The organism is Xanthobacter sp. NM-59 (assembly GCF_021401125.1).
In the GTDB taxonomy this organism is placed as follows: Bacteria; Pseudomonadota; Alphaproteobacteria; order Rhizobiales; family Xanthobacteraceae; genus Xanthobacter.
Map to the genome: position 1 here is coordinate 1 of NZ_JACBFQ010000008.1, position 54330 is coordinate 54330.

The following is a 54330-nucleotide window of genomic DNA, read 5'->3' on the forward strand; positions in this document are numbered from 1 at the left end:
AAGATCCAGTCCTACAACTACGAGGCCACCAAGCTCGCCATCGCCCGCGCCGTCAAGGGTGAGCCCTCCGCAAAGGAAGCCACCGAAAAGCGCGACGCAGTCAAGCATCCCTTCCAGGCCTAGGAAGGAGACCACCCTGGGCAGAGCGAGCCTTCGCCACTGCCGAAGGGACTGCTCCAGCGGTTGGCCGCCATCTTCCTGGGTCGTTGACCTCATCGCGAAAGCCATCGCCGCCACCCTCACGGGTCGGCGGCGATGTGCGTTCAGGCAGACCGGTGCCGCGCGGCGGGCCCAAGACCACGGGCTGGGATCGCTGGACCGTCACATCCCAAGGCTGGGCCAGGGGCGCGCTCACGCTCCCACGCCCCGAGGAAGGGAGCCACCCGGACGGCCCGGGTGGTGCAGCAGATGGACCCTCAACGCGTCGTGGGTTCCTGGCGCTCCGAGGCCTTGTCCTTTGCCTCGCCGCCGGGCCAATAACACCAATGCTTCACCGCCCTTTCCCCGCAAGCGGGAAGGGCGCCGCGCCGTCGGGAAGGCCCGGAACACCTGGAGCGTCCGGTACACCTCGCGGGGTGGTCCAGTATAAGCCGCGCCACCCACGCCGAATGGCAATGGCTCCGAACTCCTTTCCTTGTTGACGGGATTGAAGGCGTGCTCTGGCTCGTCGAGTTCACGCGTTTTATGCGCGCGAGCCGACATCCGTTAGGAGAAAGTGCTCTGGACCGCCGAGAATGCCAGCGCTTGCGCGGGCGGCGGAGGCGGAGGCAAAGCGCGTGCGAGGTTGGCGGCGGAAGGCGCGCCCTTACAGCCCATAGGGGCTTCCAGCACTCGTTTCCTGCACGATCCGGCTACAAGCTCCCCCGCTCCCCCTTGAATGGAGAAAGAGAGGGGTCAGCGGCGCCGGCCTGGGGCGCCGCTGCCGGCCCGCGCAGACTGGGGCCGCACGCACGCGCCGCCGGTCCGCGCGCCCCGGTCCCGCGCTCAGTCCACATGGCGTATGAAGGCGCCGAAGGCGCGCGGCCCATCGCCCAAGGGCAGGGTCGCGACTTCTTTCAGGCTGTCCGTGTCGATCACCGAGAGCGAGTTGTCGAACCAGTTGGCCACATAGACCCGGCCGCCATCGCCGCTGGCGGCGATCCCCTCCGGATAATCACCCACGCCGATGCGTCCCAGATCCTTCAGGCTGGCCAGGTCGAACACACTCACCGTGCCGCCATACTGGTTGGTGACGAAGGCACGGCCGCGGGCCAGCGCAACCCCATAGGGCCGCTCGCCCACCTTCACCGTGGCCACCACCTTGCGCTCGGCAAGGTCGATGATGGACACGTCGTTGGACCCCACATTGGCCGTGTAGGCGCGCCGCCCATCCGCATCGATGGTGACGCCGAACGGCCGCGTGCCGACGGGAATCACCGCCACCCGCTTGAGGCCCGTCGTCTCGATCACGGAAACCGTATCGTCATCGCGATCCGCGGTGAGCACGAATGCCCCATCCGGCGTCACCGCCACCCCGGAGGGCGAAGCGCCGGTCTCTGCCTCGCGGTGGGTTTGCGGCGCATCGGGGTCGATGACCAGGAGGCGCCTGGCATACCAGTCCGCCACGAATACCGGCGCGCCCGCCGGCGCGACGGCGATGCCCAGTGGCCCTCCGCCCACCGGCCAGCGGGCCAGCACCTTGCGGTTGGCCGCGTCGATGACGGTAACGGCCTTGTCCTCCGGGCTCGTCACATAAGCGCGCCGCCCATCACGGGTGACCGCGATGCCGGCCGGCTCGCCCGGCACCGGAATCTGCGCCATGAGCGCCTTGCGCTCGCTGCCCTTGCCTGCGCCGGCCACGGAAAGGTCCAGCACCGCCACCCGGTTGGCGGGCTGCTCCGTCACGAAGGCCTCCTCCGCCCGGGCCGCCGCGCCGACAAGCAGCGCGGCGGCGAAGACGATGGGCAGGCCGGTCGCGAGCCGCCTCACGACGGCCCCTTCTCCAGCTTGGCCTTCAGCGCGTCGAGCCCGCCGCGATAGACGGCGGTCACGGCCGCCACCGCCGCGTCGTCATTGAGTTCCGGCGGCGGGTCGTTGTTGGGATAGCCGCGATAGAAGGCGCCCTTCCACTCGACCTTGGTGTGGGTGGCGTCGATGGGTTCCACGGTGATGGTGGAAGAATAATTGGTCACCGGCAGGACTTTCACGTCCACGGCATTGATGCGGTATGAATAGCTCATCTTCTCGGGCTCGTATTTGTAGAGCACCTCGTCGATGGTACCGCCGCCCGTGAGCGTGAGCTTGCGCGTGGCGTCGATGGCGTTGCCGCCCTGACCGGTGCTGCCTGTGATGGCAGGATGCCAGCTCATGTCCTGGAAATTGCCGATGGCGGCCCACACCTTGGCCGCCGGCGCATTGATCTCCACGCTCTCGGTCACCTTCTTGCGGGTGGGACCATGGGCCTCGGCCACCAGCGGCGACAGCACCAGCGCGCCCGCGAGCGCGGCGGTCAAAACATGTCTCATCAAGCGTATCCTTCCCTAACGACTTCGATTGCAACGCTTATTCTTGCGCCACCCCATGATCAGGGGGCGAGCGGCACCTGTCCCGGCGCCAGGATGCGGTTCTTCACCAGATAACGCACGCCATGCAGCCAGGATTCGTCCGTATTGCCGCGAATATCCACCTGCCCCGCGCGCACGACGCGACCATCCTCCCCCGTCTCACGCACCTCCAGCACGAACGACAGGATGAGGCTGGAAATCTTGCGGATGACCCCGACCACCTCAAGCTTCGCCCCGGCATCGCGGGCGATATCCCGCTCGCAGCCATTGCATTTGAAGAAGGGCTGAAGATCGGCGATCCGGGCCGCCTCCGGCGTCAGATCCACGAAGGTCATGTCGCCGGATTTCGCCAAAAGGGCCTGGAGCTCCGCATTAACCAGGCGGAGCCGCTCAGCCTGCTCGGCCAGCACCTGCGGGCGCTTGTCCAGTGTGTCGTCGAAGAACTCGAATCCGAACATCGCCGTCTTCACCGCAGCCGCCGACGCGGCGGCCGGGAGCAAGAGAAACAGTGCCGTTGCGGCAAGAAGCGTCGAGCTTTTCATCATATCCACCTGAACGCGGCGCAGCGTGTCACAGTCCAGCGCCCGGCGGCAAGATGGGAACATCTTATTCTTTCCTTAGATATATCCGGTTGCGCCCGGCGAGCGATGATGCCTAGATCTGCGTCCCGAGATGGAACCGGCATGGTGATGATCTGATGTCCAGCCTGCGCGCACAGCTTCTCGCCGCCACGACGGCGGCGGCCCGCGCGGGCATGACGGTCGGGAGGCTGGCTGTCGCGGGGCTGGCACTGGCGGGAATCGCGCTGCCGGCTCAGACGGCTCAGGCCCAGCCCTCCAATCCGGCCACGGCCGCGCCGGCGGTGCTGGAGGTTCCCATCGGCCTCCTCACCCGCGAGGTGCCGCCGCCCCCGCTCTATGATCTGGCCGCCGTGCCGGAGGACGATGCGGTGGCGGGCGCGGCCCTCGCCATCAAGGACAACAATTCCACCGGCACCTTCACCGGCCAGCATTTCACCTTGAACACCACCTCCCTGGCCGAGGGCGACGACCCGGTGGCCGCCGCCAAGGCGCTGGTGCAAGGCGGCAATCGCCTCCTCATCGTGAACCTGCCGGCGGACGAGCTGCTGGCCGTGGCGGATGCGGTGAAGCCGGTGGGCGCCATCGTGTTCAATGTGGGCGCGCTGGATGACGGCCTGCGGGCCGAGCAGTGCCGGGCGGATGTGTTCCACGTGGCGCCCAGCCGCGCCATGCTGGCCGATGCTCTCACCCAGTTCCTGGCCAGCAAGCGCTGGAACCGCCTGTTCCTGGTGGTGGGCCCCAATGCCGGCGACAAGGCCTATGCGGAAGCGGTGAAGCGCTCCGCCCGCAAATTCGGCCTGAAGGTGGTGGCGGAAAAGCCCTGGACCTTTGGCCCCCTCGCCCGCGAGCGCTCCGACAGCATCACCAAATCCGACGCGCTGGTGTTCACCCGCGGCGTCGATGCGGACGTGCTGGTGGTGGCGGACGAAGCCGGTGATTTCGGCAATTACATTCCCTATCGCACCGCCGAGCCGCGGCTGGTGGTGGGCACCCAGGGGCTGACGGCCTCCACCTGGCATCAGGCGCAGGACGCCTGGGGTTCGGCCCAGCTTCAGAACCGCTTCTTGCGCGGCACCAATCGCACCATGCGGCCCACCGATTATCAGGCGTGGCTCGCCGTGCGCATGGTGGGCGAGGCCGCGACCCGCACCAAGGGCGACGATCCCGCCGCCATGGCGGCCTATCTGCGCTCACCGGATTTCAGCATCGCCGCCTTCAAGGGCGTGCCCCTTTCCGTGCGCCCGTGGGACCAGCAGGTGCGCCAGCCGCTCCTGATCGCCCAGCCCATGGGCGTGGTTTCCGTGGCGCCGGAAGACGGCTTCCTGCACCAGCGCACGCCCCTCGACACGCTCGGCTTCGACGAGCCGGAATCCAAATGCCACCTGAACTAGGCTGACGCTTTCCAGGGCCGCGCCAACGGCCCCGCAACGCTACAACGGCGCGCGCAAGACGCGCCGAAGACCGGGAGGACCCAAATGACCGCCTTTCGCCCGCTGCCCTCGCCGCGCGCCCTCTGCGCCGTGCTGACGGGCTCGCTCGCGCTGTTCGCGGCCGGGGCGGCGGAGGCCGGCATGGCCTATGTCTCCAACGAGCGCGGCAATTCCATCACCGCCATAGACACCGACACGCTCGCCGTCACCAAGACCGCCAAGGTGGGCCGCCGCCCGCGCGGCATCATCATGAGCCCGGACGGCAAAGCCATCTATCTGTGCGCCAGCGACGACCATTCGGTGCAGGTGATCGACCCGGTGAGCCTCAAGGTGCTGCGCAAACTCAAGTCCGGCCCCGACCCGGAGCTGTTCGCCCTGCACCCCTCGGGCAACCCGCTCTACATTGCCAATGAGGATGACAACCAGGTCACCGTGCTCGACGTGGAGAAGAACAAGGTCATCGCCCAGGTGCCGGTGGGCACCGAGCCGGAAGGCATGGCGGTGAGCCCCGACGGCAAGATCCTGGTGGCCACCTCCGAAACCACCAACATGGCCCATTTCATCGACACCGAAAGCTTCAAGATCGTCGCCAACGTGCTGGTGGACGCGCGCCCGCGCTTCGCCGAATTCACCCGCGACGGCAAGAAGCTGTTCGTCTCTGCGGAAGTGGGCGGCTCGGTCTCGGTGATCGATCCGGCGACCCTCCAGATCATCAAGAAGATCACCTTCAAGATCCCCGGCATCTCGAAGGAGACCATCCAGCCCGTGGGCGTGCGCGTGACTTCCGACGGCAAGACCGCCTTCGTGGCCTTGGGCCCGGCCAATCACGTCGCCGTGGTGAACGCCGAAACCTTCGAGGTGGTGGACTATCTGCTGGTGGGCCAAAGGGTGTGGCAGCTGGCTTTCTCCCCCGACGAGAAGCAGCTCTTCACCACCAACGGCAATTCCAACGACGTCTCCGTCATCGACGTGCCGAACCGCAAGGTGGTGAAGTCCATCAAGGTGGGCGGCGCCCCGTGGGGCGTCGTGGTGGCGCCGCAATAGGCCGAGCCGGAGAGATCCCCTCATGGATGAGACGAGGCCGGTTCCGGCGCTTCAGGTCGCGGGCGTGAGCCACAGCTTCGGCCGCCGCAAGGCGCTGGACGACGTGTCGCTGGAGGTGCCCCAGGGCCGTTTCGTGGCCCTGCTCGGCCCCAATGGGGCGGGTAAGACCACCCTGTTCTCCCTGGTGACGCGGCTTTATGCGTGCCGGGTCGGCGCGGTGCGCATCTTCGGCCACGATCTGTCGCACGCGCCCTCCGCTGCTCTGTCAGAACTGGGGGTCGTGTTCCAGAATCGCACCCTCGATCTTGATCTCACGGTACGCCAGAACCTCGCCTATCACGCCGCCCTGCATGGGCTGGCGGGGCGGGCGCTGACGCTGAGAATCAGCGAACTGCTCGCTTTGGTGGGGCTGGCGGAGCGCGGCAATGACAAGGTGCGCACGCTCTCCGGCGGTCAGGCCCGGCGGGTCGAGATCGCCCGCGCCCTGCTGCACCGGCCCCGCCTGCTGTTGCTGGACGAGGCCACCGTAGGCCTCGACCTTGCCTCCCGGCGGGGCATCGTGGCGCTGGTGCGCGAGCTGGTGCGGGAAACGGGGCTCGCCGTGCTGTGGGCGACCCACATCTTCGACGAAATCGAAGCCACCGATCAGGTCCATGTGCTGCACCAGGGCCGTATCATCGCCGCCGGCGAGGCCGCGGCGCTGGCGGCGGGCAGCGCTTCCCTGGAAGCGGCGTTCCGCGCTCTGACCGAGCCCGACGAGGACGCGGCGGCATGAGTGGCAGCCCTTTCGCCGCGCCGCTGCGACCTCTCGGGGCCAGGGGCTATGCCATCTGCCTTTCCGGCATCGTGTGGCGGGAACTGCTGCGCTTCGTGCAGCAGAAGGAGCGCTTCCTGTCGGCACTGGTGCGGCCGCTCTTGTGGCTGTTCATCTTCGCGGCCGGCTTCCGCAGCGCGCTCGGCATCTCCATCATCCCGCCCTACGACACCTATGTGCTGTACGAGGTCTATGTCACGCCGGGCCTGGCGGTGATGATCCAGCTGTTCAACGGCATGCAGTCGTCCCTCTCCATGGTCTACGACCGGGAGGTGGGCTCCATGCGCGTGTTGCTCACGAGCCCGTTTCCGCGCTGGTGGCTGCTGTTCTCTAAGCTCATCGCCGGGGTCGTGGTGTCGCTGGTGCAGGTCTATGTGTTCCTGGCCGTGGCGTTCCTGTGGGGCGTCGAGATTCCCCTTTATGGCTATGTGCTGGCGCTGCCGGCCTTCATCCTTTCCGGCTTCATGCTGGGCGCCATCGGGCTCGTCATCTCCTCGCTGGTGCGGCAGCTGGAGAATTTCGCCAGCGTGATGAACTTCGTCATCTTTCCCATGTTCTTCGCCTCGTCCGCCCTCTACCCCCTGTGGCGGGTCCGCGACGCCAGCGAGGCGCTCTATGTGGCCTGCCTCATCAACCCCTTCACCCACGCGGTGGAGCTGGCCCGGTTCGCGCTCTATGGGGCGTTCAACCCCGTCGCGTGCGCGGTGGTGGCGGGCACCACCCTCGTCTTCTTTGCCCTCGCGGTGATCGCCTACGATCCCGGGCGGGGTGTGATGGGCCTGCGCGGCGGGCCCAAGGGCGAGGCATCGTGAAAATCCCCATGTTCCGCATTCAGGCGCCATGCCCGGAGGCTCGCCAGCCATGAAGAGCGCATTCCCGTCCTTGCTCCATCGCCGATGCCGCGGCCCCCTCGTCGTCGCCCTGCTGCTGGCGGCGGCTGGCCCCACGTTGGCCCAGCCAAAGAGCGATCCGGACTGGCCCTGCCCGCAGCGGCGCACGCCGGACATCAGCCTCGGCGCGGTGTGGAGCGGCCCCGACCTTGCCTCCGCCGGTCCCTGGACCGACGACCAGGACGCCGCCACCCTGGCGGTGAAGCTCGCCTCGCGCCGCACGCCCCTCGACCAGGTGGCCCCCCTGCTCGACGCGTTCGTCAAGGAAACCGGGCCCGAGGCGAAAACGCGCCTGGTCCGGGTTTTCGCCGGGGTCTATGAGATCGTCAGCCTGGAGCGCGGCAAGATCGTCGGTGGCATCACCCGCTACGCCCGCGGCCAGCAGCGTCTGGCCGAACGCCTGCGCGAGGAGGGCGACGCCCTCAGCAAGGCCAAGGATTCCCCCGAGGCCGCCGACACCCGCGAGACCAAGGAGCTGGAAGAGAAGCTGAACTGGGATACCCGCATCTTCGAGGAGCGCTCGCACTCCCTGGCCTATGTCTGCGAAACGCCGGTGCTGCTGGAACAGCGCGTGTTCGAGATCGGCCGCCAGATCCAGGAGCGGCTTTAGAGCGCGCTCGGGCGCGACAGCAGGCGGTGTGCGGAATAAACGCGCATAATATCAACTACTTTCGGGCATTCCGCCGCCATCATGCAGCACTCGATATGCAAAGGGGCCCATCTGCGGACCCCTTGCCTTGAAGACCGCGCGCCGTTCCTCCCCGCTCAGCTTCCGCCGCCGGGGAACGTGCGTGTGAAGACCTTTCCTTCCGTATCTTCCGCCCGCACCGTCACCGGCTCGGCGGACGCCTTGTAGCTGAAGCGGAAGGTGGGGTCCTCGCTGATGGAAATGCCGCCCTCCATGCCCAGCAGCAGGTGACCGCCCTGGGTGACCTTCACCTCGCGGACGAACCAGGCCGGAGTATAGCCGCGCGTCGCCTCATCCATCTGCAGGCCCGAGAAATTGGGGTGGCGGATCTGCACCTGAGCCTCGTTCTTGCCCGCGTCCGCAAACGAGCGGAAGCGGATGTCGCCGAGATGGGCGATGGAGTCGGCCGTGTCCTTGGTGGCCGGGGCCGAGCAGCCACCGGCCGCCTTCACATAGGCCTTGGCCATATGCAGCTTGCCGTCATTGGTTTCCGCGATGGCCCGCACATAGGAATAGGAATTCACCCGCGTGCGCAGCGACAGGGCGAAATCCTTCTGCCCGTCGCCAAAACTGAAGCGACCGGCCACGGGCGACGGATTTTCGTCGATGACGACCGTCACCCCCTTGAAGCTGCGCGGATCACCCGGCGGCAGGGAAAGGGACACCGTGAGCGGCACTAGCGCCGCATCCTCCGCCCGGGTCGGCGCGGCCAAGGCCACCACCCCCTCGGCATCGCCCACCACCTGCTCGGGGAAAACATCGGGCGCGATGGCGCTCCACGTCGTCTCCTTCGGCTCGACCACCGCAGCGGGCCCATCGGCCTCGGCGGCCCGCGCCGCCGGCGCCGCCAGAAGCGTCAACGCGATGAGGGGCAGCCCCCACGCACGGCGCGGCCGCAACACGTTTTCCATCATGCCATCCTCCCATTGGCGCCGGAGGCTCTTTCGGCCGCTCGGCAGCATTCGAGATCTGAACGCGCACACGCCCATGATGGATCCACCGCGATCGGAGCCTCGGGGTGCAATTACCGCGCGGGGCCCGGCTGCCAGGGCTCCAGCCGCTCCAGGGGCAGGCCGGCGGCCTTCCAGCCGTCCACGCCTTCGGGAAACCAGGCGACCCGGTCAAAGCCGCCCGCAAGCGCACGCTTGGCGGCGTTCCACGACATCCAGCAATCCTTGAGGCAGAACAACACCACGAGCCGATGGCGATCGCCGCCCGTCAGCGCCGTCAGTCCATCCTCGAAATAGCGCTGGCTTGCCCCATCAAGGGCGCCGAAGCCCACATTGGGCAGCCAAGCCGAGCCGGGGATGCTGTCGTGGGGCAAATCGCGCCACAGCGTTCCCGCCGGCAGGTTGGCGGGGCGCGGCGGGCGCGGCAGCACATCCACGAACACCGCCCCCTTCGCCCGCCACAGGGCCTCCGCCTGGGCCGTGGAGAGCACCTGGGCGCCGGCGAGAGTGGCCGGGGTCGGCGCGCGATAGGGCTCGAAGCGATAATCGGACGGCTCGGCCACCGCCAGGTCAGCGTCGAGGGCCGGCTCCGCCCCGCGGGCCGCAGGGCCACCAGGACCGAGCAGCACCAGGGCCGCGAGTAGCCCCATGCCCGCAAGCCGCCGTGCCCCTCCCTTCACCCCCCCGCGCGGGCCGATCATTGGGCGGAACTCCCTCCGCCGACCTTGGCCGGCACAGCGGCGGTGATGAGCTGGTCGTCGTCGTCCAGCAGCGGCACGCCGTAGCTGAGCAGCACCGCTTCAATGTCACCGGCGCGCTTGCGCAGCACCTGGTTCAGCGTCTGCTTCCACTCGTGGTCGGTGGGCCGCACACCCATGGTAATGCGATAGGCCAGCGGCGGCCGCTCCGCCTCATGCACCAGCGGCACCACCTTGAACGGCGCGCTCGCCTGACCGGCGAAATAGCCGGCGGTCGGCCCCCACAACAGCGCGCCGTCGATGTCACCCTTCGCGAGGTCGGCCAGCATCTGCTCCGGCGGGGAATCGAACCGGCGATCCACCAGAAGCGAATAGGTCTTGGCGGAACCGAGCAGCCCCAGCTCCAGCAGGTGGTCCGCCGGCGGCGTGCCGGCCACCAGCCCGAGGCGCGCGCTCTTCACGCGGGGATCGGACAGCCGGTCCACGCCGTCGAGCGGCCCTCCGGCCTTCACCACGAGCGTATAGACGGACTCGTAATAGGGGTTCGTATGCAACACGGGGTCAGCCCCGGCGGCATAGCCGATCACCACATCACACAGCCGTTTGCCGAGACTGTTGCGCACGAAGCCGGGCCCCTGCGGCATGTAGTAATAGCGCACGGGAACCTTGAGCTCGTCCGCCACGATCTCGGCGATACGGTTTTCGAAGCCCTCCCCCTTGCGGTTGGTGAAGGGCATGTTGGCGGGGTCGGCGCACACTCGCAATGCGTCCGCCGACACCGAGCTGGGAATGGTCTGGCCGTTGGCCCCCGTCGAGCTCAGCAACAGGATGGCCGCAAGCCCCGCCGTGCCCAGGGAGGCGATGAGATGGGCGAACCCCTCACTCGCCGAGGCAGGCCTTCTCGGCTTCAGCGGTCGCCGGAGACTTGTTCTCGCGCTTGGCGGGGCGGGCGCGTCCAAGGGCGCCGTCGGAGCGGGCACGCAGATAGACATAGATGTCGTCGAGGTAGCACATGACGTTCTTGTTGAGTCCAAAGGACGGCATGACCTTCTCATTGCCACCTCCCACGTTTTGCCGGCCGCCCACCACCACTTCCTGGAAGTGATCGAAATCGAGGGTCTTCAGCGAGTCGATGAGGGCCGGCGCATAGGTGGACCCCATGCCGTCCGGGCCATGGCAAACGTGGCATTCGGCGTGGTACCGGCGGTAGCCGGAATAGGTGAACCAATCCACGGTTCCATCCGGCTGAATCTTGTAGGTCGGGGCGCCGTTCTTGTCGAAATACTTGCCGTCCTCATCCTTCACGGGGGTGGGATCACCCTGCTTGCTGAAAGTCTGGGTTTCGGCAAAGGACGGCGAGGGCGCGACAGCGGCGCTGAGCGGCAGCAGGGCCGCGGCAATGGCAAGTGCGCCGGCGCGCTTCATAAGGGCAGAGGAAAACACACGCTCTCTCCAGGCACGAAGACGGGGACGAGGTGCAGGCTCCCGATCGCGGCGCTGGGCCACGTCTAGGGGCTCAAGGAGCCTGCGCCTTCAGACGATCTCGAGAGACGCCGGCACGGGAGGGAGCCGTGCCGGCGTCGAGCCAAGGCTCGGGGATTGCCTGCCGGATCAATCCGGCAGCGCGAACACCGTGAGCTGGCCGCCAAGTGCGGTATAGTTGCTGAGGGCGGAATAGCCGCCCACCGCGCCCAGACCCGCATTGGGATCGGTCAGGCCGGCCGCCAGGCCGATGCCCGCCCAGCCGCCGACGCCCGAGAGCACCGCCACGTACTGCTTGCCCTTGTGGGTGTAGGTCATCACGTTGCCGATGATGCCCGAGGGGGTCTTGAACCGGTACAGTTCCTTACCGGTCTTGGCGTCCACCGCCTTCAGGTAGCCTTCAAGCGTGCCGTAGAAGACGATGCCGCCATCGGTGGACAGAGCGCCGGACCACACCGAGAACTGCTCGGGGTTGGACCACACGATCTTGCCCTTACGGGCGTCCCACGCGATGAAGTTGCCCATGCCGCCATGGCTGTTCGGAGCCGGGAACATGGAGAGCGTGGCGCCGACATAAGGCTGGCCGGGCGTGTAGCTCACATGGAAGGGCTCATAGTCCATGCACACATGGTTGGTGGGCACATAGAACAGGCCGGTCTGGGGCGAGAAGGAGGCGGGCTGCTGGTCCTTGGTGCCGAGTGCCGCCGGGCACACGCCGGTGGTGTTCACGTCCTCGCCATTGGCCTGGGTCGAATATTTCTCGACCACCAGCGGACGACCATAGGTCGGGCTGTTCTTGTCCAGATCCACCTTGGTGGCCCAGTTCACCGCCGGATCATACTTCTCGGCCAGCAACACTTCGCCGGTCTTGCGATCGAGCGTGTAGGCGAAACCATTGCGGTCGAAGTGAACGAGGAGCGGGCGCTTCTTGCCGTCGATCTCCTGGTCGACGAGGATCATCTCGTTGATGCCGTCATAGTCCCACTGGTCGTGGGGCGTCATCTGGTAGACCCACTTGGCCATGCCGCTGTCGGCATCGCGGGCGAAAATGGTCATGGACCACTTGTTGTCGCCGGGGCGCTGCGCCGGGTTCCAGGTGGAAGGATTGCCGGAGCCGTAATAGACGGTCTTGGTGTCCGGATCGTAAGAATACCAGCCCCAGGTGCAACCGCCGCCGATCTTCCACTGGTCGCCCTGCCAGGTCTTCAGGGACGAATCCTTGCCCACCGGCTTGCCGAGGGACGTGGTCTTCTCGGGGTCGAACAGAATTTCATTGTCCGGGCCCATCGAATAGGCGCGCCAGACCTGCTTGCCGCTGTTCATGTCATAGGCGGTCATGTGGCAGCGCACGCCGAACTCGCCGCCCGAAATGCCCACCAGCAGCTTGTCGCCCACCGGCATCACGGTGGCGGTGTTGGTCTCGCCCTTCTTCGGGTCGCCGTTCACGGCCGACCACAGCACCTTGCCGGTCTTGGCGTCGAGCGCCACCACCTTGGTGTCGGCCTGGTGAAGGAAGATCTTGCCGTCGGCATAAGCCAGGCCGCGATTGACCGTGTCGCAGCACATCACCGGAATGACGTTCGGATCCTGCTTGGGCTCATACTTCCAGATGATCCGCCCTTCATTATTGAGATCAAGGGCATAGACGATATTCGGGAAGGGCGTGTGCACGTACATCGTGTCACCCACCACCAGCGGCGAGCCCTCGTGGCCGCGCAGCACGCCGGTGGAGAAGGTCCACGCCGCCTGCAGCTTGCCGACGTTGTCGGCATTGATCTGCTTCAGCTTGGAATGGCGGGTGTTGGCATAATCACCCGTCTGCAGCACCCACTGGTTCGGGTCCTGCGTCAGCTTCAGGACGCCTTCATTGGCCATGGCCCGCGCGCCGAAAAAAGCGCTGCACGCCGCCACGGCGGTCACCATCACAACTCGCCTCATCTGGGTTTCCTCCGATGGATGCGCGCCCGCGGCCACATAACGTGGAACGGGTAACGCACTGAGCGTTGTTTTCGCCTTTGGGGGACTCCATCTACTTCGGCAGCGTGTCACGACCGGCGTGATGCCCTGAAGCCTTGCGGTCACAAGGTGTCCCGCAGGCCTGCGAATCAATACCGCGTTCCCCGCGCGGTACCGTTGAAGCCGAAGCTGTGAGGAACGTAAGCAAAGTTCCTCTCGGACGCAATACACCAATTGTGGAGCGATAGGCTCCTTCTATATTGCACCTGCGAAGTAAACTTCTTTTCTTCTACCGCAGCGCAAAAAGCCCCGCTCCAGCTCCCCGAGGTCAGCCCGAGCGCCCTCACTCCCACTCCAGCTCATGAAAAGCGGCGGTGGCGTTGCGGGCGTTGAAATCGTCGAACAGCTCCCAGTCCGGCGCCTCCGCGCGGCCGGCCGAGCGTGCGGCATCGCTCATGGTTCCGCCGTCGCGCACCAGCCGTCGCACATCGGCCACCAGCCGGTGGAGATAGCGCTCGGTCGGCTCGGCCGCCTGCGGCCAGGGCTGGGAGGCTGGGCCATGTCCGGGCACCACCCGCGCCGCCGGGCGCCGCTTCAGCTCGTCGAGCAGCGCGATCCAGCCGAGCGCCTTGCCATCCAGCGCCGGCACATGGCCGAGAAAGAGCAGGTCACCGAGGAACCAGGTGCCTGTGGTCTCGTCGAACACGGTGAGGTCGGTGGCGGTGTGGGCGGTGGGCCAGGCCTCCAGCAGCAAGGGCCGCGCACCCAGATCGATGGTCATGGGCTTGGTGACGGTCTCGTCCGGCAGCACCACGCGGGTGCCGGCAGCCCCCTCCTCGCCCACCAGCCTGCGGGTTGCCTCCAGATAGCTTTCCGCCCGCGCGGCAAGGGCTTCGGGCAGATTGTGATGGCCGATGAAGGTCACGCCGGGGCCCACGAAGGCGGCATCGCCCAGCACGTGGTCGGGGTGCATGTGGGTATTGATGACATAGCGAATCGGCAAATCGGTACGGGCGCGGATCGCCGCCTTCAGTGCCTCGCCTGCCTTGAACGATCCGCCCGTGTCCACCACCGCCACCGCGTCGCGGCCGATGATGAAGCCGGCATTGCCGACAAAGCCCAGATTGCGCGGCAGCGCGAGGGCATAGGGCGCCTGATGCACGAACACCCCGGGCGCCACCTCCACCACCGAAAGCGGCACGTCCGCCGTCTGCTGCACCGCCGCCCGCGCGCCGGCTGCGGACAGCGCCCAGAGAGCCGTGAGCAACGACATGAGCAATAGAATGAAGTTTGCCGCGCGCCGCGGCATCACACCCGCCATGGTTTCCTCCCGTCCTGGCGCCGCCGCTTTTGTGTCCCCGCCCCCACCGAAGGTCGGGCGGGCCGGGCGCGGTCGGCGCGGGTCATGCTGGCGGATGCGGGGTGCCCGCGCCAGCGCGTTTTCAGGCCTGTGGCTGCGCAAGCGGCCTCCATGGCTCCTAGCCGTCGGCGCATCGGCGGGCAGACCCGGTATCCACACCGTTGCGAATGCGGCCGCTATGCCCCTTTCAGCATCGGGTGGAGCTCCGCCAGCGCGGCGCGCTGCTGTTCGATCCACTCCGGCGTGCGCAGCTCGCGTGGCCGGTCCAGCACTTGCTCGCCCACGGCGCGGGCGGGGTGTTCGCCCAGCAGCACCAGCCGATCCGCAAGCGCCAGCGCCTCCCGCACATCGTGGGTCACCATCAGCACCGCCGCGCCGGTCTCCTGCGCGGCCAGCAGCACGTGGCGGCGCAGCTCCGATGCGGCGCGTGCATCCAGCGACACGAAGGGCTCGTCCAGCACCAGCAGCTCGGGCCGCCCGGCCACCGCCCGCGCCAGCGCCACCCGCCGCGCCAGCCCCAGGGACAAGGCGCCAGGATAGCTCGCGGCATGGGCAGCGAGACCGAAAGCCTCCAGAATCGGGCCAAGCCCCTGCCGCCGCAGCGGCTTGGGCAAGGTGAGGCGGATGTTCTCCTCCACCGTGCGCCAGGGCAACAAACGCGGCTCCTGAAACACGATGCCGATGGCGAGGCCTTTCGGATCGGGCGTCACCCGCCCCTCAAAGTGCCGGTCGAGCCCGGTGAGGATGCGCAGGCTGGTGGTCTTGCCACAGCCCGAAGGGCCGATCAGGCACACGAACTCACCACGCGCCAGGCGCAGGTCCAGCCCCCTCACCACTTCGACGGCGGTGCCATCGGCGCTGGTGTGGCGTTTGGAGGCGATGTGGGCGTCAATGAGTAGCGGGGCGCCAGCGGCGGGCATGGGCTTCAAACGGTTGCAGCACAAAGTATTCCACGGCCAGCATCACGGCCATGAAGGCGAGGGAATAGCCGAGCACGGCAGTGACATCGAACAGCTGGAAATAGACGGAGATGGCATAGCCCACCCCGTTCGGCCGCCCGAGCAGCTCCACCACCAGCACGATCTTCCACACCAGAGCGAGGCCCGAGCGCGCCGCGCCGGCCACATAAGGCTCGAGCTGAGGCAGCACCACATGGCGCATCCGGTCCCAGAAGGACAGGCGAAAAGCGCTCGCCATCTCGTCGAGATCCGGCGAAAGGGCGCGCGTGCCCTCCCGCAGCAATACCGTGACGTTGGGGATCTTGTTGAGCGCCACCGCGAGCACGGCCGCCGCCTCGGTCAGTCCCAGCCAGATGTAACACAGCACGGTGACCACCAGCGCCGGCGTGTTGAGCAGCAGCACCAGCCAGGGGTCGAATGCCTGATCGAGCCCCCGGCGCCGGCCGAAGGCGATGCCCAGCGCCACACCCACCGCCATGGCGATGACGAACGCCGCCGCCACCCGCGCCAGCGTGGCCCCGAGATTGAAGAGGAGATCGCCACTCACCGCCTCCCGCGTCACGAAGGCGAGCACCGCCAGAGGCTGCGGCAGCGCCGGGCTGTGGGCGAATGCGGAGGCAACCTGCCACGCCGCCACGAGAACGGCCAGGGACAATGCCTTCACGGCAATGCGGACAGCCAGCGCGCGCGTCACAATGCGCCGTCTCCACGCGGCCAATAGAAATCGTCCGGCAGTGCGCGCAGCGGTCCGATGAGCTCGCTGCCCCCCTGCGCCGCGAGTACCGACACGAGCCGTGTCGCGGCAGCCGCTTCCGCCGCCACCGGCTGGCGGGGAATACCGGCGATGAAGCCGCGCCGCAGGGCCTCGAAGGTGGCCTCGTCGCCGGCCGCCATCACCGCTCGGGCGGCGGCCCATCCCTTTTCGGCCGCGGGGCCCGCGCCCGCCAGTGCCGCCTTGGTCTCGCGCGAGGCTGCGGCGAAAGCGGCCAGCACCGCCGGGCGCTGGCGCGCGAAGGCGCCATGGAACACATAGCCCACCAGGGCCGGCGGCGGCGTGATGCCGAGTGCCGCCAGGACCGCGTCCATGGTGACGAGGCGCCGGAAGCCCTTGGCCTCCAGCCGCGCCCCGAAGGTCCAATAGAGCAGGGCCGCATCAAGCTCCCCCTGCTCCAGCTTGGCCGCCAGCAATGGGGGAGCGCCAAAGGAAAGGCGCGCGGAGCGGGCCAGATCCAGGTCGGCACTACGCCGCGCCTCGGCCTGCAGCAGCAGCCAGCTCTTGTCGAGCGGCCCGCCGGCAACTCCAAGGCGCACACCCGCGAGATCGGTCAGGCCCTTCAGCGCCGAGCCGGCCGGCACCATGACAGCCCCCTCCGCCGCCGAGAAGGGCAGGTAGACGAGATCCCGCCCCTCCGCCTTCAACCGCGCCGCCCACAACAGGTCGCTGACCACGCCATCCACCGCCCCGGCCAGAAAGGCCAGCCGACCGGCATCATTGTTCGCAGCGCGGCGTGTTTCCAGAACCAGGCCATGGGCGGCATCGAAGCCGAGCGCCGCCATGGCGGCGAGCTCCCACGCCGCGGTGCCGAACTGGAGAATGCTGAGACGAATGGACTGCTCCGCCGCACGCGCACCGCCCATTACCAAGCCGGCCTGGAGCGCACCCCCCATGACCGCCAGCATTGCGCGGCGCGTGAGCATCGAGCCTCCCCTTCATTCTTGTTCCATTCCCACCCACAAGCCGGGACGGGCTGGATTGATGGCGGCAGTCTGAAGAGTTTTACAGCCACTGTCCAGAATGGCGGGACTCTCATCTTTCTCTTAGAAATCCGAAAACCCTCTTATGAATGCCAAATATTGACTGACACCGATGTTTCCCTATGTTTCCGCAACAAGAGGTTTTCGGACACCATGATCAATGGGCCGACCTCACCACGAACATGCCCCCGGCGCCATGCGGCGAACAAAGCGGGGTACGAGGAAGCGACAGGGGGAGCGCACCGACATGAGGGGGGAAACGTCCTGGCACGCCATTGCGGTGGCCCTCGGCCTTGCGGGAGCGGCGCTGCCGGCAGCCCTGATGATGGCGGCGCCTGCCGCCGCGCAATCCGCCCCGGCCGCGGCTGAAAGCACCATCGACCTGCCCACGGTGAACGTGGTGGACACCACGCCCCTCTCGGGCACCGGCATCGACGCCGACAAGGTGCCGGGCGCGGTGACGGTCATCTCCTCGGAGCAGTTCAACCGGCTGTTCTCCTTCTCCACCACCGACGCCCTGTTCCAGTACACGCCCAGCGCCAACACCACCGACGTGCAGGGCAACGCCTTCTTCCAGGACTTCCGCTTCCGGGGCTTTGCCGCCTCTCCGCTCCAGGGCACCCCCCAGGGCATCGCCGTCTACCAGAACGGCATCCGCGTGAACGAAGCCTTCGGCGACACGGTGAACTGGGACCTCATTCCCGAGGTCGCCATCAACCAGGCGGACGTATTCTCCAACAATCCGGTGTTCGGCCTCAATGCTTTGGGCGGCGCCGTCTCGCTCCAGATGAAGAACGGCTTCAACTTCCACGGCTTCGAGGGGTCCCTGCAGGGCGGCTCGTTCGGGCAGATCGGCGGCTCGCTGCAATATGGCGGCGAGAAGGACGGCTTCGGCTTCTACATCGCCGCCGACGCGGTGCGCGATGACGGCTGGCGCCAGCATTCCCCCTCGGAACTGGCGCGCATCTACACCGATTTCGGCTGGAAGGGCGACAAGGCGGAAGTGCACCTCATCGCCTCCGGCGCCAGCAACTCCCTCGGCGTGGTGGGCCCCACCCCGGTCGAGATGCTGGCGGTGGACGACACCTCCGTCTACACATGGCCGCAGACCACCGACAATAAGATGGGCCTTCTGGCCCTCAACGGCCGCTATGACCTGACCGACACCTGGCAGCTCCAGGGCAATGCGTATGTGCGGCGGTTCAAGCAAGCCCATGTGGACGGCAACGACGCCGAGCTCGACGAGTGCTCCAACACCTGGAACCCCACGGTCGGCGACACGAAGATGTGCCTCGACGCCGACGACTTCAACGGCCCGCCCGGCGGCGGCACGCCGGCCACGAACCCCATGTACGCCGCCTTCCGCAGCCAGATGGTGCTCTATAGCCAGAACGGCAGCACCATTCCCTTCGCCGACCTGCCGGATAGCGCGCTCTATGGGGTGATCAATCGCACCTGGACCGACACCACCACCGCCGGCGGCTCCGTGCAGGCGGTGAGCACCGATAAGCTGCTCGGCCACGACAACTATTTCGTCGTCGGCGGCAGCGTCGACCACAGCACGGTCAATTTCAAGTCGAGCACCGAGCTCGGCATCACCAACCTGGCGACGCTTGGGGTGGCGGGCACCGGCATCTACCTCACCAACCTGCCCAATTACGCGCTGCCTGAGGAATACCAGGCCTTCTACACCCCGGTGAACCTGGACGCGACCACCACCTATTACGGCCTCTACGCCACCAACGCCTTCGACATGACCGACCGCGCCACCCTCACCATTGGCGCGCGGCTCAATATCGCCGACATCAGTATGAACGATGTCACCGGCACCTCGCCTCAGCTCAACGGCGACTACACCTTCTCGCGCATCAATCCGCTGGTGGGCATCACCTACAAGCTCACGCCCAACTCCACCGCCTATGTGGGCTATTCGGAATCCAACCGCGCCCCGACCCCGCTGGAGCTGAACTGCGCCGACCCCAATCGCCCGTGCATGCTGGAAAACTCGCTGGTGGCCGACCCGCCGCTGGAGCAGGTGGTGTCGCACACCTATGAGGCGGGCCTGCGCGGCAGCGGCAAGCTGTTCGACGGCGACATCAACTGGAAGCTCGGCATCTACCGGGTGGACAGCGACGACGACATCATCGCCCTCGCCAGCGAGCAGACCGGCTACGGCTACTACACCAACGTGCCTTCCACCCGCCGCCAGGGCTTCGAGGCCGGGTTCCAGTACATCAACGGGCCGTGGAAGCTCTACGCCAACTACGCCTATATCGACGCCACCTTCCAGTTCAACGGCTGGCTCGCCTCGCCCAACAATCCCCGCGCCGTGGACGGCGAGGTGTATGTGACATCCGGCGACACCATGCCGGGCATTCCCCAGCAGACGCTGAAGGTCGGCGCCGACTACATGATTACCCCCAAGTGGATGGTGGGCGGCGACATCATCGCCGCGTCGAGCCAATACTATGTGGGCGACGAGGCGAACCAGAACGCCAAGCTGCCGGGCTATTGGGTCGCCAATATCCGCACCACCTACCAGGTGACGCAGAACGTGCAGATCTTCGGGCTCATCAATAATCTGTTCAACGAGTCCTACGCCACTTACGGCACCTATTTCGACACGGCCTATCTCGGGCTCAGCAATCCGCAGATGCAGACCCTCGGCCAGCCGCTGTCCGCCTATGCCGGCCTGAAGGCAACGTTCTGAACGCGCGCCTTCTTTCGCAAAGCAGCAAAATCTTGCGGCGCGAAGGTAGATCGGGCCGCCCATAAAGACCCTTGCGCAATGGGCGGCCTTCAGTCAAAAGTCGAACCGTAATGATTGCGTGCGGGGAAACAACCGCGGCGTCGCGACCGATGAATCACCTTCAGCGATGAAGCCCCTTCAGCGGTCAAAGGCGCGGCCACCCGCTTATGTTTCCCTTCTGCACGGAGCTGCGTCCATGGCGGAATCCGCCCCCATTCTGCACATCATCACCCCGCTCAACCATGCCAGCCCGTTCGACGTGAACATGGCGGTGGACGCGGGCTACACGGTGATCACGCCCTATTCGCGGGTCGCCCTGGAGGAAGTGCGGGACCTGACGCAGGACATGATGTTTTCCCGCCCACCCCAGGCGGCGCCGCGCACCGGCCTGTTCATCGGCGGCAAGGATGCGGCCCTTGCCCTCGATATGGCGGCGGAAGCGAAGGCGGCGATCTTCCCGCCCTTCGAGATCTCCATCTTCCCGGATCCGGCGGGCTCCTTCACCACCGCAGCCGCCATGATCGCCAAGGTGGAGCAGGCGCTGCTGAAGGTGCGGCCCGACGGGCTGAGGGGCGCCAAGGTACAGATTTACGGTGCCACCGGCGTGGTGGGCTCCATCGCCGCCGTCATCGCGGCGGAGGCCGGCGCCAAGGTCACCCTGGTGAGCCACCGCGAGATCGAGCTTGTGGAAGCCAAGGCCGCTGACTTCAAGCGCCGCTTCGGCGTCGACCTGGCCTGCGCCGCCGCCGTCACGGACCCGGAGAAGGCGAAGCTGGTGCCGGCCGCGGAAGTCATCCTGGCCACCGGCAAGGCGGGCGTCGAAATCCTCACCCCCGCGCACCTTCAGGCCGCCGAGCAGCTCCTGGTGGCCGCCGACGTCAACGCCGTTCCGCCCGCCGGCATCGCCGGCATCGGCGCCCATGATGCCGCCGCCGTGCTGCCCCACGGGGTGGGCATCGGCGCGCTCGCCATCGGCAACCTGAAATATGCGGTGCAGCACGAGATCCTGAAGAAGATGCGCGTGACCACAGAGCCGCTCTTCGTCGATCTGAAGATGGTCTTTGAGCTGGCCCGCACGCTGAAGGCCTGATGGATGGCCGCCGGATGCACCCCATCCGCGGCCTCTCGCGCGTCATCTTCCGCCCGCCAGCGGCATGGTTTCCCAACCGGCCGCGCGGGGGCATTTTCGGACCGTTCCAGGCCAGGCCCCCAGCGGGCACGCTTCACCTGAAACGGCGTTCCGGCTTCCAATGGGGATGGTCATGAACCTCCAGTCTCCCGCCACCGCCGGCCTTCGCCAGCCGAGCCTCGCCGCCAGCGTGCGCCCGCTCGTGGATGCGCTTATCGCCGATGCGGACGCCCTGCGCATCACGATGTCCCCCGGCCCGCTGGGCTGCCGCATCGTCGATGCGGGCATCAACATGCCCGGTGGGCTCGAAGCGGGCCGGCGCATCGCCGAGATCTGCCTCGGCGGCCTGGGCAAAGTGGCGTTCGTTCCCAGCTCCCGCTTCACGCCCTGGGGCACGCTGGTGAGCGTTTCCACCTGCAATCCGGTTCTCGCCTGCCTCGGCAGCCAGTATGCGGGCTGGAGCCTGGCATCGGGCGACTTCTTCGCCCTGGGCTCGGGCCCCGGCCGCGCTGTGGCGGCGGTGGAGGAGCTCTATGGCGAGCTCGGCTTCCGTGAGCAGAGCCACGATACCACCTTGGTGCTAGAAACCTCTGTGGTCCCGCCCGAGGCGGTGGTGGCCGAGATCGCCACCCGCTCCAACGTGGCGCCGGAGAAGATCACCCTCATCCTCACGCCCACGTCCTCCCTCGCCGGAACGGTGCAGATCGTGGCGCGGGTGCTCGAGGTGGCGTTGCACAAGGCCCACGCCATCCACTTCCCGCTCGATCACATCGTGGACGGCGTCGGCAGCGCGCCGGTGGCGCCTCCCTCGCCGGATTTTCTCACCGCCATGGGCCGCACCAACGATGCCGTTCTCTATGGCGGCGACGTCCAGCTTTACGTGCGCGGCACCATCGAGGCGGCGCAGGACCTCGCCAAGCGCCTGCCCTCCTCCGCCTCGCGTGATTACGGCCGCCCCTTCGGCGAGGTGTTCGCCGGCTATGAATGCGATTTCTACAAGGTGGATCCACTGCTGTTCTCCCCGGCCCGCGTCACGGTGACGGCGGTGGAGCACGGCGCCAGCTTCACCGCGGGCGGGTTCGACCCCGTTCTCATCTCCCGTTCGTTCGGAGCGTGAGGCGATCCGGTGTCCGACCTTCTCATTTTCGCCGAGCGGGTGGATTGGCACACCCGCTCGCTCCTGTCCGCCATCACCGCCCAGGGCCGCACCGCGCAGGTGGTGTCGCTGAAGAGCTGCGGCTTCGCCGTGGGGGAAACCGCCCACGGCCTGCTACTGCCCGGCTTCGGTGACGAGCTGCCCGCCGCCTGTTTCGTGCGCTCCGTGCCCAATGGCACGCTGGAGCAGGTAACGCTGCGGCTCGGCGTGCTCCACGCTCTGCGCGAGCTTGGCGTGCCGGTGATGAACGACGCCCGCGCCATCGAGCGCTGCGTGGACAAGAGCGCCACCACCTTCCTGCTCGCCCATGCCGGCCTGCCCACCCCCCGCACCCTGGTGCTGGAGGACCGCGCCGGCGCCCAGATGCTGGTGGATTCCGCGCCCGGCGACAGCGTGCTGAAACCCATGTTCGGCGCCCAGGGCCGCGGCCTGGCCCGCCTGCCGCGCGGCGGCGCGCTGCCGCCCGAGGAGGAGGTGGGCTGCGTCTATTACCTCCAGGACTTCGTGGCCGCCGCCCATGCCAAGACCGGGCCCGACGACCCTGATGACGCCCTGCACGAGGATTTCCGCGTGTTCGTCGTCGGTGGCACGGCGGTGGCGGCCATGGCCCGGCGGGGAACCTCCTGGATCACCAATATCCACCAGGGTGCCATCGGCGTACCGGTGGCGCCCGAAGGGGTGCTGGCGGATCTCGCGGTGCGCGCCGCCGCCGCAGTGGGCGCCGATTATGCCGGCGTGGACATCATCTGCGGGGCCGGTGGGCAGCTTCTTGTCCTCGAAGTGAACTCCATGCCGGCCTGGCGAGGCTTGTACGACGCGACGGGGCGGAATATGGCGGAACCATTGGCGGCCCACTTGTGCGCCGCGCGGAAGGTGCCGGCCTGAAGGATTCCTCATGCGCGTCTTCATCTGCGAGTTCGTCACCGCCGGGGGGCTCCGCGGCCAGGAGCTGCCCGAGACCCTGGTGCCCGAAGGCACCCGCATGCGCGACGCCCTCATGGCGGACATCGAATCGTTGCCGGGTGTGGGCAGCCTCCTGCTCGCCCATGACGATCGCCTGCCCGCGCCGCAGGAGTCCTCCATCCCCATCTCTGCCGGCGCGGACCCCTGGGCGGTCTGGGCCGAGCTTGCCGCCCAGGCGGACGTGGTGTGGCCGGTGGCGCCCGAAACCCACGGCCTGCTGGCGCGCCTCGTCCGACTGATGAAAGAGAAGTGCGAGCACGTGGTGGCCAGCGATGTCGCGGCGGTGGAAACCTGCTCCAGCAAGCTTGCCACCGCCCATCGCCTTGCCAGCCTCGGCCTGCCCCACATCCCGACCTTTCCCGCCGCCCAGCCGCCCGCTGAACTCGGCGGCCCGGTGGTGACCAAGCCCGATGACGGCGCCGGCTGCGAGAACACCCGCCGCTGGGGCAGCCAGGCCGATGCCCCCCGCGATGATGGCCTGGTGATCCAGCCGTTCGTGGAAGGCACGCCCGCCAGCCTCTCCATCCTGGTGCGGCCGGAGGGAGCGACCCTGCTCACCGTCAACCGCCAGCACCTCACCGAAGCCGAGGGCGTGCTCAGCCTCTCCCGCCTCACCGTGGGCGGCCTCGGTGAGGATGAGCGCATCGCGCGGCTGGTGCCGGCGGTGGTGGCGGCCTTCCCCGGCCTGTCCGGCATCATCGGCATCGACATTATCCTCACCCCCGCCGGCCCGGTGGTGGTGGAGGTGAACCCGCGCATCACCACCTCCTATGCCGGCCTGCACCGCGCGCTCGCGGTCAACCCAGCCGCGTTCCTGCGTGAGTTCATCCGTGATGGGCGGCTGCCGGCGATGCCCCGCCTGCCCTCGGCCACCCCCGTGGAGGTGGGCTTGCGATGAACAGCCCGCGCCTTCTTCTCGGCTGGGATGTGGGCGGTGCCCACCTCAAGCGGGCGGTGCTGGACCCCTCCGGCCGCCTGCTGAGCGTGGACATGGCGCCGTGCGCGCTGTGGCAGGGGCTGGATCGGCTTGATGCCGCCATCGCCGCCCTGCCTCCGGCCCCGGATGCCCCCTCGGTGGTCACCATGACCGGCGAGCTGACGGACCTGTGGCCCGACCGCCCCACCGGCGTCGCCGGGCTCACCGAAGCCATCACCGCCCGGCTCGGGGCGGACACCCTGTTTTATGCCGGTCCGGACGGCTTCGTGCGCCCGGGTGCGGCCAAGGCCCATGCGGAAACCATCGCCTCCGCCAACTGGCATGCCACCGCCGCGGCGCTCGCTCTGCGGCTGCCCGCGGGCGTGCTGGTGGACATCGGCTCCACCACCAGCGATATCCTTTATTTTGCCGACGAAAAAATAAAGTGTCGCGGCTACACGGATTCCCAGCGCATGGTCGCCGGGGAGCTCCTCTATTGCGGCGTGGCCCGCACGCCGGTGATGTCGCTGGGGCCCACCCTGCCCTTCCGCGGGGCCCACGTGCCGCTGATGATGGAGTATTTCGCCACCATGGCGGATGTCCATCGGCTCACTGGCGACCTGCCACCCCACGCCGATCTGCATCCGGCCGCCGATGGCGGCGCGAAGACGCGGGAAGCCAGCGCCCGCCGGCTGCTGCGCATGGTGGGGCGCGATCTTGGCCCCTGCTCCCTCGCGGAGGCGGAGGCGCTGGCGGCCTATGCCTCGGAAATGCAGGTGCAGCGTCTGCACTCCGCGCTCGCTTTGGTGCTGAGCGCACACCGGCTGCCGCCGGCGGTGCCGCTGGTGGGCGCGGGGGTGGGACGGTTTCTGGTGGCCAAGCTCGCCGCGCGCACCCATCGCTGGTATCTCGATGCCGGACGATTGCTGGCGGCCAATGATGCGCTGGCCGCCGCCGCGGCCGATTGCGCCCCGGCCGTCGCGGTCGCCCTCATCGCCCGTGGCCAGGGGCTTTAGCCCGAGAGAGACTGAACGTCGTCCGCGCTCCGGCTCTTCGCGCGAAGCATCAAAAGCCGGGACAGGCCCGCTTCCCGGTATTCTTCGCGCAGATCCCCGAGGGCGGTGCAAGGGGTGGCCCATCTGGCCGCCATTCCCTCCTCGAAAGTGGGGTTTGTGGCGGTCCATGGGAATTTGCCACCACGCCCGCGTTGCGGTCCGGCGCGGACGCACCTAGGCTAAGGGATGGGCTAGTCTGAGCCCCGTTCAACAGCCGTTGCCTCATGACCGTTCATCATCAAAATCCCCGCCATTTCAAGGCCGTGTTCCAAACCTTCGAGGATTTGGCCGACGGCGCCGCAGGTCCCGGCCGGCTGGCCGACCTCAGGGCCGAGCTGGCCCGTCGCGGCCTCGACGGTTACGTGGTCCCGCGCGCGGACGCACACCAGAACGAATATGTGCCGCCCTGTGAGGAGCGCCTCTCCTGGCTGACCGGCTTCACCGGCTCCGCCGGCCTTCTGATCGTGCTCGCGGACAAGGCCGCCCTGTTCGTGGACGGCCGCTATACGCTGCAGGCCCCGGCGCAGGTGGAAACCAGCGCCTTCACGGTGGTGCCGCTGGCGGAACTGCGGCCGGAAAAATGGCTTGAGACCCATCTGCCCAAGGGCGCGAGCCTGGGCTTCGACCCCTGGCGCACCACCCTTGACGGGCGCGAGCGTTTCGCCAAGGCGGTGGCCACCGCTGGCGGCATCCTGGTGCCGGTGCCCGAAGACCCCTTCGACGCCATCTGGACCGACCGGCCAGAACCGCCGCGTGCGCCCATCCGCCTGCTCGATCTCGCCATTGCGGGGGAGGACGTTCCGGCGAAGCTGGGCCGGGTGCAGGAGGCGCTGGTCGAGCAGAAGCTCGACGGAGCGCTGATTTCCGACCCCCACGGCACCGCCTGGCTGTTCAACATCCGCGGCGCCGACGTGGACCACACCCCGCTGCCGCTCTCCTGGTGCATCGTCCCCGCCGGCGGCCGCCCCCAGCTGTTCGTGGAGCACGCCAAGCTCACCCATGAGGTGCGCGCGGCGCTGGAGGCCCACGCGGATCTTCACACCACCGGCGATCTGGAGGCGACCCTGTCCCGCCTCGCCCAGGGCCGGACCTATCGGGTTGACCAGGCAACCGCCCCGGTGCACCTCGCGCAGGTCATCGAGGCGGCGGGCGGCACTGTGAGCAAGGGGGCGGACCCCATCGCGCTGCTGAAGGCCTGCAAGAATCCGGCGGAGATCGCCGGCATGCGCGCCGCCCACCTGCGCGACGCGGTGGCGGTGACGCGGTTCCTGGCCTGGTTCGAATATGAGGCGCCGAGCGGGCGGCTCACCGAGATCGACGCGGTCGAGGCGCTGGAAACTTTCCGGCGCGACACCGGCGAGCTCTCGGACATCTCCTTCCCCACAATTGCCGGCGCCGGCGAGAACGGGGCGATCGTGCATTACCGGGTGACGCGGGCCACCAACCGCACCATCCACCCGCACGAGCTGTTCCTGCTGGATTCGGGCGCGCAATATCCGGACGGCACCACCGACATCACCCGCACGGTCGCCGTCGGCATGCCGTCGGAAGAAATGCGGGCGCGCTACACGCTGGTGCTGAAGGGGCACCTGGCCCTGACCCTGGCGGTATTCCCCAAGGGTATCAACGGCGCCCAGCTCGACCCCTTCGCGCGCCAGTTCCTGTGGGCCGCCGGGCTCGATTTCGACCACGGCACCGGCCACGGCGTGGGTGCCGGCCTTTCGGTGCACGAAGGGCCGGCCCGCATTTCCCAGCTCGGCCACGTGCCGCTGGCCGAGGGCATGATCCTCTCCAATGAGCCCGGCTATTACAAAACCGGCGGCTACGGCATCCGCATCGAGAATCTGGTGCTGGTGGAAGCCCGCTCAGTGCCGGGGGCGGAGAAGCCCTGCCTTGGGTTCTCCACGCTCACGCTGGTGCCCTATGATCGCAAGCTGATCGACCTCAGCCTCATCACAGTGGCGGAACGCGGCGCCATCGACGCCTATCACCGGCTGGTGCGTAACGCCCTGTCGCCCCTGCTCTCGGGCGATGACCTCGCCTGGCTCATCCGCGCCACCGCTCCTCTTTGAGACAAGTGGCGCCCGCAGGACGCAAGGACCCGCGCGCCGAGCACGCGGGTCCGCGCCATCAGCTCAGAGCGGCGGGTGGGGAATGGCGGCGATGAGGGCGCGCGTATAGTCCTGCTTCGGCGCCTCCAGCACCTCGGCGCAGCCCCCCTCCTCCACGATGCGCCCGCCCTTCATGACGATGACGCGGTCGCACAGCAGCCGCACCACGGCAAGGTCGTGGGACACGAAGAGGTAGCTCATGCCGAGCTTCTCCTTCAGGTCCACCAGCAGGTTCAGCACCACGGCCTGCACCGAGACGTCGAGCGCCGCCGTGGGCTCGTCCAGCACCAGCAGATCGGGCGAGACGGCGATGGCCCGGGCGATACCCACGCGCGCCTTCTGTCCGCCGGAAAGCTGGTGGGGGAAGCGATCCAGCAGATGAGCCGGCAGCCCGCACAACTCGGCCAGCTCCGCCACCCGGGCGTCGAGGGCCGCCCGTGGCATGCTGCGTCGATCGCCACGCGCACCCAAGCGAAGCAAGGGATCGGCAATGGCCCGGCGGGCGGTGAAGCGGGGGTTCAGGCTGTCCGTGGCATCCTGGAACACCATCTGCAGGCGTCCGCGATAGGGCGAAGAGGCGAACTTGCCCGCCGACACGGCGCCGACATCCACACCGTCGAAGCGAATGATGCCGGAGGTCGGGTCCAGCAGCCGCATGATCATGGCCGAGGTGGTGGACTTGCCGCAGCCCGATTCGCCCACCAGCCCCACGCTCTCCCCGCGCCCCACCGTGAAGGAAATGCCGTCCACCGCGCGGAACACGCCCGTGGGATCCGCCTTCAGCGGATATTCCTTCACCAGGTTTTCCACCTCCAGCAGCGGCGTGACGGCCGCTGCAGGCGCCGGGGCGGGCGGGGCGTCGGCCGGCTGCGCGTCCTCGGGCAGCAGGTCGCGCACATTGCCGGTGCCGTGGGGCGTCGCCCGCAGCAGACGCTTCGTATAAGCGTGCTGCGGGTTGCGGAAGAGTTCGAGCGCCGGGGCGGTTTCCACCACTTCGCCGCTCTTCATCACGATGAGGTGGTCGCAATAGGCCGCCGCCAGCCCCAGATCGTGGGTGATGAGGATCATGGCCATGCCGCGCTCGCGCGTCAGCTCGGCCACCAGGTCCATCACCGCCTTCTGGGTGGTCACGTCGAGGCCCGTGGTAGGCTCGTCGGCAATGAGCAGCTGCGGCCGGCAGGCCAGCGCCAGCGCGATGACGATGCGCTGGCACATGCCGCCGGACAGCTCGAACGGGTAGGAGTGGTAGCGCTCCTCCGGATTGTTGATGCGCACGGCCCGCAAGGCTTCGATGGCCTTCTCGCGCACGTTGGAGCGGTCCGCCTGCACATGCTGGCGCAGCACGTCCTCAATCTGGTGGCCGACCTTGCGGATGGGGTTCAGCGCCGCCCGCGGGTTCTGGAAGATCATGGAGATCTCGCGCCCGCGAATGTCGCGCATGGTGCGCTCGGACGCCTGGGCGATATCCACGCCATCGAAGCTGATGCCGCCGCCCGCGATCACACCCGCCGCATCGAGAATGCGCATGAGCGAATAGGAGGTGACCGACTTGCCGGACCCCGATTCGCCGACAATCCCCAGGGTGCGCCCCTTCTCCAGGGTGAAGCTGACATGGCGCACCGCATGGACGACGCCGTTGCGGGTCTTGAAATCGACGCTGAGATCGCGCACGTCCACGAAGGCGGTCATGGGCCTGTCCTCATACCATCGTCCCGGTGCTGGCGGACCATCCCGGGGGTTTCGGCATCAGCTGCGCTGGCGCGGATCGACAATGTCGCGCAGCCCGTCGCCCAGCATGTTGAAGGTGAATACGGCCAGCATCAGCGCCGCGCCAGGGAACAGGGCCAGCCACCATTCGCCAGAGACGATGAAGCGCGCCCCCTCGGCAACCATGATGCCCCACTCGGGCGTCGGCGGGCGCACGCCCAGGCCGATGAAGGAAAGGCCGGCCGCGTTCAGGATGGCCCAGCCCAGATTGAGCGAGATCTGCACCATCATAGGCGGCAGCGCATTGGGAAAAATCTGGGTGGCGAGCACCGAGATGTCCGAATGGCCCGAAAGCCGCGCCGCCTGCACAAACCCGGCCTCGCGCCGGATGTTCACCTCGGTGCGGCTGAGGCGGGCATAGAAAGGCAGGTTCACGATGGCGGTGGCGAGCACGATATTGCCCACCGAATTGCCCAGCGCCGCCACGATGCCCATGGCCAGCACGAACAGCGGAAACGCCATCAGCGTATCGAGCACCCGCGACACGATGCGATCGGTCCAGCCGCCGTAGAAGCCCGCGAGCGACCCCAGCACTGAGCCCGCGGCAAAGGACAGCGCCACCGCCGACAGGGCGATGGCGAGATCCAGCCGGCTTGCCACCACCACCCGCGAGAATACGTCGCGCCCGAGATCGTCGGTGCCGAACCAGTGGCTGAGCGAAGGCGGCTTCAGCGCATTGACGGCATTGGTGGCGAGCGGGTCGTGCGGCACGATGGCGGGCCCGAGCACGGCCGCCACCAGGAATAGCGTCAGCAGCACGAAGGCCAGCAGCGTCATGGGGTTGGCGCGCAGCACATAGAGCATGTGCCGGCCGATGCCGCCGCTCGCGCGCGGAGCCGGGGCGGACGTCTGTGGGGTGCCATCCATGATGCTCATCCGTCAAAGCCCACGCGCGGGTCGATCAGCGTGTAAGAAAGATCGATCAGAAGATTCACGACCACGAACAGGATCGCCATCACGAGAACGAAGCCCTGCACGGCGGCATAGTCCGACACCACCAGCGCCTCGACCGCGTAGGAGCCGATGCCGGGCCAGGCGAACACCTTCTCCACCAGCACATTGGCGCCGAGGGCGAAGGAAAAGACCATGCCGAAGGTGGTGATGACCGGCAGCAGCGCATTGCGGAACGCGTAGCTGAACAGAACCTGCCGCCGCGAGAGGCCCGCCGCCCGGGCGGTGCGGATGAAGTCGCTGCCCAGCACCTGGAGCATGGCGGCCCGCGTCATGCGCGCCAGGGGCGCCAGCGTGAAGATGGCCAGCGTGACCGCCGGCAGCACCAGCTGGCCAAAGGCCGCGCCCGCCGTTTCCGCATCACCGGCCAGAAGCGCATCGATGACGAAAAAGCCGGTGACCGGCGGCGGCGAGATATAGGCAAAGTCCAGCCGGCCGATGGGCGCCGGGGCAAGGCCCAGCTGATAATAGAAGACATAGACCAGAGCGAGTCCGGTGAAGAACACCGGCAGCGACACGCCGGCCGTCACCACCACCCGGCACAGGTGATCGATGAAGGTGCCCTGGCGGGTGGCTGCCAGAATGCCGAGCGGCACCGCGATGGCCACCGAAAGCGCCAGCGCCGACAGGGTCAGCTCCAGAGAAGCCGGCAGGCGCGTGACGATATCCGACAGTACGGTCTGACCGGTGGAGATGGACTGGCCGAGATCGCCAGTGGCCAGATCCTGCACATAGCGCAGGAATTGCGCGGCCAGCGGCTTGTCGAGCCCCAGCGCCGCACGCACTTGCGCGATGGATTCCGGCGTGGCGGCCGGTCCCGCGAAATAGGCCGCCGGATCACCCGGCAGCGCCCGCGTCAGGATGAAAGTGACGACGATGACGCCGAACAGCGTTGGGATCGCCTGCGCGAGGCGCTTCAGGACGATCATGCCCCTCGACGAGGTCATCGCCACGCTCCTTTTTGCAGATGGGGAAGCCGGCCGCACAGAGGCGGCCGGAACGGTTCAGGACTTGGTGAGGGGCCGCGCGTCGGGCTGGCGGTGGAACCAGTATTCATAGCCGCCGATCTTGGGCGTCATGGCTGAGGACAAGGCCGGCTGCCACAGGGGGATGCGCGGCACGTCGTCATAGACGATGTCGATCACCTTCTTGATGTTCGGCGCGTAGGCGGGATCGGTCACCGGCAGATCCAGCGTCTCGTTCACCAGCTTGATGACTTCCGGATTGTTGTAGTTCGAGCTGTTGAAGATGGTACCCGGCATATAGGCCCAGAAGAAATAATAGTCCGGATAGTTCAGCCAGCCGCCGAAATCGTCGAGATGCATGGGCAGGCGCTTTTCCACCGAAGCGGCGGTGCGCCAATTGGCACCGGGGATCTTCTCGATGGGCGCCTTGATACCGATCTTGGCCAGGCTCTCCTGGATCAAAAGCGCGGTGGGCTCCATCCAGGACGCAAGGTCGAGATTGATGAAGAAGGGCACGGTGAAGCCGTCCTTGTAGCCGGCCTCCGCCAACAGCGCCTTCGCCTTCTCCAGATCCTGCTTATAGGTCGAGGGCTGGGGCCAGGCGATGCCCTCCAGCTTTTCCGCGCCCCACATCGGCACGCCGGTTTCATAGGCAGCGGTCTTGAAGATGGCCTCGTAGGGCACCGCATAGGCGATGGCCTGGCGCACCCGCTTGTCCTTGAACGGCTCGAAATTCTCGTTCAAAGCCAGAACGTTGATGCAATTCTCGATGGGGGTCGAGACCACCTTGGCCTTGCCGGCCTCCTTCAGCTCCTTGGCATCCTTGGAGGGGATGTTGAACACGAGATCCACGTCACCGCGCTCGATCAGCGCCCGGCGGGTGGCCGCGGAGGGGATTTCACGCATGATGACGCGCTTGGCCTGCGGCAGCTTGCCGGAGGTCCACTTGTCATTGCGGGCGTAAACGAGCTGCTGACCGGGCTCCCAGCGCTCCACCACGAAGGCGCCGGAGCCGGCGGTATTGCGATGGAGATATTCCGTCGCCCACGGGTCTTCGGCGGTGGCGTGAGCCTTGGCCACCTTGGAATTGATGATGAAGGGCACCGGCACTGCCAGGTCCGGCAAGGTGAGCTTGGACGAGCGCGGCAGCGTGATCTTGAACGTCTTGTCGTCCACCACCTCGAACTGATCGCGCTTCTCCAGCAAGCCCGCCTTCATCTGGGTGGTGGGAAAGCCGCCCAGGCTCACGGCGCGGTCGAGAGACCACTTCACGTCCTGCGCCGTGACCGGCGAACCGTCCGCGAACACCGCATTGGGGCGCAGCTTGAAGGTGATGGTCTTGCCATCGTCGCTCACGGCCCAGCTTTCCGCCAGATCGGGCTCGATGACGCTGGAATCGTAGCTGAGGCTGCCGTCCGGCATGGTCTTCGTGCCGAACTTCACCAGCCGATCATAGGCGTTGACCGCCACCTGGTAGCTGGCGCGGTTGGTGCCCTGGCGGTGCAGGTCCAGCGAGTTGATGGTGGCGCCGGTGGCGACCACGATGGTGTCGGCAGGGGCCGCCGCGGCGGGCAGCACGCGCGCCAGAGGCAGAAGCCCGGCTCCGAGGACAACGGCGGCCGAGGACTTCAGGAACTCCCTGCGGTGCATGGGGCTCTCCCTTTCGCAATGAAGCTGATTGGATGCAAAATTACATACAATCAGTCAAAGCAAGACTCGTGCCAGCCGCAAAGCTCTGGAAGCACCATTCTTCGCCATGACGCGGCGCACATATCCTGGGCATATTGCACATCTTCGCGCCACTTGCTGCCGCCGCCAGCAGACTGCCTATGACACACTGCGGACGGGCGGGCGCGAAACCATGGCTGACGAGACATCCTTCACGGTGAGGATATGCGCTTTCATGGCCTCGTAGGCGCCGGCGCCATCCCCGGCGAGGATGGCCGTCACCACCCGGCAGTGCTCCTCGTGGGAATTGTGGACACGGTTGACGATCCGGAACTGCGCATGGCGGAAATGAAAAACGCGCCGGCGCGCATCCAGGGCCAGCTCGACCAACGCGGAATTATGCGTGCCGTCATAGATCAAGCGATGGAAGCGGGTATTCAGCTCGTCATAGGCCGTCGCATCCTCGGCTTCGGCCACAGCCGCTGCCTGTGCGTGCACGGCCGTGAGCAGAGCCTTCTCCTCAGGCGACATGCGCTCGGCCGCGAAACGGGCGCAGGCTCCCTCCAGCTCCGCCATCACCTCGAACAATTGCAGCAGCCGCTCCTGGGATTGCTGCAGCACCACTACCCCCCGGTGCGGCCGGCGCTCCACCAGACCGAGCACCGAGAGCTGGCTCAAAACCTCCCGCACGGGCGTGCGCGAGACCTGGAAGCGGTCGGCCAAAGACTGTTCGTCCAGGCGCACGCCCGGCCCGAGCACCCCGGTGACGATCTCTTCGGAGAGCACGCGGCGCAGCTGATCCACGATCAGCTCACGCTTTTCAGCCAGCTTCGCCGCACGAGGCGCTTGCGACATCACGACATACCCGGCCCTGAACCGCGCCTTGGGCGCCACCTGAGCCGGCCCCTGCACGGCCGACGCGCCATGATGCGGGAGCGAACGGCGCTCGCGCAAGAGGTGTGTCGCGCCACCGGCAGCAGGCGAGCTCAGAAAGGCTGGGATGACCCAAGGAAGCATCTTGAACGACGGGCCAGTGTCCGCTAGAAGCGCGCGATCCACTTAAGGCGTTCTGCTGGAGTATCCGGCGTTCGCACCTCTGCGGAGAGGTGGCAGAGTGGTCGAATGCACCGCACTCGAAATGCGGCATAGGCGCAAGTCTATCGGGGGTTCGAATCCCCCCCTCTCCGCCAGCAAAATCAACGACTTAGAAGACGAAAAACAGCCGCTCCGGCGGTGCTCTTGAAATCCCCAAGTCACCAGCATGCCACCAGCCACAGCGCTGCCGCCAATCGAAGCCAGCGACGCCGCCTCTTTGGCTCTCCTATGTATGTTCATGGTTTGTACCGACAGCCCCCCTGTGAAGTGGGCCTGGGCTCTGCGGTTTCAGAACCGCCTCTTGTCAGCTTCGGTCATGCGGCCTCGGGCTTTGTTCACGGCGCCCGGCACGGCCTTCATCACCTGTTCGTTGTTCGCTCGCAGCATCGGCCCCACCACGGCCCGAATCTGGTCGGCCGTCATGTTCGATCCACGCGCATCGATGGACAGGTGCGAGGTGATGCTGGCGCCTCGCGCCACCGGCTGGATCTTCGGCAGTGTGAGGCCGCGCGCCGCCATGCTGGGCACGCTCACCGGCCCGCCATTGGCATAGCCCTTGGCGCCCCGCCGCATCGCCTCCACCACGGCGACGCCGCCAGCCCGGCGGATGTCGTCCTGAGACCACACCACCTCGCCACGATGGACCACGCCCGCCGGGTCATATTTCCCGCCGGCCCCGGTGTAGCCGCCCGTGGCGTACCAGCCGGTCGTTCCGCCGGACAATGCGCCGGTCAGCCCCTTCGTGACAGCGCCAAGGAGCCCGCCACCACCAGAGCCGAGCGGGCCTTCTCCCAACAGCGCCGACTTCAAGAGCATCTGCGCCATCAGGTCGAGGGTGTCGCTCAGCACATCATTGAGGGACTTCGTGCCGTTGATGAGGCCCGTGATGCTGCTGGTGGCGATGTTGCCCAGCTCCTGCTGCATCTCCTGCATGCGCTGCTGCGACAGGCGGGTTTGCTCGATTTCCACCGTCACCCGCCCATATTGAGCCGCCAGCTCGCGCATCTGCGCCGTCTGCTCGGGTGTCAGGGTGATGTCGTGCATCTTCGCGGCAGCGAGCGCGTCCTGTTCGAATCGGTACGCTGCCGCCGCTTCAGTCGTCATGCCCAGAGCGGCTTGCTCGGTCTGGAGGTCTGCGAGGCGCAGTTGCGACGACTTGTGCAGATCGTCGTAGTCATAGGCGTTCTTCGGCCCCTTGGCCTTCGTGGCTGGCTTGCCCGCGTTCGGGTCCGGCGTCCACACCCAATCCTCGCTGGTGCCCTTACGCAATGCGCTCTTCTGCCCGGCTGCCAGCCCGGCCGCGAGCCTTGCGCGGGCGATGCTCATCGGGTCGTTTGGGTCGATCTTGGTCACGCCGGCCGGCGGGGTGTAGCCGGCGGACAGCTTTGCCCAGCCGCTCCAATTGCCCATGCTTGTCATGAAGGTCTGAACAGACTGCGCCCACGAATCGAAGGTGGTGGCCACGTTCACGATGGCGCCCTTCATGCGGGCCTCGAAGGTGAGCGAGAGCTGCTCGAACTTCGCGTTCAGGTCGCTCGCCTTGCTCACGAGTTCGCTGTCCATCACCAAGCCCAGGTCGCGGGCCTCGGCTCGGGCCTCGGCGATGGACTTTCGGCTCTCTTCGAGGAAGCGCACGAACTGCTCGCCGCCGGTGCCACCGAACACCTCGTCGGAGATGCGGATTTGGGCGGCCGTGTCGAACTTCTTCAGCCGGTCGATGATCTCCTCGAAGAGCATCACCGGGTCTTTCAGGCTCTCCTTGAGCTTGTCCGCGCTGAAGCCGAGCCGCTGGAAGGCCTCCGCGCCCGAGCCCTTGCCGGTGAGAATGAACTCGTCAGCGCGAAGCTGCATCTCCTTCAGGCCGTCGCTCAAGGCGTCGGTTGAAACCTTCGCCTGTCCCGCCGCGTATTCCAGCTCCTGGAATGGCTCCACGGCGATACCGGCCTTCTTCGCCTCCGCGCTCATGTCGGCAATGGAGGATGCGACCTGGCGCAGGGTGCTGAGCCCCTGCGTGACGCCAAGCGCGGCCAGAGCGCCGGCCAGCGCCGGCATGGCGGACATGGCAGCGCGCGCATTGGCCGCCATGGTGGAGAAGGCCGCCGATGCCTTCCCCATCTGCCCCTGGGCACGGCCTCCGAACTTGTCGAGCTCTGTGCCGGCCTTCTTCAGGCTGTTGTTGAACTCGGCGCTGTTGAGGCCAAGGTCTACGTAAAGTCCGCCGACGCTGCTCGCCATATCACGCCACCTTCGCCATGAAGTCCTTGAGGCCGGCACCGATGGCCGCGCCCACCGCCGCGAGGCCCTGGCTCTCGATCAGTTCATTCGCCCGCCTTAGATCCCAATCGGACAGGTGGGGGCTGTGCGCCATGAACATCTCGTTCGCAGTACCGGCCGCCACAAGAGCCTGTGTCGTCTGGAGGCTTGCGCCTGTCTCGCCCTGCAACTCTGCGAGCACATCCGGCATCGGCTTTCCGAGGAGCTTTTCAACAGCGACGAGGCGATTGATATTGTACTTGAAGTTCATGGCTTACCCCTTCTTTGCATTCCGCTTCGCGAGGCGCTTAGCGGTCTTTTCGATTTCCCGGCCCAACTCTTCCTTGATGATGCCGGACACCTTGTCCTGATTGGCTCGGAACGCCGGCCCGAGAAACGGTTGGGCCGGCTGCTTGATGGTGCCGAACTCTGCGAAGTGGGCCCGGTACAGGGCCGTTCCCACCTGAACCGTGGCGGAGAGGCTCTTGCCCGCGTCCGCCTTGTTCGCGGCACGGGCAGCGGCAGCGGCTTCCGTGCGGCTGGCACCTTCCGTCATGGCCTGGGCGAACGCAGTCTTGCCGGCGCTGCTGCGGTTGATCCTGACGCCGATGCTGCTCTTCAACTCGCCGGTGTCGAAAGGTGCCCAGTTCTGCGCATCTTTCTTGATCGGTTCGGCCGCCTTCTTCAGCGTCCGCTCAAGAATGTTGCGCTGCGTCGCCTTCTTGAACTGGGCAAGATTCTTGTCCAGCTCGCGGAGGCCGTCAATCTTCACCTTCATCTTCATGCCAGCACCATGAGGTCGGGCGTCCATTCCTCGCTATCGTAGATGGAACCCCCATCGCCGGCCGCCGCGAGGCTGACGGCCATCCAGGCGGCGAAGGCGCCATCGATGCGGCCGGTGCTCTTGCCCTTGTGCATGGTGCGGTTGCCGGCCTGATCGGTATGGATCGCCACATTGTCGAAGCACCAGCGCAGCACCGGATGGCCGCCGTGCCGGAACCTGCCCTGCAACACGGCCCGCTCGATCTCCGACAGGGCGGGCGATTGTGTCACCCACCCGAGCTGCATCGTCTGCACCGGCAAGCCGTCGTCCAGCAGCGGCGACATGACGGGCTGGGCATAGGCCCGGTCGAAGCCGATCTCGCGCACGGGGAAGCGGGCGCACAGGTCGCGGATGCAGTCCTCAATGGCGCGATAGTCCACCACCTGCCCCGGCGTGGGGGTGAGGAAGCCCTGTTCCGCCCACAGGGGATAGGGCACGCCATCCCGTTCCGCCCGAGTGCGCAGGGCTTCCTCAGGGCAGAACAGCCAGGGATGGACGATGTAGCCGCCTTCCCCGTCCCGCCAGCACGCCACCACGGCGGTGAGGTCGGTGGTGACGCTCATGTCCACCCCGATCCAGCACGGTTGATCCGCCAGGGCGTCGAGGTCCACCGTGCCGGCGCAGGCGTCATAAAGCCCCATGTCGAGGAAGGGGCTCGCGGACTGGTCCAGCCAGCGGTTGAGGTTGAACTGCAAGAACTGGTCGCGGGCATGGGGCGAGAGGATCGCCTTGCGGGCCTCGTCGCGGAAGCCTTCAAGGTCGGGATAGCCGTGCACCATGCCGGGGTTGAGCCGCGCCCACACCGCTTCGCTCTGCCAGTCGTCCCCCTCTTCCAGCATGAAGATGGCCGGCAGCGTGGCGGGATCATCGATCTCACCCTTCTGCACCTTCATGGCGTAGTCCACCGTCTTCCAGGCGAGGTTCTCCTGTCCCCGGCCCGAGGTGGTGGCGACGATGAGAAGCGTCTCGGGAACCTTCACCAGCGCGGAGGTGAGGGCTTCCCATTGCTTGCGACCCGCAGTGCCCTCCCAGACGTGCAGCTCGTCGGCAATCACCACGTTGGGCGTCTTGCCGTGCTGGGTCTTTCCGTCCGAGGCGACGGCCCGATAGGTGACGCGCTGGTCTGGAAAGCTGATCTCCGACTTGTAGGGCAGCGCGCGCAGGTGCTTCGCCATGCGGCGGTCGCCCGCCACGATCAGGTCAACCTCGCGATAGAGCTCAAGCGCCTGATCGTGCGCCGATGCCGCAGACACGATGAGCCCGCCCGGCTGGCGCTCCGGCCCCATCAGATGCAGCAGCGTGATGGCCGCGCAAAGGGAGGTCTTCCGGTTACCGCGCGGCACCACCAGCACCAGGCGCCGCGCCACGCGCGAGCCATCCGCGTGCCGGGGGCCGTAGAGCCGGCGGATGATCCGCTCTTGCCAGGGGTCGAGGGTGAAGGGGTGCCCCGGCGCCCGGCTCTTGGGGTGCTTCAGCTTGCGCAGCCACTGCACCGCCCGTTCGCCACAGCCCAGCGAATCGGGGATCTCCGAGCCGTCGTCAATCCAAGAGGGAATCATCATCTTCGCTGTCCCTCATGGTGGGGCGGGAACGGCTCACCGGCGTGAGGCCCAATTCGCTACCGAGCTGGCGCAGTTGCGTCATGGCGTCGTGGCGCAACTTGGCCGCCGGGTGCGGCTTGGGGATGCCGGCCTCCGTGCGATAGGTGAGGCCCTCGCTGGCGAGGATGCGGCACGCCTCTTGAAGCTGCCCGAATGCCGCGCAGTAGGCGGCAAGCGTCGGCAGGTCCGCTTCAGTCAGGGTGCGCCGCTCGTCCACCAGGATCGGCGCGACGCGCTTCCATTCCGCCTTCGCCTCCTTCGAGAGCCACGACGGGGCCGGGGGCACGGCGGTGACGGGCGCGGGTGTCACGATCTTGCCAGGGCGGGCGCCACGCATCTCAGCACACCCGCTGCCGGTAGGGGTCGATCAGGTCGAAGAAGCCCAGGGGCGCTTCAGCCAAGTCGCCCGCCATGGTTGCCTCGCGGTTCGCATAGAGGTGCCCGGCATAGAGCTTCATGGCGTGCACCAGGGGCTCGGGAACGCCATCGGTGAAATCGTCCAGCGGGCCGCACCAGCCTTCCACGACGCCGCGCGACGCCTCGATCAGGTGGGCGAAGAGGGCGTCTTCGTCGTCATGGTCGATCCGCAGATGCGCCTTGAGGTCAGCCAGCGGGAGAATGTCGAGGGTGTCGGGCATGGCTAATTCACGATTTCCCTAAGTTGAAACTCCAAATCGGCGCTCTCACTTGTGAATGGCGCTCACCGGTCAGGAAGCGAGGGGCGGAAGTCGGGAACCACCCCCGGTATTTTCACGTCCGCGTTCGGTGGATTGCTTCCATCGGTCATGGCAGGGGCGGCATAGGGGAGCCCAGTTGCTCCGGTCCCAGAACAGCTTCCGGTCGCCACGGTGGGGAATGCGGTGGTCAACCACGGTGGCGGGGGCACCGCAGCGGGCGCAGGTCTTGTGCACCTTGAGGAAGGCCGCGCGCTCGCTCTGCCATTTGGAGTCGTAGCCTCGGGCCGCAGCGGTCGGGCGGCGCTTGTCCGCCGCGGCCTTGCGCTTCTGCTCACAGGGGCACAGCTCGCGAGGGGCGATCTTGTAGCCGCAGGCGCAGCGGCGAGGCGGGAGCATGGGCATTATGTGTCTTTCCGTCACTAGCCTTGCTCTTTCGTTGGGGAACAAGGGGAACATGGGGTACAATGTTGTTTTTACAGAGCATAATCCTGTTCCCCACCGTTCCATCACTTGGGGAACACGGGGAACAGGCGGGAGGGGCTGCATCGCGCGCGCCCCTCCCGGTGAGCCCTTCGCGGTGAAGGAAGCACCGCCGGTACTCGCGACCTTGCCCACCTTGACCCTCCTTGAACCGGCCTGAGCCGGGGGCGCCAGGGAGGTGGGCTTCACGCTATCGGGCCGGCCGCTACAGGCCCTCAATCAACGGCGCCCTAAGGGGATCAGCTCGCCATGATCTTCATGGTGCGCAGGGCCTCGGGCATCACCACCAGGCCACCGACACGCCGGCGGGCGTGGAATCGCACGATGCCCTTGGTGGCCTGGGTGTAGGGATCGCGCATGATCGAGAGACCCACCCGGTCGAAGATGCGATAGGCGGTGCCGAAGTCGCCGAAGGCCATGGGCCGGGCATCGGCCGCCACATCCGCGAGGTCGGCGAACTCCATCACAGGCCGACCGAGAATGGTGGGCGGGTTGCCGGCGGCGAGGCTGTCCGCCCACAGATAGGTCCCATCCGTCGCCTTCAGCTTGCGCACGGTGGCCATGGTCTTGCGGTTCATGGCCCACACGGCCTGTCCCACATAGGCGGTGGGGATGGCGTGGTAGAGGTCAATCAGGCTGTCGCCGGTGAGGGCCGCCGCCGCGCCGCTCGCCACATCGGTGATGCCGGTATCGGCGAGGAAGCCCATGGGCTGGCCGGTGCCGGAGCCGGCGACGAAGGCGGTCGCCTCCAGCTTGGCGAAGGCAAGGCCCAGCTCGGCGGCAAGCTCACCCTCGATGTTGAAGGCCGAATCTTCCAACAGGCGCTGCGACACGTCCACCCAGCACGCGGCCTCATGGGTGGTGACGCTCACCTGTTCGTATGCCGCCGTGGTCTCGGGGCGGTCGTCCGTCTCGCCCACCCAGGCCGCTGCCGGGGCGGAGGTGCGCCGGGGGATGATGGCGCCGCCGGAGGAAAGGCCGGCCACCCGCGCGACCTGCCGCATGGGGCTGAACTCGGTCACCGTCTTCAGGATCTCCGCCATCAGCGGGTCGGGCGCCACCAGGTAGCCGGCCGAAGCGTCGTTCGCCACCGTGAGGGCCTTGCGCTCCACCTCGGGCACCAGGGCTTCGCCGCGCCGCAGGAAGGTCTCATAAGCCTTCTGTTCCAAGGTGCGGGAACCGGTGTCGGAGATGATGCCGGGGCGGTTGAGCTTCGCTTCCAGCTTGTCCAGCCGGTCGGAAAGGCCCTTCTGCACCGGCTCCACCGCCTTCGTTACGATGGCCGCCACATCCACGGTGGGCGCCTCGGTCTTGGTCTCCGGCGCTTCGGCCGTCGTTTCGCTCATGTCGGTTTGCTCCGCACCCTTCACAGCGGTCACGCGCGCGCCGGGGTGCATCGGCACGGTGACAAGAGAGACTTCCAAGAGGTCCAGAGCCGAGATGGTCCGGCCGCCGCCCTTGCGGGGAACGGCCTTCGTGGTCTGGAAGCCCACGGAGAGGCCCTTGACGGCGCCGGCCCTCACCATGGCGTGCACCTCGCGGGCGCGGGCCACGTCATCGACCAGCATCTTGCCCTTCAGTCGCAGCCCATCGGGGCTTTCGGTCGCTTCGGTCCAGGCGCCCACCGGGTCGCCCATGTCGTGGCCGAAGAGCATGGGGAGCGGCAGGCGGGCGCCCGCGAAGGCGCCCTTTTCGATCACGTCGCCCACGCGGTCCGGGAAGCCGAACGGCCAGGCGAGGCCCTCGATTTCCCCCGTGGCGCCGGCATCGATGGCCTTCAGCTCGATATCGAGGCGTTCCATCACACGGCCTCCGCATTGGTGGGACGTCCGGCATCTTCCTGCGGCGCAGCGGCGCCGGCCTGATTGGCCCCGGTGTTCGGGTTCGCGAAGGCATCGCCGCCGGCATAAGGCGGCAGGCCCTCCCAGGTGCGCGCTTCGTTGGGGTTGAGCACGCGGGAGGCGATGAGCGACGAATAGGCCGTGGCCCGGGCGCCGATGTCCGCGCGCGTGAGGTCGTCCCGGTCGAAGGTGATGCGCAGGCCGGCGGCGCGTTCCTCAGGCGTGAACAGGGCGCGGCGCAGGGCACCTTCCAGCGCGCGCAGCCAGGGTTCCAGCGTGTAGGTTAGGAACTCGCGGCCCATCTGTTCCGCGTTCGACCATGTGGCGCGCGAGAGGTCGAACAGCATCTGCGGCGGAACGCGGAAGGCGCGGGCAATGTCGAGGATCACCCCTTGCCGCAGCTCAACGAATTGCGCATCCACGCTTGACAGGGCGAGCTGTGCGTATTCGGCGCCACCTTCCAGAATGGCCGTGCCGCCGCTCTTGCCGCCACCGTGGGCAAGCTGCCACGCTTCCTTGATCCGCCGCAGGGCCTCGGGGGTGGTCTTATCCTTCAGCGTGATCATCCCGGACGGGCGGGCACCGTTGCCGAACAGACGCGCCGCATGGGCATCAAGGGTGAGGGCAAGGCCGATGCTCTCCCGCGCCAGGGAGACGGGGGCACGGCCGAAGGGTGAGCGCAGATGGACGACGCTTCCAGAGGCAAGCAACTGGCCTTGAAGACGGTAGGTGGGCTCGCCCGTGCCGTGCGGGTCGTACTCCACCGTGATGTTGCCCGGCTGATAGTGGAGGATCTCCACCGGCCGGCCGGCCACCTTGTTCACCCAGGCGAGGCCGCCGGCGTCGTAGATGAGAGCTTGGGCCACCAGATCGCGCAGGAAGCTGAAGGCGTCGGTCCAGTCGTTCACGTCACCGCGCAGCAGGGCCGCCGCCGGGTGGTCGCTCACCTCTTCGGCGCCGCGCATCACCTTCACGTCGAGGGTGGCGCCGGCTTCCGAGATGGCGCGCACTGCGCAGGCAACGGCCGGCACCGTGAGCGCGCTGGAAGGTCCGACATTCACCCCCGCAGCAGTCGGGCCGCCCGCGCCAAGAAGCGCCAGCAACGACGCATCAGGCGTGGCGATGGATTTACGCTCGGGCGTGAAGAGATGGCGGAGGCGAGAGAACATGCGGCAAGAATTGCACGCGCGCCTGTCCCGTCAACTTCAGAATGTCAAGATGATGGAAGTAAATGTGATTGGATTGGCTTTGATTGGGCTGGATTAGATGCCGCTCGTCTTGCGCAGCGCCTCAATCTCGATCCGCGCCAGCCGCTCGGCTTCGGAGCGCGAAAAGCCACCGTCATATTCGAGGATGGCCGCGCGCTCCTCGAAGGCGTCTCGCCATCTCGCTTCATCTCCGGCATCATCGTTTTCAGGTGTTACAAGGGTTACAGGTGTTACAAGATCTGCAAGTTGTTGATATAAAATTGTTTTTTCCACTACGCGACTTGTAACACCATGTGCGGGCGCTGGTGTTACGGGTGTTACAGCCGGCCGGCCCGTCGCCGTGCCGCCTTCGCGCAACCCGCGATCATGGGTGCGGGACTTGGAGGCGAAGACGGCGAAGCGGCTGAAGTCGGGCATCAGCCGAAGTCCCGCTCGGCATAGGTCGCGGGCTCGGCATCGCCAAGAATGCCGGCCGCGATGACGTAGCAGCGCACCGGATTAGCAAACCCTGGCAACCTCTGGAGGCTCTGGAGCTTCCCCCCGCCACCCGCCACCAGCAGCCCGCGCCCGTTCAGCACCTTCGCCACCGCTCCCGCGTCCAGGCCGGCGCACACCTCGCTTTTCCACGATTCCGGCAGCACCAGATATTCGATGCCGCCGCCTTCGGCCCGGCGCCGGAAGCCCACGCGGTTTGTGATGCGTTGGTCAATGGGCGCCCCGATGCCGTCGCGCGGCGCCAGTTCGCCCATGGCCTCGAAGCGCGAATTGCCGTGAAGCTCGATGAAGCGGCGCACGGCCGCGATGGCTTCCGTCTCTTCCGCCGGCTCGATACCGCCCCGCGCAGTGAGCCAGTCCCGGAAGCACCGGGCGGCGGCGCGCGTCGCCTCACCCTCGGGCCAGGGCAGGACACCGGCAGCGGTCGCCATCTCCCCGCCAGCGGCCACCAGTCCGAAGCGGGCGGCAACGCGGCTCACCTGCCCATCGGCGGCCTTGGGGCAGTTCTCGGCAATGAACTCGTCCACATAGCCCTTCACCGTGGGCGCGATGGCGTCGAAATTGTTCACCAGCGTTTGCAGGAAGACGCGGGTGGGCGTGCCGTAGTGCTCGCCGGCCGCCATCTTCAGGTGCCGGGCGAAGGCATCGGCGGAAGGAAAGCCGTGCAGGTTCTCGAACAGGCCATGGCCCGCGCCGGCATCGGCCGGGATGTCCACAATCCGCACCTGTTGGCCGGCGGCGACCTTCCGGCCGCGCCCATCCTCCGCGATTTTGTCGGACAGGCTCAACTCGCCGCTGGAGAGGAACAGCAGGCGCCATTCGGCCGGGGGCCGCGCTGAACCATCCCGGCCGGCACGCGATTTGCCGACGCCATTCGCCAGCATGTAGGCGATTTGCCCAGCCTCGCGTCCATCCACCTGCCCCATCTCGTCGAGGCACAGCAGGCAGTCGCAGTGCATGGCCGCGACGCCTTCGAGCCCGTTGGAGGTGGCGCGCCAGGTGCGCACATAGCCCCGGATGCCACCGCCGCCCCAGGCCGAACCCGCCACCACTAGCGCCGTGCTCTTCCCCGTGGAAGAGGCGCCCCGGAAGTGAAAGCCTCCGCTCTCCGCGCCGGCAGGATAGAGCAGCGGCGCCGCGAAGGCGGTCGAAAGCGCGAGCGCCAGCCGCGAATTGCCCACCGCGTACCGGCCGATATTCTCTTGCCAGCCCTCCAAGGTGCCGGCCTCCCGCAAGGCATGGTCCACCGCGCCGTTGGTCTGGAGAATGATCCGCTCACCCATTGGCGTGCTCCACGGTCTGGTTGCTGAGGGTGAAGGCGACGCCATGCCAGCCGACGCGCCCGACGCATCGGGCCTTGGTGTCGGGGCGTGCCGTCGAGATGTATTCGTGCAGAGCATCGCGGGCGAAGCGACCCGGTGCCATGATGAGCCCCAGGGACAGGAGACGCTCGCGATAGGCTGTGCCGTCACCGGCCAGCATCGCCATGGGCATGGCCCAATCTTTCACGCGCTTGTCGCGGTCGGTGATCTTCAGCAGACGGCCCCATTCCTCACCGTCCGCGCTTCGTGTTTCCGCCGACACCTCAAGGAGCGAACAGAACCACCGCCATTCGATGGTGATGATGCCGGTTTCCTTGTCGGCCTTCTCCACCCGCTTTTCGACGCCATTGGAGACGACGCGGAACGGCCACTTGATGAATTCCTCAGGTTCGCCGGCCTCGATCCGCCGCAGCGTCTCGCGCTCTTCGGCATCGCGATAGAGCGGCAGAAAGCCGGGATCGTCGCGCATCGCGGCAACGCGCTCCGCCGTCCACCCCTCTTCCAGAGCGTCGGCAATGTCCCACCCGGCCGGCAAGGCTTCGCCGCGCAACGTCTTCTCTTCGCCCTGCCAGAGCCAGGCGCCCAGGCGATCCGGCGGCAAATGGAGCACCTGGGCGGCCCCAGCGGCGCGCGCCAGCTCGCACACCTTGTCGCCATAGGCTTGGCCAGCGTCGTCATTATCGGTCGCGATCACCACCGTTCGCCCGGCGAGCGGGCTGAAGTCCGTGAGGTGCGGGCTATTGGCGCCATGGGCGGGCGTTGTCGCCACCATGTCGGGGAACAGCGCGGCGGCGGCGTCAGCGACCTTTTCGCCCTCTCCCACCAACACGGCAGCACCAGGATCGGCGGAGATTTCCGGCAGGTTCAAGAGTGGACGCAGCCCCTCCATCCCCTTTGAGCGCCAGGCGGTCTTCCCATTCGCCAGGTCGCAGAACGTCAGCGGAAGGATGGCCTTCGACGGTTTCCCCTCGCCGTCGAGAAACTCGAAGCGTGCCACGCCGAACATGAGCTTTTCAAAAGCATCGCGGTACTTCCATACTTTGACAGGCTTCCCATATTTCGGATGTCGAAACGTTTCCGGCGCCGGCGCATCGGCCGGCACGGGAACAATGGGTGTCTTTTCCCCGCGCTTCGGAGCCGCCCGCTCCGAGGCGGACGCCTCTTCCGGCGAGAGGGGGGCGAAAGCGTCATCAAGGGCAGCGTGCATCAAGCACCCCCTTTCACGTTGAGCATGGCAGCGAGACGGCGCGCGGCGTCCGCCTGGGTGAGGTCGAAGAGGTAGGCAGCGAGCGACACGGGGTCGCCGCCCGCATCGCCCGTCGCGAAGTCGCTCCACCGGCCCGAGCGCAGATTGATGGAAAAGGAGCCCGGCCGGCTGTCGGCGCGCTTGGGATTGCGCACCACGTATTCGGCTCCCTGCCGCCGGCCCCCAGGGAGCCAGCGGGCGAGGATGGAGGGCAGGGTCGCCAGAGCGGCCCCGTTGATGGCGGCAAAGTCGATCATCCGGCGAGGCCCTGACGCATGGCAACGCGAGCGGCGGCGAGGCTTTCGAAGCGGCGCAGGGACACGAACCTGCCGTTGTCGTAGATCGGGACGAAAAGGCTTGCGGCCAAAGCCGTTGCATGGTTGAAAGTGCTCGTTGAGTTTTTCTGAGTGCTGCCGCCGTTCCCGATGCCAGTCGGGGCGGCGGTTTTCTTTTTGGGCATAGGCTCACTTCCTTTCGCTCGTCGTGCGCTTTTGGTTTTCCGCCTTCGAGAACTCGCCGCACCAGTCGTGGAAACGGGCCACCGGCCACCGCGCTACTCGGCTCCGGGGATCGCGCCTCCGGCATTCGCCGTGTGAATACTTATCGTCAGGCCAAGTCTTGTGATGAAAGCGGCAGTTCATGCAGACACTGCCGTTTCGGAGCCATTTGTTGAGTTCGTCCATTTCAGCGGTCCTCCGAAGTGCTGTTGCGGACGTTCCCGAGGCGCCGTTCAGCCCACTTGTCGAGTTCGTCGGAGGGATAAAGCGGGGTGCGAACCGACTTCTGGAACGGCGGGCCGCTGCCAGTGCACGCCATCTTGGCCAGGGTGGCCGGCCGCAAGCCGATGCCATGCTTCAACTCCAAATATTCGCACGCCTCCCAGCGCCGGAGGCGAGGCTTGCGGAGGTGGGGCGGGAGGTTGATCGCTTCCATGGGTCAGTTGTTCTCCCCATAACACTCAGTAAGGACGGCTTCCGGGTGATACCCCAGGGAGGTGGTCACCCGGTCGAATACATTGTTCACCTCAAGAGTGACCCACCCAAGCGGATGATGAAGGTTCGTTCGGATCGTTGCAGTAACATCTGTGCCCGGCATCCAAAGAACTTCCGTTGCTTTCGGACCGGCGACACAAAGAAGAGTGAAGCCCGGATCGCGGAACAGCAGAGACGGATTCCGCTCTTCGTCACCCGTGTGCGCAAACATCGATGCGTGGTGGAACGCGTCGGTGAGTTCTACGCCCAGGTCAATGAGCCCCTTGGCGATGGCGATTTCCATCACGTTGAAAAAAGAGAATTTGCGCTTGATGCCAGGGGTTCCTGGCATGTCGATTTGGTGGTTCTTGTGTCCGACAATCAGGCCGCGCTTGATCCACGTCTGAAGGGCGGAATTGGTCACGTCGGCGGCGGCGATCACCTGTCCGGTTGTGAATTCGGCATTGAAAATGCTCATATTGTCATCCGAAGTGTGCGGGTGCCTACTTCGATGTACCTCGATGTGTGGTGAGTTGGCAAGCGCAAGTTTTCATCCGCCAACTAACACCAGACATTTCCAGCTATCCACCCCGCGCCATCCGCACCGCCCATTCCGCCATGCGCACGAGCCCAAGGGAAAGCCGAGGTCGGAATACCGACCTCGGAACTAATTCAATCACTTAGCGGATTCACCCACTCCCCTGCGGAGCTGCCGCCGCCAGGTACATCAGCTCGACAGAGCGCGCAACGAAGGCGTCTTCAATGATGTCCTCCGCGTGCTTGATGATGTCTGGCGGCACGCCGGGGTGTGCGCTCAGAAGCTCGCGCACAATCCTCCTCAGTTCCTCCACCGCCCGAGCGTAAGGGTCGTGTCCGCGCTCGAACGAATCGGCCCGCCAGCCCTCCGCCACACGAGCCGCGAACTGCTCCGCCGCATGCATTCCCAGCTCTTCAATAGGGCGCATCAAGGCGGCAACGGCGGCTTCAATCTTCTCTAGGTCAGCCATTGCCGTGCCTCCCCTTAGCGTTCCCGGAATTCTCGGAGGGAGGTTTTGTCAGTTCTGTCAGTTCCGTCTCAGAGCGTATCGAAGAATTTTTTTCCGCGCGGGCGCCGATCTCGCCTCGGTCGAGGCGCTCCAGAAAGTCACGGCTGACAAAGCCGGCCATGGCCACGTCATCCTTGAAGAAGGAGGCGCCCACGGCGATGCTCGCGTCATTGTCGCGGATTGCGGCGCGCGAGGTGATGTAGCGGCCGGGGTAGATCTCCGCGAGGGCGGACTTGATTTCCTTGATGGCCGCCGCGATGCGGGCTTCAGGCATAGGGGTGGCGTTTGCCGCCAAGGGGTGCTTGGGCATTGGGTTGCTCCTAATAGTGTTTCGGGGTCAGTCCCGCTTTTCAGCCTGCTGGTAGGTCATTCGGGAGCGGACGGCACGAATGACCTCACTGTTTTGGGAACTGCCGTTCCGCTTTGATTCCGTTTCAATCCAGAGCTTCACATCAGGCGGCAGCCTGACCATAAGCCCCGCACGTTTCTCCGGTTTGCTCAATTTTTCCTCCACCAATTTGGTGTCACGATGATGCGACACTAAAATGGTGTCAAGCTTCTCTTGGCACTAATTTGGTGCTATCGGGGCGCATGGCACGACAGGACGATTTCGTTCGCATCACGCTTAGGCTGCCCCAGGAGCTGCATGAGAAGCTCATGGCCGCGGCGCGCGTGAACTCATTAAACGCGGAGATCGTCCGGAGGCTTGAGCACAGCTTCGGTCAAATCATGTCAGATGAGGAATGGGATGCCGCATCGCACCAATCGCCATGGCAGCTCATTCGCCTGATGCGCAGCGCCATCGATGATCTGGAGAAGATCGTTGATCCGGATGGAGCACGGGACCGGGAAGGCGGCGCGTGAGGCTGAAGGACCGAGGATGAGTGCCCGGGCGGGCGCCGCGTGCAATTAATTGCACAAGCCCGCGTCAGGGACGCCTAGGCGCGAGATTGCCGAGAGGGGCCAGGGGTGAGGTTGAGGAAGGAGAAGCCGGAATGAAAAAGCCGAGCCAGCGCGAACTGAAGGTTCTTCAGCACTTCGTGGGGGACTGCATTGAGGCCCCGAGCGCCTTCCCCGGTGTCGGCAAGGCAACGTTCGATGCCATGGTACAAGATGGCTGGATTGTGTGGGTGAACTCGCCTGTGACCAATGAGGCCGGCTATCGCATTACCAAAGCCGGTGATGCTGCTGCCTATGGTGAGGGTTCGGCGGAATGAGCCTGATCCACAATGAACAGGTGAAGCTCACCGCGAATTGGTTCAACACCATGGCTTCGGCTGCCGTGGTCGCGGGGATTATCGTGCCGGCCGCCGCTGCCTTCTATGGCGTGGGTGGATACGATCACGCTGGTGGAGGCTGGCGCTTCCTGCTCAGCGCTGTGATTTGGATTTGCAGCGGTTCGGCCCTACACTATTTTGCACGGCGCACTCTACGGAGGCTTCAACCATGAGCGCATCAACCTTTCTGCTCTATGTCGCCCCCGTCGCTCTCTTGGCTGTGGGCGCCATCGCCTATTGGCTGACGGGGCGAGCCGACAAACATCACCTCCACCCCGGCGAGTGATGAGCGGCTTGGCCAAAGCCCCCCACCCCAAGGATTGACAGCCCCGCCCCCAAGGTGGGGCTTTTATTTTCTCAATGCACCTTGCGACGCATTAGCCTCTGCCGGGGGGCGGGGGGGGGGGCGCCCACTGCCAGCTTGTAACACCTGTAACACCTCATGCCGGGGCAGGTGTTACAGATTTTATCCATTACATATCAACGCTGTAACACCTGTAACACCTGTAACACCGCGAAAACGATGATGCCGGGGATGAAATCACCCTTCAGGCTCGCGCTTCTTCCCGCCCCTCATCGCCTCCGCGATCTTTCCGGCGGTGCGGTCCGCCACGGCTTTCAAGGGATCATCCTGAAGGTGCGCATAAATCTCGGTGGTGCTGGCCTGCTTGTGCCCCAGCACCTTGCCGACGATGAATAGGGACGCGCCGTCAGCCACAGCGAAAGAGGCGAAGGTGTGTCGCAGGTCGTGAAGGCGCAGTCCCGTCAAGCCGGCGCGCTCCCGCACCCGCTGCCAAGCACCAGGGGTTGCCGAGATGCGGCCCCACTTCCCGCGTGTGCCGGCGATCACATAGTTGTCAGCGTTGCGCCGTGGGATGCCCTTCAACACCTCCACCGCTGCCCCCGGCAAGGGCGTGACCTTGGCGCCGGTCTTGCTGTCCGGAAACCGGATCAGACCGCGCTCGAAGTCGATCCAATCCCATTGAAGGTTCTCGATCTCGCTGCGGCGGCATCCCGTGAGCAGCAGGAGACGAAACAGGGCGGCGAAGGCGCTCGTGAGTTCACACGCCTCTTCCATGGCGTTGATGGCTTCGGCAAGGCCCTCCACCTCCTTCGCGGAAAGGAAGCGTTCCAGCTTCTGCTGGCTGAAGAGCTTCACGCCTGCCCCCGGGTTGGTCGCGATGATCCCGCGATTGTGGGCGAAGCTGAGCATGGCCTTGAGGGTCGCTGTAGCGCGCGCGGCAACGCCCCTGCCTCCCAGCACCTTCTTGCGGCCCTTCTTCGCCTCTGTGGGCCGCGCCGTCTTTCCGTCCGCAACATCCGCTTGGAAGCGCTCCACGTCGGCCCTGGTCAGGCCCTTCACCGGCTTCTTTCCCAGCAGGTGGAGCACATGAGCATTTAGCAAGGCCGCGTCCGTCTCCCAGGATCGAGGCTTCTTGTTCGGTCGCGCAGCCGGGCCTTCCTTCAGATACACCTCGGCAAGGTCTGCCACCGTCACGGTCTGCCGTGCGGCTTCCTTCTCGCCAAGAGGATCGTTGCCGTTGGCGATGTCGTAGAGCGCTTGGCGGGCTTTCTCCCGTGCCATCTCGCAGGTCCAGGGCGAGCCGTGCTTGCCGATGGTCAGTTCACGCTTGATGCCCTGCTGCGTGCGGTAGCTCACCACATAGGACTTCACCCCGGCAGGCGTCACCCGCAGGCCGAAGCCCTTCAGCTCCGCATCCCACACCATAACCTTGCGGGCGGGGTCCGGCACGGTGGCATCCACCACCCTCTTTGTGAGCTTCGGCATGGTGACTTCCCGGTTGGTGTCGCCGCCAAGTCACCACGAGTCGGCAAACCGAGGCAAACGGGATCGACGCCGATCCAATCCGAGAAAACGAGAACTCATTGAAAATCCGCGCACTATCTAACCCGATCCAATCCGAGCCAACTCAGGAAAACAGGAACAAGCGTCACTCGAAATGCGGCATAGGCGCAAGTCTATCGGGGGTTCGAATCCCCCCCTCTCCGCCACTTCGGTATAGAACCGGGAACGCCGATTCCCGCCGATTTCCCTCCCTTAGTGGCTACCAGCGTCCTCAAGAGGATGTTTTTGTTTCCTTTGATGTAGATTGCGTCGTCTGCGACCTCGACGTGCTGGGCAAAGGCCCGGACGTGTTCCCGCCGATAGCCGCCCTTTCCAAGCCGGAGCCGGGTGCGTGCTTCGCTCGCCAGTTCCCGCACGGCTGCCCCTGTGAGACGCTGGTGGGTGGAGCTTGCGAGCATGGCTTCGATCCGCGTGGCATCGGCCCGCGCCTGATCCCTAAGCGCCGTGAGGCCGGCGATGCGCTCGCCAAGGGAAGACTCGGCCGGGTCGAGCGAACCAGCTTCTATGGCATCGTAGAGGCGCTTGAGGCGGTTGTCGGCCTCGGCCGCGCGATGGTTCAACTCGGCGATATGCTGGCTGCGCCGCTCGACGCCCTCCTGCCGGCGATCCAGAAGCGAGGCGAGCACGTCTTCGATCCGCTCGGGGTCGAGTAACCTTTCCTCAATATGCGTCACCACCATGCGGTCGAGCTTGTCCATCGGGATCGCGCGGCCTTTGCAGCCGGTGTCGCCCTGCCGTGCCCGAATCGAGCAGGCATAATAGCGATAGCGGCCGTTCTTGCCGGTGCGCAGCGTCATCGCGCCTCCGCAATTGCCGCAATGGCAAATGCCCGTCAGCAGGTTCGGGCCGCTGACGACACGCGGCGGCGTCACCTTCGGATTGTTGACCTTCAACCGATTCTGCACGGCCTCGAATATCTCAAGGTCGATGAGGGGCGGCACCGCGACAGTGACGATTTCTTCCTCGGGCTTCACCACGCCCTTTTTGGAGCGGCGATTGAAGCGATGCTCGCCAATATAGGTGCGTCGGGTCAGGACGCGGTGAAGCTGGCCGATGCCCCAACGCCCGCCGTTGCGCGTGAACATGCGATGCTTGTTCAGGTGATTGACGATATTCTTGACGCCCATGGGGCCGGAGGTGCCGTCGCCTTCCGACGCAAGGCGGAAGATCAGCCGCACGGTGTCGGCGTGTAGTGGGTCGATTTCCAGCTTTTTCTTCATCTTCGCTCCGCGCTGCTCGGCATCAACGACGCGGTAGCCGATGGGCGGCAGCGAGCCGTTCCAGAAGCCTTGCCGGGCGTTCTCCTTCAAGGCCCGCATGACGTGCTTGCCGTTCTCCTTCGACTGGTATTCGTCGAACAGCGCCATGATCTGCCGCATCATGACGTGCATGGGGTCGTCGCCCATTTCCTGCGTAATGGACACCAGCTTGACGCCGTTCTTGGCGAGCTTCCTGACGTTGAACTCCAGCTCGAAGTGATCGCGGAAGAAGCGGCTGAACGAATGGACCACGACAACATCGAAGGGCACGGGCTTGGACGTGCCGGCCTCGATCATCCGTTGAAACTCGGGGCGGCGGTCATTTGTGGCCGAAGCACCGGCTTCCACGAAGGTTTCGACAAGCTGATAGCCGCGCGACGCGCAATAGGCTTCGCCCTGCTTGCGCTGGTCGGGGATCGACACGTCATGCTCGGCCTGCCGCGTCGTGGAGACGCGAAGGTAGAGCGCGGCGCGCAGGGCGACGTGTGGGGACTGAATGTTCATCACCGGCCTCCTTTCGCTGCGCGGCGTTCGAGCAAGGGCAAGGCCAGCTCGACACGATCATGCAGCACCTTGGGCACGAGCTTCTGGCCCTCGCCGGGGTCCATGCGGACAAGGCCGTAGCTCGCCATCTTCTTGAGGGTTCGGGACAGGTTAGGCTTCGCCCGCCCCGTGATCCGCGACAATTCCTCAAGCGAGCCGGGCGACTGCTCGTCGATGACGCGCAGCAACTCGCGGTTCCCACTGGATAGAAGCTGCGCGAAGGATTCCATGGATGTGAACCACACCTTCGGATCGTCCATCGCCGGCTTTTCTTCGCCGCGCGCGATCCGCATGGTGCGGGCCTTCATTTCCTCATAGTCGGCAATCCCGACTTTCAATGTGGTCATGTTACGCCTCGCTCCTTCAACACCGCGTCCACCGCCTGCCAGAAGTCGGCCAGCAGCGTGGCCGCGTCCTCGTAGGCGTAGGGCTTCACGGTCTGGAGGCGGTGCCGGTGGTCCATCGGCTCGCCGCGCCTGCCCCGGCCGACCGGGTGAGCATTATCGAAGCCGACCAGCCGTTCGCCCGAAGGCCCGTGAAGCGTGAGCGAGTAATCGAGGCCATGCGGCTTCTCCGGCGATGCCGGAACGCGGGTGACGATGAACTTCACCCAATGGCCGCCCTCGGGATCGATAACGAGCACCTGTCCGTCGAGGTCCAGAAGCGTGTCGAGGCTCGGGTTACGATCCTCGCTCATGACTCACTGTTATCATCTGAGGATAACGATTGCAAGTCCTGATTATCGGGATCGGCGTCGACGGGGCCGAACAGCCGGTCGAGCACGTCGCCAAAATACCGCTCGAAGATTTGCAGTTCTTCCTCGGTGACTGGCACCTTCTCGGGCCAGTCGTCGAAGACCGGCAGCGTCTCCACATCGACGATGCGAAGCGGCGACCTGCGCCGTTCCCGGCCGTCCGGCGTAGGTTCGTCGGCATAGTCGAAAAGATCGTCGGGAAGTGTCTCGGGGACGGGCTGTCGCGGTCGTCCTTTGCGGGCACGGTGGCGCTCTGCGCACATGGAATCCTCCTTGGTTGTGGTGGATTACGGGGCGCTCTAAGCCCCGGAATTAGGCGAACAATGGAGGGCTGTCGGCGGCCTGTAGCGTGCCGCATTTGCGCCTATGCGCTGGCGGCACCCCTGACGATTGGTGTCTCGCCTTGTCTTGTTCTAGTGGATACTGTGGCAGCGATTCATAGCAACGCAGTCATGTGATTTAGGCCCTGTTGATGAACAGCAACATTACGACCACCACTGCAAATAGCCTTGTCGATCCACAGGCCCAGCGTCTAGTGGACTTCCTGCGTGATGTGGGGCTTCCCCATGAGAACATCATGGCGGACCCGGCCGAGCGCTCGATCATCGCAAGCAACCTTCCCGGATACCTTCAGTCGTTACCGGCGGAGGTCAAGCGCGACGCGCGATATCTATCAAAGTTTGTGATCGGGGCCGGTTCTGGCCTGTTCGACTATGCCCTCAATGCGATCTGGAACGAGGTTGTGATCGATCTTCGGAAGAAGGCGTCCCTTTATGGCCTCGACATTTTCTTCGATGCCGCTGTTGGCGGCAATAAAACGCGCGAATTCTACAAGACTGAAAATGATCTTCCAGCTCTCAAGGATGCCGTTCTCCTTGATACATGCCGAAAACTTGAGCTTATATCCGATACAACATACAAGAAACTCAAGCATATATTAGATATGCGGAACGATATCGGAATATCCCATCCAACCAACTACAATATCAATG

The 54330-nt window shown here is 66.2% G+C and carries 57 protein-coding genes and 1 tRNA gene (1 of these 58 only partly in view); 18 read left to right on the forward strand and 40 right to left on the reverse strand.

Annotation, left to right across the window (positions count from 1 at the left end):
* Positions 1 to 3 precede the first annotated feature (3 nt).
* Positions 4 to 123 carry a formaldehyde-activating enzyme gene (locus L0966_RS14460; protein ID WP_370640761.1) on the forward strand — a complete coding sequence of 40 codons (120 nt, stop codon included), beginning with the start codon at positions 4 to 6 and terminating at the stop codon, positions 121 to 123.
* 861 nt (positions 124 to 984) lie between these two features.
* On the opposite strand, the gene L0966_RS14465 is transcribed toward L0966_RS14460, so the two are convergent.
* The 3 genes from L0966_RS14465 to L0966_RS14475 are packed head-to-tail and all read right to left on the reverse strand — an operon-like array spanning position 985 to position 3148.
* Positions 985 to 1968, reverse strand: a complete 984-nt coding sequence (locus L0966_RS14465; RefSeq protein ID WP_234052655.1) for a beta-propeller fold lactonase family protein — start codon at positions 1966 to 1968, stop codon at positions 985 to 987.
* The gene (locus L0966_RS14470) at positions 1965 to 2504 is read right to left on the reverse strand and encodes an SRPBCC family protein (RefSeq protein ID WP_234052656.1); all 540 of its coding nucleotides are present in this window, start codon (positions 2502 to 2504) and stop codon (positions 1965 to 1967) included. The genes L0966_RS14465 and L0966_RS14470 overlap by 4 nt, the downstream gene beginning before the upstream one ends.
* A 59-nt stretch (positions 2505 to 2563) precedes the next feature.
* Positions 2564 to 3148: a DUF3280 domain-containing protein gene (locus tag L0966_RS14475; RefSeq protein WP_234052657.1), complete on the reverse strand. Its 585-nt coding sequence runs from the start codon at positions 3146 to 3148 to the stop codon at positions 2564 to 2566.
* Between the two features lie 149 nt (positions 3149 to 3297).
* On the opposite strand from L0966_RS14475, the gene L0966_RS14480 reads away from it, so the two are divergent.
* The 5 genes from L0966_RS14480 to L0966_RS14500 all read left to right on the forward strand — a co-directional run bounded on the left by L0966_RS14480 (position 3298) and on the right by L0966_RS14500 (position 7912).
* The gene (locus L0966_RS14480; protein WP_370640759.1) at positions 3298 to 4515 is read left to right on the forward strand and encodes an ABC transporter substrate-binding protein; all 1218 of its coding nucleotides are present in this window, start codon (positions 3298 to 3300) and stop codon (positions 4513 to 4515) included.
* 84 nt (positions 4516 to 4599) lie between these two features.
* Complete coding sequence (locus L0966_RS14485; RefSeq protein WP_234052659.1) at positions 4600 to 5598, forward strand: YVTN family beta-propeller repeat protein; 999 nt, start codon at positions 4600 to 4602, stop codon at positions 5596 to 5598.
* A 22-nt stretch (positions 5599 to 5620) separates the two neighbouring features.
* Entirely contained in the window at positions 5621 to 6373 is a 753-nt protein-coding gene (locus tag L0966_RS14490; protein ID WP_234052660.1) for an ATP-binding cassette domain-containing protein, read from the forward strand.
* Positions 6370 to 7224, forward strand: coding sequence for an ABC transporter permease (locus L0966_RS14495; RefSeq protein ID WP_234052661.1), 855 nt, complete (start codon positions 6370 to 6372; stop codon positions 7222 to 7224). The genes L0966_RS14490 and L0966_RS14495 overlap by 4 nt, the downstream gene beginning before the upstream one ends.
* A gap of 49 nt (positions 7225 to 7273) precedes the next feature.
* On the forward strand, positions 7274 to 7912 hold the full coding sequence (locus L0966_RS14500) for a hypothetical protein (RefSeq protein WP_234052662.1): 639 nt from the start codon (positions 7274 to 7276) through the stop codon (positions 7910 to 7912).
* 155 nt (positions 7913 to 8067) lie between these two features.
* Here L0966_RS14500 and L0966_RS14505 read toward each other — a convergent pair whose 3' ends face one another.
* From L0966_RS14505 to L0966_RS14545, 9 genes are all read right to left on the reverse strand, one after another.
* Positions 8068 to 8904, reverse strand: coding sequence for a quinoprotein dehydrogenase-associated SoxYZ-like carrier (locus tag L0966_RS14505; RefSeq protein ID WP_234052663.1), 837 nt, complete (start codon positions 8902 to 8904; stop codon positions 8068 to 8070).
* A 110-nt stretch (positions 8905 to 9014) separates the two neighbouring features.
* Positions 9015 to 9641: a PQQ-dependent catabolism-associated CXXCW motif protein gene (locus L0966_RS14510; RefSeq protein WP_234052664.1), complete on the reverse strand. Its 627-nt coding sequence runs from the start codon at positions 9639 to 9641 to the stop codon at positions 9015 to 9017.
* The gene (locus L0966_RS14515; RefSeq protein WP_234052665.1) at positions 9638 to 10462 is read right to left on the reverse strand and encodes a substrate-binding domain-containing protein; all 825 of its coding nucleotides are present in this window, start codon (positions 10460 to 10462) and stop codon (positions 9638 to 9640) included. The genes L0966_RS14510 and L0966_RS14515 overlap by 4 nt, the downstream gene beginning before the upstream one ends.
* 55 nt (positions 10463 to 10517) lie before the next feature.
* Positions 10518 to 11063, reverse strand: coding sequence for a c-type cytochrome, methanol metabolism-related (locus L0966_RS14520; RefSeq protein WP_255684096.1), 546 nt, complete (start codon positions 11061 to 11063; stop codon positions 10518 to 10520).
* 186 nt (positions 11064 to 11249) lie between these two features.
* A complete protein-coding gene (gene xoxF5 / locus L0966_RS14525; RefSeq protein ID WP_370640758.1) occupies positions 11250 to 12995 on the reverse strand; it encodes a lanthanide-dependent methanol dehydrogenase XoxF5 in 1746 nt (581 codons plus the stop codon).
* Between the two features lie 424 nt (positions 12996 to 13419).
* Positions 13420 to 14397, reverse strand: a complete 978-nt coding sequence (locus L0966_RS14530; RefSeq protein WP_234052668.1) for a quinoprotein relay system zinc metallohydrolase 2 — start codon at positions 14395 to 14397, stop codon at positions 13420 to 13422.
* Between the two features lie 215 nt (positions 14398 to 14612).
* Entirely contained in the window at positions 14613 to 15356 is a 744-nt protein-coding gene (locus tag L0966_RS14535) for an ABC transporter ATP-binding protein (protein ID WP_234052669.1), read from the reverse strand.
* Entirely contained in the window at positions 15325 to 16089 is a 765-nt protein-coding gene (locus L0966_RS14540) for an ABC transporter permease subunit (RefSeq protein ID WP_234052670.1), read from the reverse strand. Before L0966_RS14540 ends, L0966_RS14535 begins: the two co-directional genes overlap by 32 nt.
* The gene (locus tag L0966_RS14545) at positions 16086 to 17093 is read right to left on the reverse strand and encodes an ABC transporter substrate-binding protein (protein ID WP_234052671.1); all 1008 of its coding nucleotides are present in this window, start codon (positions 17091 to 17093) and stop codon (positions 16086 to 16088) included. Before L0966_RS14545 ends, L0966_RS14540 begins: the two co-directional genes overlap by 4 nt.
* 304 nt (positions 17094 to 17397) lie before the next feature.
* Between L0966_RS14545 and L0966_RS14550 the strand changes: the two genes are divergently transcribed.
* The 7 genes from L0966_RS14550 to L0966_RS14580 all read left to right on the forward strand — a co-directional run bounded on the left by L0966_RS14550 (position 17398) and on the right by L0966_RS14580 (position 27190).
* Positions 17398 to 19860, forward strand: a complete 2463-nt coding sequence (locus L0966_RS14550) for a TonB-dependent receptor (RefSeq protein WP_234052672.1) — start codon at positions 17398 to 17400, stop codon at positions 19858 to 19860.
* Between the two features lie 235 nt (positions 19861 to 20095).
* On the forward strand, positions 20096 to 20989 hold the full coding sequence (locus tag L0966_RS14555; RefSeq protein ID WP_234052673.1) for an NAD(P)-dependent methylenetetrahydromethanopterin dehydrogenase: 894 nt from the start codon (positions 20096 to 20098) through the stop codon (positions 20987 to 20989).
* A gap of 172 nt (positions 20990 to 21161) precedes the next feature.
* Positions 21162 to 22145, forward strand: coding sequence for a methenyltetrahydromethanopterin cyclohydrolase (gene mch, locus L0966_RS14560; protein ID WP_234052674.1), 984 nt, complete (start codon positions 21162 to 21164; stop codon positions 22143 to 22145).
* Between the two features lie 9 nt (positions 22146 to 22154).
* Positions 22155 to 23069, forward strand: a complete 915-nt coding sequence (locus tag L0966_RS14565; RefSeq protein ID WP_234052675.1) for a RimK family alpha-L-glutamate ligase — start codon at positions 22155 to 22157, stop codon at positions 23067 to 23069.
* Positions 23070 to 23079: 10 nt separating this feature from the next.
* Positions 23080 to 24045, forward strand: coding sequence for an ATP-grasp domain-containing protein (locus L0966_RS14570; RefSeq protein ID WP_234052676.1), 966 nt, complete (start codon positions 23080 to 23082; stop codon positions 24043 to 24045).
* Complete coding sequence (locus tag L0966_RS14575) at positions 24042 to 25079, forward strand: hydantoinase/oxoprolinase family protein (protein WP_234052677.1); 1038 nt, start codon at positions 24042 to 24044, stop codon at positions 25077 to 25079. The genes L0966_RS14570 and L0966_RS14575 overlap by 4 nt, the downstream gene beginning before the upstream one ends.
* A gap of 263 nt (positions 25080 to 25342) precedes the next feature.
* The gene (locus tag L0966_RS14580; protein WP_234052678.1) at positions 25343 to 27190 is read left to right on the forward strand and encodes an aminopeptidase P family protein; all 1848 of its coding nucleotides are present in this window, start codon (positions 25343 to 25345) and stop codon (positions 27188 to 27190) included.
* A gap of 63 nt (positions 27191 to 27253) precedes the next feature.
* Here the strand turns inward: L0966_RS14580 and L0966_RS14585 are convergent, their stop codons facing one another.
* The 5 genes from L0966_RS14585 to L0966_RS14605 form a co-directional block, all read right to left on the reverse strand.
* Positions 27254 to 28918 (reverse strand): ABC transporter ATP-binding protein, encoded by a 1665-nt coding sequence (locus L0966_RS14585; protein ID WP_234052679.1) that lies wholly within the window; start codon positions 28916 to 28918, stop codon positions 27254 to 27256.
* A 57-nt stretch (positions 28919 to 28975) separates the two neighbouring features.
* Complete coding sequence (locus L0966_RS14590; protein ID WP_234052680.1) at positions 28976 to 29863, reverse strand: ABC transporter permease; 888 nt, start codon at positions 29861 to 29863, stop codon at positions 28976 to 28978.
* A gap of 5 nt (positions 29864 to 29868) precedes the next feature.
* Positions 29869 to 30894: an ABC transporter permease gene (locus L0966_RS14595; RefSeq protein WP_370640755.1), complete on the reverse strand. Its 1026-nt coding sequence runs from the start codon at positions 30892 to 30894 to the stop codon at positions 29869 to 29871.
* A 57-nt stretch (positions 30895 to 30951) separates the two neighbouring features.
* Positions 30952 to 32562 (reverse strand): ABC transporter substrate-binding protein, encoded by a 1611-nt coding sequence (locus L0966_RS14600; protein ID WP_234052681.1) that lies wholly within the window; start codon positions 32560 to 32562, stop codon positions 30952 to 30954.
* Positions 32563 to 32739: 177 nt separating this feature from the next.
* The gene (locus L0966_RS14605; RefSeq protein WP_234052682.1) at positions 32740 to 33435 is read right to left on the reverse strand and encodes a GntR family transcriptional regulator; all 696 of its coding nucleotides are present in this window, start codon (positions 33433 to 33435) and stop codon (positions 32740 to 32742) included.
* Between the two features lie 245 nt (positions 33436 to 33680).
* On the opposite strand from L0966_RS14605, the gene L0966_RS14610 reads away from it, so the two are divergent.
* Positions 33681 to 33770, forward strand: a tRNA-Ser gene (locus tag L0966_RS14610).
* A gap of 193 nt (positions 33771 to 33963) precedes the next feature.
* Here the strand turns inward: L0966_RS14610 and L0966_RS14615 are convergent.
* The 18 genes from L0966_RS14615 to L0966_RS14695 all read right to left on the reverse strand — a co-directional run bounded on the left by L0966_RS14615 (position 33964) and on the right by L0966_RS14695 (position 47948).
* On the reverse strand, positions 33964 to 35910 hold the full coding sequence (locus L0966_RS14615) for a phage tail tape measure protein (RefSeq protein WP_234052683.1): 1947 nt from the start codon (positions 35908 to 35910) through the stop codon (positions 33964 to 33966).
* Between the two features lies 1 nt (position 35911).
* The gene (locus tag L0966_RS14620; RefSeq protein ID WP_234052684.1) at positions 35912 to 36199 is read right to left on the reverse strand and encodes a hypothetical protein; all 288 of its coding nucleotides are present in this window, start codon (positions 36197 to 36199) and stop codon (positions 35912 to 35914) included.
* A 3-nt stretch (positions 36200 to 36202) separates the two neighbouring features.
* Positions 36203 to 36712, reverse strand: a complete 510-nt coding sequence (locus tag L0966_RS14625) for an HK97-gp10 family putative phage morphogenesis protein (RefSeq protein WP_234052685.1) — start codon at positions 36710 to 36712, stop codon at positions 36203 to 36205.
* Entirely contained in the window at positions 36709 to 38313 is a 1605-nt protein-coding gene (locus tag L0966_RS14630; protein ID WP_234052686.1) for a terminase large subunit, read from the reverse strand. Before L0966_RS14630 ends, L0966_RS14625 begins: the two co-directional genes overlap by 4 nt.
* Positions 38291 to 38689 (reverse strand): phage terminase small subunit P27 family, encoded by a 399-nt coding sequence (locus L0966_RS14635; RefSeq protein WP_234052687.1) that lies wholly within the window; start codon positions 38687 to 38689, stop codon positions 38291 to 38293. Before L0966_RS14635 ends, L0966_RS14630 begins: the two co-directional genes overlap by 23 nt.
* A 1-nt stretch (position 38690) precedes the next feature.
* Positions 38691 to 38990: a head-tail connector protein gene (locus tag L0966_RS14640; RefSeq protein ID WP_234052688.1), complete on the reverse strand. Its 300-nt coding sequence runs from the start codon at positions 38988 to 38990 to the stop codon at positions 38691 to 38693.
* A gap of 69 nt (positions 38991 to 39059) precedes the next feature.
* Positions 39060 to 39575 carry an HNH endonuclease gene (locus tag L0966_RS14645; protein ID WP_370640980.1) on the reverse strand — a complete coding sequence of 172 codons (516 nt, stop codon included), beginning with the start codon at positions 39573 to 39575 and terminating at the stop codon, positions 39060 to 39062.
* Between the two features lie 173 nt (positions 39576 to 39748).
* A complete protein-coding gene (locus L0966_RS14650) occupies positions 39749 to 41311 on the reverse strand; it encodes a phage major capsid protein (protein ID WP_234052690.1) in 1563 nt (520 codons plus the stop codon).
* On the reverse strand, positions 41311 to 42519 hold the full coding sequence (locus tag L0966_RS14655; protein WP_234052691.1) for a phage portal protein: 1209 nt from the start codon (positions 42517 to 42519) through the stop codon (positions 41311 to 41313). Before L0966_RS14655 ends, L0966_RS14650 begins: the two co-directional genes overlap by 1 nt.
* A gap of 93 nt (positions 42520 to 42612) precedes the next feature.
* A complete protein-coding gene (locus tag L0966_RS14660) occupies positions 42613 to 42975 on the reverse strand; it encodes a hypothetical protein (RefSeq protein ID WP_234052692.1) in 363 nt (120 codons plus the stop codon).
* Entirely contained in the window at positions 42975 to 44336 is a 1362-nt protein-coding gene (locus tag L0966_RS14665) for a DUF927 domain-containing protein (RefSeq protein WP_255684088.1), read from the reverse strand. Before L0966_RS14665 ends, L0966_RS14660 begins: the two co-directional genes overlap by 1 nt.
* A complete protein-coding gene (locus L0966_RS22280; protein WP_255688995.1) occupies positions 44329 to 45381 on the reverse strand; it encodes a DUF927 domain-containing protein in 1053 nt (350 codons plus the stop codon). Before L0966_RS22280 ends, L0966_RS14665 begins: the two co-directional genes overlap by 8 nt.
* Positions 45382 to 45581: 200 nt before the next feature.
* Positions 45582 to 45878 (reverse strand): hypothetical protein, encoded by a 297-nt coding sequence (locus L0966_RS14670; RefSeq protein ID WP_234052693.1) that lies wholly within the window; start codon positions 45876 to 45878, stop codon positions 45582 to 45584.
* Positions 45875 to 46081, reverse strand: coding sequence for a hypothetical protein (locus L0966_RS14675; protein WP_234052694.1), 207 nt, complete (start codon positions 46079 to 46081; stop codon positions 45875 to 45877). Before L0966_RS14675 ends, L0966_RS14670 begins: the two co-directional genes overlap by 4 nt.
* A 224-nt stretch (positions 46082 to 46305) precedes the next feature.
* Positions 46306 to 46554, reverse strand: a complete 249-nt coding sequence (locus tag L0966_RS14680; RefSeq protein WP_234052695.1) for a hypothetical protein — start codon at positions 46552 to 46554, stop codon at positions 46306 to 46308.
* Positions 46555 to 46557: 3 nt separating this feature from the next.
* Positions 46558 to 47070 carry a hypothetical protein gene (locus tag L0966_RS14685; RefSeq protein ID WP_234052696.1) on the reverse strand — a complete coding sequence of 171 codons (513 nt, stop codon included), beginning with the start codon at positions 47068 to 47070 and terminating at the stop codon, positions 46558 to 46560.
* Between the two features lie 211 nt (positions 47071 to 47281).
* Positions 47282 to 47599, reverse strand: a complete 318-nt coding sequence (locus tag L0966_RS14690; protein WP_234052697.1) for a hypothetical protein — start codon at positions 47597 to 47599, stop codon at positions 47282 to 47284.
* A complete protein-coding gene (locus L0966_RS14695; RefSeq protein WP_234052698.1) occupies positions 47592 to 47948 on the reverse strand; it encodes a hypothetical protein in 357 nt (118 codons plus the stop codon). The genes L0966_RS14690 and L0966_RS14695 overlap by 8 nt, the downstream gene beginning before the upstream one ends.
* Positions 47949 to 48229: 281 nt before the next feature.
* Between L0966_RS14695 and L0966_RS14700 the strand changes: the two genes are divergently transcribed.
* The 3 genes from L0966_RS14700 (at position 48230) to L0966_RS14710 (ending at position 49088) form a co-directional block, all read left to right on the forward strand.
* A complete protein-coding gene (locus tag L0966_RS14700) occupies positions 48230 to 48502 on the forward strand; it encodes an Arc family DNA-binding protein (protein ID WP_234052699.1) in 273 nt (90 codons plus the stop codon).
* A gap of 131 nt (positions 48503 to 48633) precedes the next feature.
* Positions 48634 to 48855, forward strand: a complete 222-nt coding sequence (locus tag L0966_RS14705) for a hypothetical protein (RefSeq protein ID WP_234052700.1) — start codon at positions 48634 to 48636, stop codon at positions 48853 to 48855.
* A complete protein-coding gene (locus L0966_RS14710; RefSeq protein ID WP_234052701.1) occupies positions 48852 to 49088 on the forward strand; it encodes a hypothetical protein in 237 nt (78 codons plus the stop codon). Before L0966_RS14705 ends, L0966_RS14710 begins: the two co-directional genes overlap by 4 nt.
* Before the next feature lie 368 nt (positions 49089 to 49456).
* Here the strand turns inward: L0966_RS14710 and L0966_RS14715 are convergent, their stop codons facing one another.
* The 5 genes from L0966_RS14715 to L0966_RS14735 all read right to left on the reverse strand — a co-directional run bounded on the left by L0966_RS14715 (position 49457) and on the right by L0966_RS14735 (position 53601).
* Positions 49457 to 50704 (reverse strand): site-specific integrase, encoded by a 1248-nt coding sequence (locus tag L0966_RS14715; protein WP_234052702.1) that lies wholly within the window; start codon positions 50702 to 50704, stop codon positions 49457 to 49459.
* Between the two features lie 191 nt (positions 50705 to 50895).
* Complete coding sequence (locus tag L0966_RS14720; RefSeq protein WP_234052703.1) at positions 50896 to 52545, reverse strand: recombinase family protein; 1650 nt, start codon at positions 52543 to 52545, stop codon at positions 50896 to 50898.
* On the reverse strand, positions 52545 to 52931 hold the full coding sequence (locus L0966_RS14725; RefSeq protein ID WP_234052704.1) for a helix-turn-helix domain-containing protein: 387 nt from the start codon (positions 52929 to 52931) through the stop codon (positions 52545 to 52547). Before L0966_RS14725 ends, L0966_RS14720 begins: the two co-directional genes overlap by 1 nt.
* Complete coding sequence (locus tag L0966_RS14730; RefSeq protein WP_234052705.1) at positions 52928 to 53281, reverse strand: DUF6516 family protein; 354 nt, start codon at positions 53279 to 53281, stop codon at positions 52928 to 52930. The genes L0966_RS14725 and L0966_RS14730 overlap by 4 nt, the downstream gene beginning before the upstream one ends.
* Positions 53278 to 53601 carry a hypothetical protein gene (locus L0966_RS14735; RefSeq protein ID WP_234052706.1) on the reverse strand — a complete coding sequence of 108 codons (324 nt, stop codon included), beginning with the start codon at positions 53599 to 53601 and terminating at the stop codon, positions 53278 to 53280. The genes L0966_RS14730 and L0966_RS14735 overlap by 4 nt, the downstream gene beginning before the upstream one ends.
* Before the next feature lie 209 nt (positions 53602 to 53810).
* Here L0966_RS14735 and L0966_RS14740 point away from each other — a divergent pair, with 209 nt between their 5' ends.
* A protein-coding gene (locus tag L0966_RS14740) for a hypothetical protein (RefSeq protein WP_234052707.1) crosses the window boundary here: on the forward strand, positions 53811 to 54330 show its beginning. It continues 914 nt past the right edge of the window; 520 of the gene's 1434 nt are visible here — the first part of the coding sequence; its start codon is at positions 53811 to 53813; its stop codon lies beyond the right edge, outside the window.

Bases quoted from the DNA above. Each gene is read 5' to 3' on its own strand.
- L0966_RS14470 (WP_234052656.1), bottom strand. From the start codon at position 2,504: ATGAGACATGTTTTGACCGCCGCGCTCGCGGGCGCGCTGGTGCTGTCG.
- L0966_RS14475 (WP_234052657.1), bottom strand. From the start codon at position 3,148: ATGTTCCCATCTTGCCGCCGGGCGCTGGACTGTGACACGCTGCGCCGC.
- L0966_RS14480 (WP_370640759.1), top strand. From the start codon at position 3,298: ATGACGGTCGGGAGGCTGGCTGTCGCGGGGCTGGCACTGGCGGGAATC.
- L0966_RS14485 (WP_234052659.1), top strand. From the start codon at position 4,600: ATGACCGCCTTTCGCCCGCTGCCCTCGCCGCGCGCCCTCTGCGCCGTG.
- L0966_RS14490 (WP_234052660.1), top strand. From the start codon at position 5,621: ATGGATGAGACGAGGCCGGTTCCGGCGCTTCAGGTCGCGGGCGTGAGC.
- L0966_RS14495 (WP_234052661.1), top strand. From the start codon at position 6,370: ATGAGTGGCAGCCCTTTCGCCGCGCCGCTGCGACCTCTCGGGGCCAGG.
- L0966_RS14500 (WP_234052662.1), top strand. From the start codon at position 7,274: ATGAAGAGCGCATTCCCGTCCTTGCTCCATCGCCGATGCCGCGGCCCC.
- L0966_RS14505 (WP_234052663.1), bottom strand. From the start codon at position 8,904: ATGATGGAAAACGTGTTGCGGCCGCGCCGTGCGTGGGGGCTGCCCCTC.
- L0966_RS14510 (WP_234052664.1), bottom strand. From the start codon at position 9,641: ATGATCGGCCCGCGCGGGGGGGTGAAGGGAGGGGCACGGCGGCTTGCG.
- L0966_RS14520 (WP_255684096.1), bottom strand. From the start codon at position 11,063: ATGAAGCGCGCCGGCGCACTTGCCATTGCCGCGGCCCTGCTGCCGCTC.
- xoxF5 (WP_370640758.1), bottom strand. From the start codon at position 12,995: ATGGCCAATGAAGGCGTCCTGAAGCTGACGCAGGACCCGAACCAGTGG.
- L0966_RS14530 (WP_234052668.1), bottom strand. From the start codon at position 14,397: ATGGCGGGTGTGATGCCGCGGCGCGCGGCAAACTTCATTCTATTGCTC.
- L0966_RS14535 (WP_234052669.1), bottom strand. From the start codon at position 15,356: ATGCCCGCCGCTGGCGCCCCGCTACTCATTGACGCCCACATCGCCTCC.
- L0966_RS14545 (WP_234052671.1), bottom strand. From the start codon at position 17,093: ATGCTCACGCGCCGCGCAATGCTGGCGGTCATGGGGGGTGCGCTCCAG.
- L0966_RS14550 (WP_234052672.1), top strand. From the start codon at position 17,398: ATGAGGGGGGAAACGTCCTGGCACGCCATTGCGGTGGCCCTCGGCCTT.
- L0966_RS14555 (WP_234052673.1), top strand. From the start codon at position 20,096: ATGGCGGAATCCGCCCCCATTCTGCACATCATCACCCCGCTCAACCAT.
- mch (WP_234052674.1), top strand. From the start codon at position 21,162: ATGAACCTCCAGTCTCCCGCCACCGCCGGCCTTCGCCAGCCGAGCCTC.
- L0966_RS14570 (WP_234052676.1), top strand. From the start codon at position 23,080: ATGCGCGTCTTCATCTGCGAGTTCGTCACCGCCGGGGGGCTCCGCGGC.
- L0966_RS14575 (WP_234052677.1), top strand. From the start codon at position 24,042: ATGAACAGCCCGCGCCTTCTTCTCGGCTGGGATGTGGGCGGTGCCCAC.
- L0966_RS14580 (WP_234052678.1), top strand. From the start codon at position 25,343: ATGACCGTTCATCATCAAAATCCCCGCCATTTCAAGGCCGTGTTCCAA.
- L0966_RS14585 (WP_234052679.1), bottom strand. From the start codon at position 28,918: ATGACCGCCTTCGTGGACGTGCGCGATCTCAGCGTCGATTTCAAGACC.
- L0966_RS14590 (WP_234052680.1), bottom strand. From the start codon at position 29,863: ATGGATGGCACCCCACAGACGTCCGCCCCGGCTCCGCGCGCGAGCGGC.
- L0966_RS14595 (WP_370640755.1), bottom strand. From the start codon at position 30,894: ATGACCTCGTCGAGGGGCATGATCGTCCTGAAGCGCCTCGCGCAGGCG.
- L0966_RS14600 (WP_234052681.1), bottom strand. From the start codon at position 32,562: ATGCACCGCAGGGAGTTCCTGAAGTCCTCGGCCGCCGTTGTCCTCGGA.
- L0966_RS14605 (WP_234052682.1), bottom strand. From the start codon at position 33,435: ATGTCGCAAGCGCCTCGTGCGGCGAAGCTGGCTGAAAAGCGTGAGCTG.
- L0966_RS14615 (WP_234052683.1), bottom strand. From the start codon at position 35,910: ATGGCGAGCAGCGTCGGCGGACTTTACGTAGACCTTGGCCTCAACAGC.
- L0966_RS14620 (WP_234052684.1), bottom strand. From the start codon at position 36,199: ATGAACTTCAAGTACAATATCAATCGCCTCGTCGCTGTTGAAAAGCTC.
- L0966_RS14625 (WP_234052685.1), bottom strand. From the start codon at position 36,712: ATGAAGATGAAGGTGAAGATTGACGGCCTCCGCGAGCTGGACAAGAAT.
- L0966_RS14630 (WP_234052686.1), bottom strand. From the start codon at position 38,313: ATGATGATTCCCTCTTGGATTGACGACGGCTCGGAGATCCCCGATTCG.
- L0966_RS14635 (WP_234052687.1), bottom strand. From the start codon at position 38,689: ATGCGTGGCGCCCGCCCTGGCAAGATCGTGACACCCGCGCCCGTCACC.
- L0966_RS14640 (WP_234052688.1), bottom strand. From the start codon at position 38,990: ATGCCCGACACCCTCGACATTCTCCCGCTGGCTGACCTCAAGGCGCAT.
- L0966_RS14645 (WP_370640980.1), bottom strand. From the start codon at position 39,575: ATGCAGCCCCTCCCGCCTGTTCCCCGTGTTCCCCAAGTGATGGAACGG.
- L0966_RS14650 (WP_234052690.1), bottom strand. From the start codon at position 41,311: ATGGAACGCCTCGATATCGAGCTGAAGGCCATCGATGCCGGCGCCACG.
- L0966_RS14655 (WP_234052691.1), bottom strand. From the start codon at position 42,519: ATGTTCTCTCGCCTCCGCCATCTCTTCACGCCCGAGCGTAAATCCATC.
- L0966_RS14660 (WP_234052692.1), bottom strand. From the start codon at position 42,975: ATGCCCGACTTCAGCCGCTTCGCCGTCTTCGCCTCCAAGTCCCGCACC.
- L0966_RS14665 (WP_255684088.1), bottom strand. From the start codon at position 44,336: ATGGGTGAGCGGATCATTCTCCAGACCAACGGCGCGGTGGACCATGCC.
- L0966_RS22280 (WP_255688995.1), bottom strand. From the start codon at position 45,381: ATGTTCGGCGTGGCACGCTTCGAGTTTCTCGACGGCGAGGGGAAACCG.
- L0966_RS14670 (WP_234052693.1), bottom strand. From the start codon at position 45,878: ATGATCGACTTTGCCGCCATCAACGGGGCCGCTCTGGCGACCCTGCCC.
- L0966_RS14675 (WP_234052694.1), bottom strand. From the start codon at position 46,081: ATGCCCAAAAAGAAAACCGCCGCCCCGACTGGCATCGGGAACGGCGGC.
- L0966_RS14680 (WP_234052695.1), bottom strand. From the start codon at position 46,554: ATGGAAGCGATCAACCTCCCGCCCCACCTCCGCAAGCCTCGCCTCCGG.
- L0966_RS14685 (WP_234052696.1), bottom strand. From the start codon at position 47,070: ATGAGCATTTTCAATGCCGAATTCACAACCGGACAGGTGATCGCCGCC.
- L0966_RS14690 (WP_234052697.1), bottom strand. From the start codon at position 47,599: ATGGCTGACCTAGAGAAGATTGAAGCCGCCGTTGCCGCCTTGATGCGC.
- L0966_RS14695 (WP_234052698.1), bottom strand. From the start codon at position 47,948: ATGCCCAAGCACCCCTTGGCGGCAAACGCCACCCCTATGCCTGAAGCC.
- L0966_RS14700 (WP_234052699.1), top strand. From the start codon at position 48,230: ATGGCACGACAGGACGATTTCGTTCGCATCACGCTTAGGCTGCCCCAG.
- L0966_RS14705 (WP_234052700.1), top strand. From the start codon at position 48,634: ATGAAAAAGCCGAGCCAGCGCGAACTGAAGGTTCTTCAGCACTTCGTG.
- L0966_RS14710 (WP_234052701.1), top strand. From the start codon at position 48,852: ATGAGCCTGATCCACAATGAACAGGTGAAGCTCACCGCGAATTGGTTC.
- L0966_RS14715 (WP_234052702.1), bottom strand. From the start codon at position 50,704: ATGCCGAAGCTCACAAAGAGGGTGGTGGATGCCACCGTGCCGGACCCC.
- L0966_RS14720 (WP_234052703.1), bottom strand. From the start codon at position 52,545: ATGAACATTCAGTCCCCACACGTCGCCCTGCGCGCCGCGCTCTACCTT.
- L0966_RS14725 (WP_234052704.1), bottom strand. From the start codon at position 52,931: ATGACCACATTGAAAGTCGGGATTGCCGACTATGAGGAAATGAAGGCC.
- L0966_RS14730 (WP_234052705.1), bottom strand. From the start codon at position 53,281: ATGAGCGAGGATCGTAACCCGAGCCTCGACACGCTTCTGGACCTCGAC.
- L0966_RS14735 (WP_234052706.1), bottom strand. From the start codon at position 53,601: ATGTGCGCAGAGCGCCACCGTGCCCGCAAAGGACGACCGCGACAGCCC.